Raw genomic sequence first — 50,249 nt, forward strand, 5'->3', positions numbered from 1 at the left:
TGGCGATTGGTTGGCGACGGGTAAACCATCGCGACAGTTTAGCGGGCCGCAGGGCGTGAAGCAGTTACTGTGGGGGAATCGCATCCGTGCGCTGCCGGGGCCGGAATACCGTGAATTCGATCGCGCCTCGCAAGAAGCGTTCTGGCGTTCGCCATGGCAGCTCAGTCCGCAAAGTAATCGCATGGGCTATCGTTTGCAGGGTCAATCGTTAACGCGGACAACGGATCGCGAACTGCTGTCGCACGGTTTGCTGCCCGGTGTCGTGCAGGTGCCTTACAACGGCCAACCTATTGTGTTAATGAATGATGCCCAGACAACTGGCGGCTATCCGCGCATTGCCTGCATCATCGAGGCAGATATGTACCATCTGGCGCAGATCCCGCTAGGGCAACCGATCCATTTTGTGCAATGTTCGCTGGAAGAGGCGCTCAACGCGCGCCGCGAGCGTCAGCGCTATCTGGAACAGCTTACCTGGCGGCTTCAGCATGAACATTGATTTAAATGCGGATGTGGGCGAAGGCTGCGCCAGCGACAGCGAATTATTAACGCTGGTCTCCTCCGCCAATATCGCCTGTGGTTTTCACGCCGGTGATGCGCAAACCATGCTGACCAGCGTGCGCGAGGCGCTGAAAAACGGCGTGGCGATCGGCGCGCATCCCAGCTTTCCGGATCGGGATAATTTTGGGCGGACGGCGATGGTTTTGCCGCCGGAAACGGTATACGCCCAGACGCTGTACCAAATCGGCGCGCTGGGGGCGATTGTCCAGGCGCAAGGCGGCGTGATGCGCCATGTCAAACCGCACGGTATGCTCTATAACCAGGCGGCGAAAGATCCTCATCTGGCACAGGCGATTGCGAAAGCGGTACACGACTATGATCCGTCACTGATACTGGTTGGACTGGCGGGAAGTGAGCTGATCCGGGCCGGTGAGCGCCATCGCCTGGTGACGCGGCAGGAGGTGTTTGCCGATCGCGGCTATCAGGCCGACGGTAGCCTGGTGCCGCGCATGCAACCTGGCGCGCTGATTCACGACGAAGAGCAGGCGCTGGCGCAAACGCTGGATATGGTACAAGCCGGGAGAGTGAAAAGCGTTACTGGCGTGTGGACGACTGTCACGGCGCAAACGGTGTGCATTCATGGCGACGGCGAGTATGCGCTTGCATTCGCTCGCAGGTTACGCGCCGCGTTCAATGCGCGTAATATACACGTTATTGCCTGAGAGCCCGACGATTGAAGCTATTATATTACGGCTGCTAAAAATTATCGTGTTCTGTTCTCTTAATGTCAGGAAGAGGGATTTATTCAATACTATATAAATCCCCTTATAATATATTATTTTAAAAATAACCAAGTGATGCTGTAATAGCCAGTATGATGAGCTTATTGCTGTTAGCAGCAGAGTTTTTGAAAATCATTATGATATTGTTAGCTATCGCCATCTAATCAAACCTCCGGGGCGGGTAAACTACCTGACTCTTTATTACCCCTTTCTGATTGATTTACCTCACGATAGCCTCATTTTTAGCATTTATATTCCTCATCATGACGACTTATCAGGAGATTGAAGCCAGATTGATTCGCTGTTTCACTATCACGTCATGGATAGCGTGCCAGATTGCCAGCTATATGGATTTTAAGCTGTTTACGCATAGCAACTTTTTTAGCGAAAATTAAACTCATCTGATCAGTGATTTTTTAGTATATTACTCATTTTGTTATGATGGATTTGTTTTGTGAAAAGAAAATATCTTACGCAAGAAGAGATTGAAAAACTGCTGTCAGCGACCGACAGAATGCCCTTCCCGGAAAGAAACCGCTGCTTAATCCTGATGGCGTTTATTCACGGCTTCCGGGCCAGTGAGCTGCTGGGGCTGCGCTTGTCGGATATTGATCTTGCAGGAAGACAGCTTTATATCCGGCGCCTCAAAAATGGCTTTTCAACGTGTCACCCCCTCCTTCCCGATGAGTATAACGTACTGAAAAGCTGGCTCAGGGCCAGGAAGTATCTTGAGAAAGGGGCTGACGGAGACTGGCTGTTCCTGTCGCTACGACGGCATCCGCTCAGCAGGCAACAATTTTTTTACATACTTCGTGAGGCAGGGCGGTTGGCCGAATTAACGATAGCGCCACATCCTCATATGCTGCGACATGCCTGCGGCTACGCCCTTGCTGATAAAGGGATTGATACACGACTCATACAGGACTATCTGGGGCACAGGAATATCCAGCACACCGTAAGATACACCGCAAGTAACGCCGGGCGTTTTCATGGAATATGGCGAAAAAAACGTCGAGTATAACCGTACGTTCTGATTCAAAAAGTTAAGTCCGCTTCGCGCTTTCATCATCCTCTCAGATTTACCCCTTCCACACAAGAGTCATGCAATCGTAATCTCTTGCTTATTAAGGAGTTATCCATATAACAATAAAAAAACTAAGGGAAAATTCACCTGGTCCAACCAGCACTATGCTGTATCCATTTTTGTCCTGCCTGCATAAAATGTTAATTTTAAGTGTTAAAAAAACGTATTAAATAATATTTAATGCTGATTAATTATAATATCAAAGAATTAAATCCTTTATTTTACTTTTTGAATCATATTGTTAAATCACAGAGAAATCTGTTCAGGGAAAGCTGATTTACATAATCAACATATAAATCAATAGATTACTGTGTTTTCTATTTGTCATTTTGTACTCCGCACAGGGCAGAATTACCCTGCGGCAGGAGCATTTACTACCAGGGGGACTGACGGCCTGTGCAGCCGAAAAGCAGAACCGGACAGGGTGTCAGAGTGCTGTGTTTAGATAGGGCCAGACGTCATTTTTCATACAGACATGGAATGGCTCCCGGTCCACGAAAGGGTGCGGACATGTTGTTTCCACAACACGAAGCTGCCGTTGCTGGCGCAGCGCCGGGTCGGCAATGGCCAGAGGAGAACAATCTGATGACGCAAGAATATGCGGAAATGTCCACCGGAAGGGGGGGGACCAGTAAGTGCCGGTACAGTATGGGCGCAAAAATATTTTTGCTCCTGCTGGCGGTCTCCACCGTCGCAGCGTTGTTCAGCCTGTACCAGGTTCTGACGTACTGATATGCAGACGTTAACCAGAGTACTGCCGCCTCTCCGGCTGATTATGTTTTGTCAGTCAGGCGAAAATCCTACGCAGTTTCCGGATACCGGCGGCCTTTGCGTGGAGGACTGCGTTCGTCTCAGGACACCAGAAGGGCTGCTGGATCGGTTGCGTCGGTGGCCCGGCGCGATGGTGATATCCGCCGGACGGCCATCAACCCAGCTTCTGCTGTGGCAACAGGTTTTTCTGCGTTATCCGCGGACAGTGGTTTTTTGCAGCAGTAACGCGTTTTTACCGGTTGACGTCAGCGTGGAAGGTTACTTCCGCCATCTGAGGCTGATTAAACGCGCCATGTCGGTAAGGGTTCTGGCCAGAATGGCTGAGCTTGCCATATGGTCATCACTACAGACATCGCCTTACGAGGAGGAGATGAAAAGCGCGTTGAGCGTGCCGGAGCTGGTGATGGAGATAAACAGCCGCACGCTGGTCAGGTTACTGTCAGAGCGTCTGCCAAAACAGGGACGGCGGGTGCTGGGATTACTGTTGTCAGGCTGTAGCCCGGAAATGACGGCCCGTATGCTGGGAACCGGCGTGAGGCAGGTCTGGCTCGCGGAGCAGACGCTGAAACAACGCTGGGATATCCCGACAGGAGTACCGCTATCTGATGCGGTAAGAATAAGGATACCGGACGTCGGTCCGGACATCAGTCAACAGAGTGGGTTGGTAAAAACTGGGGCCGGTAACGCACCGGATTTATGCTGACAGCATATTTACATCATGCCGCGCGGTATTCAGACCCATAATGTTGCGTTCTGAATGAGTTATCTTCACAAAATAAATATGGCAATCATCGTTGTCCGGAAATACCGCATAACGTGTGACATTAATGAATCTGTAATCAGTGCGAGGGTTTACGCGCTGTGGCGGTAGCGTGGAATTATCTGGATGCGTTGAGTAAATTTCACTTTACCCTTCTGATATAAATGAAAATGGTTCTGGATAAACTATCTAATATTATCTGTGTCTGCGAACAGAGTGACAAAAATAATGCAACGTAAAAAGATACTAATTGTAGGTGCGGGCCTTTCAGGCGCAGTAATAGCACGCCAGTTAGCCGAGCAGGGACATGTAGTCAATATTATTGATCAACGTTCGCATATCGGTGGTAACGCTTATGATGCCCGAGATGAGCACACGGGTATTATGGTGCACGTTTATGGTCCTCATATTTTTCATACTGATAATGAAACTGTATGGAATTATGTAAATAAATACGCTGAGATGATGCCTTATATCAATAAGGTTAAGGCCACAGTAAATGGTCAGGTATTTTCTCTACCTATCAATCTTCATACCATCAATCAATTTTTTGGTGTCGCCTGCTCACCTGATGACGCCAGGAAATTACTGCTTCAAAAATGTGATAGCACCATTCTGGAACCACAAAATTTTGAGCAACAGGCCTTGCGTTTCATTGGTAAAGAGTTATATGAAGCCTTTTTTAAAGGTTATACCATTAAACAATGGGGGCTTCATCCTTCCGCGTTACCCGCTTCTGTATTGAAACGTATCCCTGTTCGTTTTAATTATGATGATAACTATTTCAATCATAAGTTTCAGGGAATACCAAAATTTGGTTATACACAAATGGTCAAGTCCATTGTCGAACACGAAAATATCGCTGTTGAACTATGTCGCTCCTTCACTCAGGAAATGCGGACAAATTATGATCATGTTTTTTTCAGTGGCGCGCTGGATGCCTTTTACTCCTGTCAATATGGCCGACTGGAATATCGTACATTAGACTTTAAAAAAATAATTTGCCAGAGTGATTATCAAGGATGCGCAGTAATGAATTATTGTTCAATAGATACTCCTTATACTCGGATTACTGAGCACAAATATTTTTCTCCGTGGGAGAGACATGAAGCTTCAATATGTTATCAAGAATATAGTCGGGAATGTGAAGCTGGTGATATACCCTACTATCCTGTTCGCAGGGCAGATAAAATGGATTTACTGAATAAATATCTGTCGCGGGCTAAAAAAGAAAAAAATATTACTTTCATTGGTCGTCTTGGCACTTATCGTTATCTCGATATGGACATCACGATAGCTGAAGCATTACAGACGGCGGACGTATACTTAACGTCGCTATATGAACAAAAAGAAATGCCAGCTTTTACAGTTACCGTTTGATGAAGTGTACAGCGCTAATCGTAACTTTTAATCGTCTTGAAAAATTAAAAAAAAGTGTGCGAGAGACTGTTAAGGCGGGTTTTTCCTCTATTGTTATCGTTAATAATGGCTCAAGCGACGGTACCAGGGAATGGCTTTCTTCATTAAGTGAACCTGGCATCACGATACTTAATCTTAAAGATAATCTTGGTGGTGCTGGCGGATTTAAAGTAGGTAGTCAATATATATGCTCATATAGTAATGCCGATTGGGTATTTTTCTATGATGATGATGCTTACCCGGAAATTAATATTTTAAAGCATTTCTCGTTATTAGATACCTCAAGATACCGTATATTTGCGTCGCGAGTTCAGGACACCTATGGGCGGTCTTGTCGGATGAATTTGCCTTTCATTAGGGTCCCATCTACGGTGTTTGAGACTATTTATTATGCGATGCGCCCAGAGAGGTTTTCTCCAGTAAGAACTCAGGTTACTGATGTTCAAACTGTGTCATTCGTTGGTATGATTATTGATCGAAAGGTATTGAATAACCATCTTAACGATATCCATGATGAACTTTTCCTTTATTATGATGATTTTTTCTTTGGTTATAAGCTAGTATTGTCCGGGCAGAAAATTCGTTACTCCCCAGAAATTAAATTTATTCATGATATCTCTATTCATGGAAAGTGTATCTGCCCCGAATGGAAAGTATATTATCTTTGTAGAAATTTGTTGCTGCTGAGAAAACTTTTACCCGTTCCCAGGATATTCAGTGTTCTTTCTATAGTGTTACGCCTCTCTAAATATCTCGCCATATTACCATGGCAGCGTAAGAAATTTCGTTATCTATATTTTATCTGGCAGGGAATACTTCATGGACTTAAAGGTATTAGTGGGAAATATCATTAGCAGGACGAAGAGATGAAAAGGTTATGTTATTTTGTAAATTCAGACTGGTACTTTGATTTACATTGGACAGAACGTGCGATAGCGGCAAGGGATGCGGGTTATGAAATTCATATCATAAGTCATTTTATTGGTGAAGAGATTATAAAAAAATTCAAAACGCTTGGTTTTATTTGTCACAATGTGTCTCTTGTTGCTCAGTCATTTAATATGTTTGTTTTTTTTAGAGCATTCCTTAACGCTCGGAAAATTATTAAAGAGATTAATCCTGACTTATTGCATTGTATTACGCTCAAACCTTGCCTGATTGGTGGGGTTAGCGCCAGGAGAAGTAATAGTCCAGTTGTTATCAGCTTTGTCGGACTTGGTCGAATCTTTTTATATAATACCGTGCCAATGAGAATATTGCGTGCGTTAACCGTTTTGGTTTACAAATATATTGCCGGTAATAAGCGTGGTGTTTTTATTTTTGAACATGATAAAGATCGACGAAAAATATCGCGTTTAGTAGGTATTGATTATCATAAAACTATCGTTATCGAAGGTGCTGGAATTAACCCGGATATTTATAAATTCTCTATAGAGAAAAAACATGAGATACCGATAGTCCTTTTTGCAAGCCGAATGTTATGGAGTAAAGGTCTTGGCGATCTCATTGAAGCAAAAAAGATCCTCAGACAAAAAAATATTCATTTTGTTTTAAATGTTGCAGGTATATTGGCCGAGGACGATAAAGATGCTATCCCTTTGGAGCTCATTCATCACTGGCATAATGAAGGACTAATTAACTGGCTGGGACGCTCTTCGAATGTATATGAGCTTATTCAGAAATCGAATATCGTTGCATTACCATCTATTTATCCGGAAGGAGTACCACGGCTTTTATTAGAGGCATCATCTGTAGGACGTGCATGTATTGCTTATGATACCGGCGGATGTGATAGCTTAATTATTCATAACTATAATGGGTTGATCGTGAAAAGTAATTCAGCTCAGGAGTTAGCGGTAGAATTAGAGTATTTGTTAAAAAATCCACAGATTCGCTTAGAGATGGGGGCGAATGGAAGAAAACGTGTAAAGGAATTGTTTTCCAGCATATTAGTCATTAATAAGACATTGCAAATTTATAAAGACACTATTGGTTGCTAACACCATAAAGTGCTTATGAAGTAGGTCAGTGTTTAGATAAATAGTATGTAAATATTATAGAAAATAAATAAGTTATATTTTCATATCGTTAAAGAATAAGTTCTTCAGGTAAAGGTGACACGGAAACAATGAATGATTTGAAAGAAGCTCTGGCCAGGCACCAACTTTGGATTTCGCTAGGTTGGAATGATGTCCTAGGACGATACCGGCGATCGGTGTTAGGGCCTTTTTGGATAACGATTTCGATGGGGGTCACCATATCAGCGATGGGACCTCTTTACGGTTCGCTGTTCAGTTCTGGTTCCGAAAATTTTATCATGCATCTTACTTTAGGTATGATCTTTTGGGCCTTTCTATCAGCAACTATTAATGAGTCATGCGGAATATTTAATGAGTCCGCATCAATTATTAAACAATCTGACCTTCCGCTATATTTATATATATTACGTGTTTTCTATCGGCAGTTTATGATTATGTTGCATAATTTTATCATTATACCTTTCGTGATTTTTTTTACCAATACATCGGTAAATCTTGATATTCTCCTTTTTATACCTGCAATTGTAATAACATCCATCTCATTAATTTCTACAGGTATGATTCTCGCCATTTTTTGCACAAGATATCGTGATATGGGACCGGTTGTTCAAAGTGTGGTAACGTTGTGTTTTTTTATAACTCCCATCATTTGGACATCGGAACAATTACCAAAGGGAAGAAAGGAATTTGTTGATTATAATATTTTTTATTACTTTATGGAGATGCTCAGGAAACCATTAATGGGAACTGTACCAGATGTAACTATATGGTTTTACACAATAATAACCTCTATTATTATGTTGATGGTCTCAACCTTAGTGTTGACTAAATATCGCTCAAGAATCGTATACTGGTTATAATTAATGAAAATCTCTTGCAAAAACGTTGGCGTAATACTCCCTATATTTAACTCCAGCCACCGTTCATTTAAAAAAACTTTTCTACAGGCTGCTTCAGGTGGACGAATTGGCTCATCGAATACCGGGATTATTGAAGTAGAGGCATTAAAAAAAATTGATTTTACGCTTACCGAAGGTAACCGTCTTGCGCTTATCGGACACAATGGTTCGGGCAAAACAACTCTTCTGAGAGTACTTGCAGGGGCCTATAAACCAACTTCAGGGAAGTATGAATGTATTGGTCGAGTCACCAGCCTCATTGATCCCATGATGGGAATGGATGGTGAGCTTACCGGCCTGGAAAATATAAAACTGAGGGGACTATTTCTCGGTCTGTCAAAAAATGAAATAAAAAATATTACAGAAGATGTCATCGAGTTCAGCGAGTTAGGTGATTTTATTAAAATCCCCGTTAGAACGTATTCTAGTGGTATGGTTCTGAGGCTTGGTTTTTCTATTTCTACTGCAATTAATCCTGAAATTTTACTGATGGATGAATGGATGAGCGTGGGTGATAGTGATTTTAAAAGAAAAGCAGAGATGAGATTAAATAGCTTTATCTCTAAAGCGGGCATTATGGTAATGGCCACTCACGATGATGAACTGGCTAAATCTGTATGTAATAAGTTCATCAGGCTTGAGCACGGTGAAATAGTTAGCAAAGGCGGATTTTAATATTCTTATTGCAGTATTTATATCACTACGCGGTGAGAAATTTACTATTTTATAATAGCGTTACCCCAGATAATATAAATTTATAGGTTCGTTATGTATTTTTTACTTCAAAAAGTAATTTTACCAAACATTGATCTATGCACGGAAGAGCAGCTTTATTTCAGAACTCAGGGCGGGAAGTATAACTATACCTCACGTAACTTACTTGTTCCGCGTCATAAGGTTGCATATTTTGATACTTTTTTTAATGCATTCTCAATTAAGAAATGGAAAAAATATACAACCTTAACATCACTTTTTTTGCGGGTTAATATAATTGGTCGCGGAACTATAACTGTAAGGCATAAAGAGAATGGTGTCATTAGAGTATTAAAGCAAATTGATTTTAAATCGTCATGTAATATTAGTGATGAGATTGAGATTGATATATCAAAAATAAATTTTGGATATATCTATGTGGAGTGGCAATCAGACGAAGACTCTGTTTTAAATGGATTTGAATTTCTGACTAAAGATCATGTTAGTAAATCATCTATGGCTTTAGTTATAACAACTTATAATAGAAAAGAAGCTGTTACTAAAACAATCAATAGAATTAATAAAACACTCTTAACCCAGAGCGAATTTAAAGATCGTTTTAAATTGATTGTCGTTAATAATGGCGAGGCGATTAATCACCCGTCAGGAAACGGCATTATAGTTATCAATAATGAAAACCTCGGTGGGTCAGGCGGGTTTATGAGAGGTTTGATAGAGGCAGGGAAAATCAACGATGTCAAACATGTCATATTTATGGATGACGACGGCTCATGTGAAATTGAATCGATTTGTCGAACTCATGCTTTTTTACTGATGGCTAAAGACAAAAATACAGTTGTTACTGGCTGTATGCTTTTTGAAGATAACCCGGCAATCATACATGAATCTGGTGCCATATGGCATAGAGATTTTTTACATTACCCGGATAAACATTATCTGGATGCTCGGGAAATAGATTCTTTAGATACTTTTGATAATGAAAGAAAAATAGGCTACGGTGGATGGTGGTTTTTTGCCTTTAATATTAACGCTATTGAATATTACTCATTTCCTTTCTTTGTTCGTGGTGATGACCTGCTATTTGGATATATGCATAAAAAACATAATATTGTCACACTTAATGGTGTGGCTTCGTGGCAAATGGATTTTGAAAGAAAAATATCGGTTCTAAATAGCTATTTGAACTTCAGGACTGTTGCTGTACCTGCATTAATTAGTAAAAGAAAGTTTGCTGCACTACTGTTAAGTGTTTTCTTTGTGCGGGAAGTCTTTCTTGCGAGTTTTTCATGCCGCTATGAACTTGCCAGAGCAATGATTATGTCATATAACGATTGTCTTTCTGGACGGGAGTTTTGGGAAGATAATGTAGATCTTCTGGAGATAAGAAAAAGAATTAATGCAATAACTCATAATGAAAAATTCAATGTAGAAGGTATTGATATTGTTAATGGTTGTGTTGATTACCCATGTTCTGGTAAAGAAAAAGCCATCTACAAATTTTTTAGATGCATAACCCTTAATGGACACTTAATTCCAGCTTTCTTTTTAATTAAAAAACCAATCGTGGTTGATTATCGTCATTATCACCCTACTAAGTTTTCATTCCGGAGAATTACTATCTATCATTTAAATATAGAAAATGGCAAATTATTAAAACTTACCCACTCAAAAATGGAGTTTTTTAAAGTTATTATTAATGGTTTGTTTACGGCAGTCAAAAATTTTTATCGGTTTAAATCTGCAAAAAAAGAGATGAAAAATAGTTTGCCCTATCTTACCTCAAAGCTCTTTTGGTATAAAAAATTCAATAAAAAATCTGAAGATAAATATTAAACATGATGTAAGTGGTGTTGATGAGAATTATACCGATTTTTTAATTATATGACTATGATAATCTTAGGTATGGTTCTGTTGCTACACCTTATCTGGTGTCAGTCTAATAAAATATTATAATCCTTACCCAATGTCAGCATTTATTCATAGGGTGTTAATTTTTATATATACCGTAAAACGCGAAATCAGAATATGGAAAAGAGTCTTTTAGTTATTGTCCGACATAAACCTGGGCGTACTCGTCTATTAATGCGGGCCTTGCAATCCATTAATGACCAGACGTTCAAAAAAATAAATATCATCATTTTCTGCATGGAGGAAGAATTGAAATGTCACAATGTGGATGATTTTTATCTGAAAGAACTGTCAAATATATATAGTGTTATCTACGACGAAAGCTGTATCTTTAATGCTATTAAGATGTCTGAATCTAATTATTTATGCTTTATGGATGATGACGATTCCTGGGCCCCTGAATATGTGTCAAGGCTACTCAGTGTTTTGGCGAATATACAGTCAACGTATTCATCTGTAAATGCAATAGCATGCCATACAAATAAAGTTGCTGAGATTGCGGAAAATAATAGAATAATTATAAATTCAACGCAACCATGGAACCACTATTTAAATTCTGGCCCTGTTAGTTTTGATGTTATTTATTACAGGAATTCTATTCCACTTTCCTCGTGTTTATTCGATAAAAATTCTGTTATCGATATGATTGAAAGTCATAAATTATCCTCTCCTGCATTTTTCTGGCCTTTTTTTATTCATTACCTTGCAGAAAATGATGTTTGGATCTTACCTGAAGCACTGGCATTTTATCATTTCAGAGAAAATGATGACTTTGAATTTGGCAATTATACCGTAATTAACAATGAGTTATTTGATATAGAATGCAAAATTGCAGAAAATAAAATGATGAGAAGTATTGATGACTCATCATTGCTCAATGTGTTACTTTCAAATATTGCTAACAATAGTCTTTTTCATAAAATTTCTTATATTGAAAATAAGATTAAATAAAATATGGATATGAACTTTAAAAAATACAAGACCGTAAGCTTTGATATCTTTGATACATTGGTTAGCCGGAGGATTTACCGTCCCAGAGATTTGTTTTCATTAATGCAATCAACTTTAGCAACTGAGAACTTTTTTATATCAGCGTACGAGATTGGTATTGTTGATAATTTCCCAGAGATAAGAGTTCAGGCGGAAGTAAGTGCCAGAGAGAATAGGGGCAGGCGTTTTGGCGGCGAGCCGGAAATACTCATATCTGAAATATACGATGAAATTTTAAAAAAGCATCCGCAGCTTTCACCAGCGACAGTAAAAAAGATAATCGATCTGGAAATACAAATGGAGAAGATTGTTTTATATAAAAATGCGCGTGGAAGCTGTTTGTTTGAAAAGGCTATTAGTGATGGTTGCAAAGTCATTTTAATTAGTGATATGTACCTTCCATCAGTAATATTAAAGGAGTTGTTAACATCATGTGGCTATGATATCAGTAACATTCCAGTTTATTCATCTGGCGAAGAGCGGTACTCTAAAAATAGTGGTAAATTATTTTCAATAGTCAAGAAAAATGAAAATGTAGATATTGCATCGTGGATGCATGTTGGCGACAATGTTCATGCTGATATTCTGAATGCTAAAAAACTCGGCATAAATACTCTCCATGCTGATTGGTCAGAGTATAATCATGGGATATCTAATCATTGGAAAGCTAAAGATATTATTGGTGAATCTATTTGTAAGTCTTTATTACTTAAACAAGTGTCTGCTTTCCATCAAAATGATCCTTTAAACGAGATAGGATTTAAAGTATTTGGTCCGTTATTATTAGGTTATGTATCCTGGTTAGCGAATCAGTTAAAGATTCATAAAATTGATAAAGCGCTTTTTTTAGCACGCGATGCTCACTTAATCTATAAAATTTATAATGAATACTTTTCAGAAGAACATGTAAAATGTGAATATTTATATATATCCCGCGCATCAGCTTATATGGTGGGGATGACTGATTGGCCGATGCACAGGATTTGGCATCTTTTTGGTGGTAAGAATAAGAAAAGTATTAAAAAGATACTTGCTATCGCGGGGTTAGATGCGAGTGAGCATATTTCAGATATACATCATGTTGGTTTTCCTGACGAGGAGTATATTCCTGTTTCAGGAGAGGAACATAAGGTTCACTGGCTTATAAATAAATTATTTCCATATATTTTATTAAAAAATACTCAGCACAGGGAAGTTTACGCTGATTACTTTAAAACGGCCTGTGAAGGTTATAAAAATATAGCACTTATCGATGTAGGATGGATGGGTAATATTCAATCAGTATTTGCTCGTTCTTTAGGTGCGCAATGGGCAGAAAAACAAATACATGGGTTTTATTTGGCAACTTTTGCTGGCGCCAATGATAACCGATCTATTTATAATAAGATGTTTGGTTGGCTAACCAACTATGGCCATCCCAACGATAAGTGTGATCTTTTCTTATCAGGAGGGGTGGAAATAATGGAGTTCGCTATGGCTGACAATACTGGGTCAACAATTGGCTATAAAAAAACGGATAATGGAATAATTCCTGTACGTGAAGATAGCAGTGGTTCTGAAATTGAGTATTTAAAAAAAGCAGCAAGATTGCAATCAGGGATTATTTCTTTTTTTGAGTACGTCAAACCGCTCATACAAAAAGGAAATTATGCAGCACTTAGTAGTGTTGTATTGTCAGAACCTTTTTTTGAATTGATAGCCAGACCCTCAAGCGTTCAACTGGACGCCTTATCTTCCCTCACACATTCAGAGTCCGCGGGATCTAACGCAGAAAGAATCGTGCTAGCCAAGAAACTGCCTTTAAAGGATAAACTTTTTCCCGGAGAAAATTATATCAAAGAGTTGAATGCCAGTTATTGGAAAGAAGGCTTTAAAAGGATCAACAGAAAAAAATTTTGGGCAAAATATAACTAAGCGTCATTTAATTCCGGTAGGCAGACAATCATTATTGGGCGCTCGCCCGACAAGGGCTGAGTCGATTATGCCCTGGCGCGATCATGTTAACCCTGACGGGGAAGTGGTCTCGTGCTGCGATAATGTTATTATCACTGAATACCACCGCCTGTTTGTCCATCCGCTGTGGATGTTCATTATGGTGTTCGATGTGCATTCCAGATAGTCAGAGGCGGTGTAGTCCATTAATCAACTGTTAACAAAGGATATTATCATGCCTGAAGGCCCGGAAATTCGTCGTGCGGCGGATAATCTGGAGGCGGCAATCAAAGGCAAACCCTTAACCGATGTCTGGTTTGCCTTTGCACAGTTAAAACCGTATGAATCGCAGCTTACCGGTCAACTTGTTACCCGGATAGAGACGCGGGGAAAAGCGTTATTGACCCACTTTTCAAATGGCCTGACGCTCTACAGCCACAACCAACTCTATGGCGTATGGCGGGTGATCGATACTGGTGAAATACCGCAGACCACGCGTATATTGCGCGTCAGGCTACAAACGGCGGATAAAACTATTCTGCTTTATAGCGCGTCTGATATCGAAATGCTGACAGCAGAGCAGCTCACGACGCACCCTTTTTTACAGCGAGTCGGTCCGGATGTGTTGGACGCGCGTCTTACTCCGGAAGAGGTTAAAGCTCGATTGCTGTCGCCGCGTTTTCGCAACCGACAATTTTCCGGACTGTTGCTGGATCAGGCCTTTCTGGCGGGATTGGGGAATTATCTGCGCGTTGAAATCCTCTGGCAGGTAGGGTTAACCGGACAGCATAAAGCGAAAGATCTCAACGAGGCGCAACTGAATGCGCTTTCTCACGCGCTGTTGGATATTCCGCGCCTTTCCTACACTACTCGCGGTCAGGCGGATGAGAACAAGCATCATGGCGCACTGTTTCGCTTTAAGGTTTTCCACCGTGACGGCGAAGTGTGCGAGCGGTGCGGCGGCATTATTGAAAAGACAACACTGTCCTCACGCCCGTTTTACTGGTGCCCGCATTGCCAGAAATAGCCGGAACCGCCATCGGCGAGCGGCTATTGCCTGATGGCGCGACGCTTATCAGCCCTACAAAGGTTGTTTGGGCGCATAGGTTGATATAAAACGGGCCACTGCTGGCCCAGTTAACAGAATGCTGAACAGCCGTAGGGTTTGCATTGCCATGATGAGCGCCATATCGGCACTGCTTCCTGCCGCGATCGCGGCAACCGTATCCAGACCACCGGGACTGGTGGCAAGATAAGCCGTCATAAAATCAATCTGCATGTAGTAAGCCATTCCCCACGCCATCGCGGCGCAAATCGCCATCAGCGCGAAAATTGACAATAAGATTTGCGGCAATGGCCGCAGCGCCATAAAAAACACCTGTCTGTCAAAACCCAGCCCAATACGCCAGCCTATCGCCATATACGCCACGGCCAGCAGCCATTCGGGTAATTCAATCTCAATGATGCCTTGCGAATGGAGAAGCGCGCCTGCCAACATGGGGAGCAGCATCGTGCCGGAAGGGATACGCATCAGGCGACCGGCAATGCCCGCCACGATCGCTAATAACAGCGTCGTCAATACATTACCGCTAAGCGGCGGAAACCAGATCACCTGTTGGCTGACCGCTGCCGCGCTGTCGCCGAGTATCAGGCGTGTCACCAGCACCGCCGCGCCAGCCACAAACAGTACCCGTAGATACTGCATAAACGCCACCAGGCGGATATCCGCCCCGTAATCTTGCGCCATCGCTACCATTGCCGCCGCGCCGCCCGGCGAAGACCCCCATGCGCCGGTGTTGCCGGGCAGCGAGCTGTAACGTACCAGCAGCCAGCCGACTACCGCGCTGGAAAGCAGCGTCACCAGCAACACTAAAAGCACGACCGGCCAGTAGAGGGCGAGGGTGGTCAATATCGAACCGGTTAGATTTTGGGCGATCATACAGCCGAGAATTGCCTGCGCGGCGAGAAAAATACCGCGCGGAAGTTGTAGCGTACTACCTCGCAAACTCAACACGATACCCGCAATCATTGGACCGAGCAGCATTGCCGCCGGAAGGTGCAGATAGAGAAAAATAAGGGAAATGAGCAGCGATAACAGGAACAACAAAAACCACTGCAGAATCGGCATTCCATGCTCCCTGAATGATATTTAGCGAAACCTTAATTAATCATAGAGAGTAACGGGGTAAGAATAAAATAATGAGGATAAGAAAAAAGGGAAAATGTACCGGATGGCGAGGGTTGCCTCGCCATCCGGTTGTCAATTAACGCTTCAGCGCCGATTTAAAATCGCGTTTATCGTAGCCGGTATACAGCTGACGAGGACGGGCGATTTTCATGCCGTCAGTGTGCATTTCATTCCAGTGTGCAATCCAGCCAACGGTACGCGCCATGGCGAAGATCACGGTGAACATCGAAGATGGAATGCCCATCGCTTTCAGAATGATGCCGGAGTAGAAGTCTACGTTCGGGTACAGTTTCTTCTCGATGAAGTACGGGTCGTTGAGCGCAATGTGCTCAAGCTCCATCGCCACTTCCAGCAGATCGTCTTTGGTGCCCAGCTCTTTCAGCACTTCGTGGCAGGTTTCACGCATCACGGTGGCGCGCGGATCGTAGTTTTTGTAAACACGGTGACCGAAGCCCATCAGGCGGAAAGAATCATTCTTGTCTTTCGCACGGCGAACAAATTCCGGAATGTGTTTAACAGAGCTGATTTCTTCCAGCATTTTCAGCGCGGCTTCGTTGGCGCCGCCGTGCGCGGGTCCCCACAGGGAGGCGATCCCGGCGGCAATGCAGGCGAATGGGTTGGCGCCGCTTGAACCTGCGGTACGTACCGTTGACGTTGAGGCGTTCTGCTCATGGTCAGCGTGCAGGATCAGAATACGGTCCATCGCGCGCTCTAGTACCGGATTCACTTCATAGGTTTCACACGGCGTGGAGAACATCATGTTCAGGAAGTTACCGGCGTAGGAAAGGTCGTTGCGCGGATAAACAAACGGCTGACCGATTGAATATTTGTAACACATCGCCGCCATGGTCGGCATTTTGGACAGCAGGCGGAACGCCGCGATTTCACGGTGGCGCGGATTGTTCACATCCAGCGAGTCGTGGTAGAACGCTGCCAGCGCGCCAGTGATCCCGCACATTACCGCCATCGGATGTGAGTCGCGACGGAAAGCATGGAACAGGCGAGTGATTTGCTCATGGATCATCGTATGGCGGGTGACTGTCGTTCTGAACTCGTCATACTCTTCCTGCGTCGGTTTTTCGCCGTACAGCAGGATGTAACAGACTTCCAGATAGTTGGAATCGGTAGCAAGCTGGTCAATCGGGAAACCGCGATGCAACAAAATGCCTTCGTCGCCGTCGATGAAGGTGATTTTAGATTCGCAGGATGCGGTAGAGGTGAAACCAGGGTCAAAAGTAAAAACTCCTTTTGAACCGAGACTACGAATATCAATAACATCTTGACCGAGTGTACCTTTTAGCACATCCAGTTCAATAGCAGTATCACCAGTAAGGGTGATTTTTGCCTTTGTATCAGCCATTTACGGTCTCCTTAGCGCCTTATTGCTTAAGACTGCCGGAACTCAGACTTGCCTTCTACACGTCATCTTCCTCGTCGTTAGTGCAGGGAAGATTCTGTGTATGCATCAATCAACCGTTACCAGTTTGTTATTTGGCTCGCCGCTCTGTGAAAGAGGGGATGACCTGGGTACAGAGCAATGGGCGCTTGCAGGTAACGGCTTGATTAATTTCGAATTAGCAGCAAATCAGGAACGTAGCAATCCGAGTAATGTAACCTGTCTATCACTAATAACTGTCCTGAAAGAATGGGTCAATATCATTGTACTGTTGCATAACTTATTAACAGGTGAAAGAGTGACCCCATAACTTTTACGCATTATATGCTTTTTCTGGTGTTGTTTGTAACAATTTTGTTTAATGTTTGTCAAATCAGATGATTGAAAATTAAAAAAATGTTGTTATCGTGACCTGTGTCACTGTTCAGGATAAAACCCGACAAACTATATGTAGGTTAATTGTAATGATTTTGTGAACGTCCTATACTGCCGCCAGGTCTCCGGAATACCCTGCAATCCCGAGCCACCCAGCGTTGTAACGTGTCGTTTTAGCTACTGGAAGCAGTGTTTTACATGACGCGCAGTTATAGAAAGGACGCTGTCTGACCCGCACGCAGACCGGAGGAAGGAAATCCCGTCGTCTTTCTGGCTACAGGTAGATTCACCTCTGTAACCGAAGTCTTAAGGGAATAATAAGAACAGCATGTGGGCGTTATTCATGATAAGAAATGTGAAAAAACAAAGACCTGTCAATCTGGATCTACAAACGATTCGGTTCCCCATCACAGCGATAGCGTCCATTCTCCATCGCGTATCCGGTGTGATTACTTTCATCGCAGTCGGCATACTACTGTGGCTACTGGGCACCAGCCTCTCTTCTCCGGAAGGATTCCAGCAGGCCGCCGATATCATGGACGGCTTCATCGTTAAATTTATCATGTGGGGCATCCTTACCGCGCTGGCGTATCACGTCATCGTGGGAATTCGTCACATGTTAATGGATTTTGGCTATCTGGAAGAAACATTCGAAGCGGGTCAACGCTCTGCCAAAATCTCTTTTGTTATCACTGTCGTGCTTTCACTTCTCGCAGGAGTCCTCGTATGGTAAGCAACGCCTCCGCATTAGGACGCAATGGCGTACATGACTTCATCCTGGTCCGTGCTACCGCTATCGTTCTGACGTTATACATCATCTACATGGTGGGTTTTTTCGCCACGAGCGGCGAACTGACCTTTGAAGCCTGGACCGGTTTCTTCTCATCGGCCTTCACCAAAGTCTTCACCCTGCTGGCGCTTTTTTCCATCTTGATTCATGCCTGGATCGGCATGTGGCAGGTGTTAACCGACTACGTTAAACCACTGGCAGTGCGTCTGATACTGCAACTCGTTATTGTTGTTGCGCTGGTGGTTTACGTCATCTATGGATTTGTTGTGGTGTGGGGTGTGTAATGAAACTGCCAGTCAGAGAATTTGATGCTGTTGTGATTGGTGCCGGTGGCGCAGGTATGCGCGCGGCGCTGCAAATTTCCCAGAGCGGCCAAACCTGTGCGCTGCTCTCGAAAGTCTTCCCGACCCGTTCCCATACCGTTTCCGCGCAGGGCGGTATCACCGTGGCGCTCGGCAATACCCATGAAGATAACTGGGAATGGCACATGTACGACACCGTTAAGGGGTCGGACTACATTGGTGACCAGGATGCCATCGAATATATGTGTAAGACCGGACCGGAAGCGATTCTGGAACTGGAGCACATGGGGCTACCGTTCTCCCGTCTTGATGATGGACGTATCTATCAGCGCCCGTTCGGCGGCCAGTCGAAAAACTTTGGCGGCGAGCAGGCGGCACGTACCGCGGCGGCGGCTGACCGTACCGGTCACGCCTTGCTGCACACGCTGTATCAACAGAATTTGAAAAACCACACCACGATTTTCTCCGAATGGTATGCGCTGGATCTGGTGAAAAACCAGGATGGCGCGGTGGTGGGGTGTACCGCACTGTGCATCGAAACCGGTGAAGTGGTGTACTTCAAAGCCCGCGCGACGGTGCTGGCGACCGGCGGCGCAGGCCGTATCTACCAGTCCACCACCAACGCTCATATCAATACCGGTGACGGTGTCGGTATGGCGCTGCGTGCCGGTGTCCCGGTGCAGGATATGGAAATGTGGCAGTTCCACCCGACCGGCATCGCCGGGGCGGGCGTGCTGGTGACAGAAGGCTGCCGCGGCGAAGGCGGTTACCTGCTGAACAAACACGGCGAGCGCTTTATGGAGCGTTATGCGCCGAACGCCAAAGACCTTGCGGGTCGTGACGTGGTGGCGCGTTCCATCATGATCGAAATCCGTGAAGGCCGCGGCTGCGACGGTCCGTGGGGGCCGCACGCTAAACTGAAACTGGATCACCTGGGTAAAGAGGTGCTGGAATCTCGCCTGCCGGGTATCCTGGAACTGTCCCGTACTTTCGCCCACGTTGACCCGGTGAAAGAGCCGATTCCGGTTATCCCGACCTGCCACTACATGATGGGCGGTATTCCGACTAAAGTGACCGGTCAGGCGCTGACCGTGAACGAGCAGGGCGAAGACGTGGTCATTCCGGGGCTGTTTGCGGTAGGCGAAATCGCCTGTGTATCGGTTCACGGCGCCAACCGTCTGGGCGGTAACTCACTGCTGGATCTGGTGGTCTTTGGCCGCGCGGCGGGGCTGCATTTACAGGAATCCATCGCCGAGCAGGGCGTGCTGCGCGACGCCAGCGAGTCTGACGTTGAAGGTTCTCTGGAGCGCCTGAATCGCTGGAACAATAACCGCAATGGCGAAGATCCGGTGGCTATCCGCAAAGCGTTGCAGGAGTGTATGCAGCATAACTTCTCCGTATTCCGTGAAGGCGACGCGATGGCGAAAGGGCTTGAGCAGTTGAAAGTGATCCGCGAGCGTCTGAAAAACGCCCGTCTGGATGACACGTCCAGCGAGTTTAATACCCAGCGTGTTGAGTGTCTGGAGCTGGATAACCTGATGGAAACTGCCTACGCCACTGCCGTATCAGCCAACTTCCGGACGGAAAGCCGCGGCGCGCATAGCCGCTTCGATTTCCCGGAGCGTGATGATGCCAACTGGTTGTGTCATACCCTGTATCAGCCGCAAACGGAATCCATGACGCGCCGAAGCGTCAATATGGAACCGAAACTGCGTCCGGCGTTCCCGCCGAAGATTCGTACTTATTAATTGCGGAGACAGGATGATGAAACTCGAATTTTCGATTTATCGTTATAACCCGGATGTCGATAACGCTCCGCGTATGCAGGATTACACCCTGGAAGGCGAAGAAGGGCGCGACATGATGCTGCTGGATGCGTTAATCCAGCTTAAAGAAAAAGATCCCAGCCTTTCTTTCCGCCGTTCCTGCCGCGAAGGTGTGTGTGGTTCTGATGGTTTGAATATGAACGGTAAGAATGGTCTGGCCTGTATTACCCCTATTTCGGCGCTGACTCAGCCGGGTAAGAAGATTGTGATTCGCCCGCTGCCCGGTTTGCCGGTGATCCGCGATTTGGTGGTAGACATGGGGCAATTCTACGCACAATATGAGAAGATTAAGCCTTACTTATTGAATAATGGGCAAAATCCACCGGCACGTGAGCATTTACAGATGCCGGAGCAGCGTGAAAAACTCGATGGGCTGTATGAATGTATTCTTTGCGCCTGTTGCTCAACATCCTGCCCGTCATTCTGGTGGAACCCGGATAAGTTTATCGGTCCGGCGGGGCTGCTCGCGGCGTATCGATTCCTGATCGATAGTCGTGATACCGAGACTGACAGTCGTCTGGAAGGGATGAGCGATGCATTCAGCGTATTCCGCTGTCACAGCATTATGAACTGCGTCAGTGTATGTCCTAAGGGACTGAACCCGACGCGCGCTATCGGCCATATTAAGTCGATGCTGTTGCAGCGTAGCGCATAAGTAGTTGTAGTGGTTGCCGGATGGCGACGTACCGTCTTATCCGGCCTACAGGCGCAACCCCGTAGGCCTGATAAGCGCAGCGCCATCAGGCAATAGAAGTGCAGGAAACCTCTAAAAACTGCCATATGATTAGTAATAATCGAGATGTTCAGAGCGAGACAAGGCGCGGTCTGAACGAATCTTCGGGAGCATAGTTAACTATGTGACCGGAGTGAGCGAAGGCCGCAACGCAGTCGTAGCCTGAACAGCGAAGATTATTAGACAGTTTTTAAAGGTTCCTTAGCGGACGCAGATGACACGACAGTCCGCAACAAGTGAACCCCGGCACGCATACAGCGTATGCGTGGTTAGTATCCACGGCGAAATACTCGTCATAGTTCACGTTGCATGTGCGTTGGCTGCACTTGCTCACCCCGGTCACTTACTGGATGTAAGCTCCCAGGGATTCGCAAGCTTGCCGCCTTCCTGAAACGTGACCTATTTAGAGTATTAAATAAGCAGAAAAGATGCTTAAGGGATCACGATGCAGAACAGCGCTTTGAAAGCCTGGTTGGACTCTTCTTACCTCTCTGGTTCGAATCAGAGCTGGATAGAACAGCTCTATGAAGACTTCTTAACCGATCCTGACTCGGTAGACGCTAACTGGCGTTTGACGTTCCAGCAGTTACCTGGTACCGGAGTCAAACCGGATCAACTCCATTCAAAAACACGTGAATATTTCCGGCGGCAGGCGTTGGCTGGCTCACGTCACTCTTCTACGATTTCCGACCCTGACACCAATGTGAAGCAGGTTAAAGTCCTGCAGCTTATCAACGCTTATCGTTTCCGTGGCCATCAGCATGCAAACCTCGATCCGCTGGGACTGTGGAAGCAAGAACGCGTGGCGGATCTGGACCCTTCTTTCCATGATTTGACCGAGGCCGATTTCCAGGAAACCTTCAATGTCGGCTCCTTTGCCAGCGGCAAAGAGACGATGAAGCTGGGCGAGCTGCTCGACGCGCTCAAACAGACCTACTGCGGCCCGATTGGCGCTGAGTATATGCACATCACCAGCACCGAAGAGAAACGCTGGATCCAACAGCGCATCGAATCCGGTCGTGCGGCCTTTAGCGCTGACGAGAAAAAACGCTTCCTGAACGAACTGACCGCCGCTGAAGGGCTGGAACGTTATCTGGGTGCCAAATTCCCGGGTGCGAAACGTTTCTCGCTTGAGGGGGGAGATGCGCTGATACCCATGCTGAAAGAGATGGTTCGCCATGCGGGTAACAGCGGCACTCGCGAAGTGGTGCTGGGGATGGCGCACCGCGGTCGCCTGAACGTGCTGATCAACGTACTGGGTAAAAAACCGCAGGATCTGTTCGACGAGTTTGCCGGTAAGCATAAAGAACATCTGGGTACTGGCGACGTGAAGTATCACATGGGCTTCTCGTCAGATATCGAAACCGAAGGCGGTCTGGTTCACCTGGCGCTGGCGTTTAACCCATCGCATCTGGAAATTGTGAGCCCGGTGGTGATGGGCTCCGTGCGTGCCCGTCTGGACCGACTGGACGAACCGAGCAGCAACAAAGTGTTGCCGATCACTATTCACGGCGACGCCGCGGTGACCGGCCAGGGCGTGGTTCAGGAAACCCTGAACATGTCGAAAGCGCGCGGTTACGAAGTGGGCGGTACGGTACGTATCGTTATCAACAACCAGGTGGGCTTCACCACCTCTAACCCACTGGATGCGCGTTCAACGCCTTACTGCACCGATATCGGTAAAATGGTCCAGGCGCCGATTTTCCACGTCAATGCGGACGATCCGGAAGCCGTCGCTTTTGTGACCCGTCTGGCGCTGGACTTCCGTAATACCTTTAAACGCGATGTGTTCATCGATCTGGTGTGCTACCGCCGTCACGGCCACAACGAAGCCGACGAGCCAAGCGCAACCCAGCCGCTGATGTACCAGAAAATCAAAAAGCATCCGACGCCGCGTAAAATCTACGCCGACAAACTGGAAGCTGATAAGGTCGCAACGCTGGAAGATGCCACCGAAATGGTCAACCTCTATCGCGATGCGCTGGATGCAGGCGAATGCGTGGTGAAAGAGTGGCGTCCGATGAATATGCACTCGTTCACCTGGTCGCCGTATCTAAACCACGAATGGGATGAAGCATACCCGAACAAGGTAGAAATGAAGCGCCTGCAGGAGCTGGCAAAACGTATCAGCACCGTGCCGGAAGCCATTGAAATGCAGTCTCGCGTGGCGAAAATTTATGGCGACCGTCAGGCAATGGCGGCAGGTGAGAAATTGTTTGACTGGGGCGGCGCGGAAAATCTGGCTTACGCCACGCTGGTCGATGAAGGCATTCCGGTGCGCCTGTCCGGGGAAGACTCCGGTCGCGGCACCTTCTTCCATCGTCATGCGGTGATCCACAACCAGACGAACGGCTCAACGTATACGCCGTTGCAGCATATTCACAGCGGTCAGGGACAGTTTAAAGTCTGGGACTCCGTGCTGTCTGAAGAAGCGGTGCTGGCTTTTGAATACGGTTATGCCACGGCGGAACCACGTACCCTGACTATCTGGGAAGCGCAGTTTGGCGATTTTGCCAACGGCGCGCAGGTAGTGATTGACCAGTTCATCTCCTCCGGCGAGCAGAAATGGGGCCGGATGTGCGGTCTGGTGATGCTGTTGCCGCATGGCTATGAAGGGCAGGGCCCGGAGCACTCTTCCGCGCGTCTGGAACGTTATCTGCAACTTTGCGCCGAGCAGAATATGCAGGTTTGCGTGCCGTCCACCCCGGCGCAGGTCTACCATATGCTGCGCCGTCAGGCGCTGCGCGGGATGCGTCGTCCGCTGGTGGTGATGTCGCCGAAATCGCTGCTGCGTCACCCGCTGGCGGTTTCCACGCTTGATGAACTGGCGAACGGTTCCTTCCAGCCGGCCATTGGCGAAATTGACGAGCTGGACCCTAAAGCCGTAAAACGCGTGGTAATGTGTTCTGGTAAGGTTTATTACGACCTGCTGGAACAACGTCGCAAAAACGACCAGAAAGATGTCGCTATCGTGCGCATCGAACAGCTCTATCCGTTCCCGCATAAAGCGGTGCAGGAAGCGCTGCAACCATACGCTCACGTCCATGATTTTGTCTGGTGCCAGGAAGAGCCGCTCAACCAGGGCGCATGGTACTGCAGTCAGCATCATTTCCGTGAAGTGATTCCGTTTGGGGCCGCTCTGCGTTATGCAGGTCGCCCGGCCTCCGCCTCTCCGGCGGTAGGGTATATGTCCGTTCACCAGAAACAGCAACAAGATCTGGTTAATGACGCGCTGAACGTCGATTAAATAAAGGATAAATAATGAGTAGCGTAGATATTCTTGTTCCCGACCTGCCTGAGTCCGTAGCGGACGCGACCGTCGCCACCTGGCATAAAAAACCGGGTGATGCGGTTGTTCGTGACGAAGTGCTGGTAGAAATCGAAACTGACAAAGTGGTACTGGAAGTACCGGCATCGGCGGACGGCATTCTGGATGCGGTTCTGGAAGAGGAGGGGACGACTGTCACCTCTCGCCAGATCCTGGGTCGCCTGCGTGAAGGCAACAGCGCGGGTAAAGAGACCAGCGCCAAATCTGAAGAGAAAGCGTCTACGCCGGCACAGCGCCAGCAGGCGTCGCTGGAAGAACAAAACAACGATGCGCTCAGCCCGGCGATCCGTCGCCTGCTGGCTGAACACAATCTGGAAGCCAGCGTCATTAAAGGCACTGGTGTGGGTGGGCGTCTGACCCGTGAAGATGTGGAAAAACATCTGGCGAAAGGCGAGTCTAAAGCACCCGCTGTTGAACCTGCAGCACAACCCGCTCTGGGCGCGCGCGGCGAAAAACGCGTGCCAATGACCCGCCTGCGCAAGCGCGTGGCCGAGCGTCTGCTGGAAGCGAAAAATTCCACCGCCATGCTGACGACCTTCAATGAAGTCAACATGAAGCCGATTATGGATTTGCGTAAGCAGTATGGCGAAGTGTTTGAAAAACGTCATGGTATCCGCCTGGGCTTTATGTCCTTCTACGTGAAAGCGGTAGTGGAAGCGCTGAAGCGTTATCCGGAAGTGAACGCCTCTATCGACGGCGATGACGTGGTGTATCACAACTACTTTGATGTGAGCATGGCGGTGTCTACGCCGCGCGGCCTGGTCACGCCGGTCCTGCGTGACGTGGATACGCTGGGCATGGCTGACATCGAGAAAAAAATTAAAGAACTGGCTGTCAAAGGCCGCGACGGCAAGCTGACCGTAGAAGACCTGACCGGTGGTAACTTTACCATTACCAACGGCGGCGTATTCGGTTCGCTGATGTCTACCCCGATCATCAACCCGCCGCAGAGCGCGATTCTGGGAATGCATGCTATTAAAGACAGGCCGATGGCGGTGGATGGCAAGGTGGAAATTCTGCCGATGATGTACCTGGCGCTCTCTTACGATCATCGCCTGATCGATGGTCGCGAATCCGTGGGCTTCCTGGTCACCATCAAAGAGTTGCTGGAAGATCCGACCCGTCTGCTGTTGGACGTGTAGTCAGCAAGAGCATCACCTGCTACCTGTAGGCCGGATAAGGCGTTCACGCCGCCATCCGGCGATGGTGTAATGCCTGATGGCGCGCAGCTTTCAGGCCTACAGGTCTAAAGATCTAAAGATAACGATTACCTGAAGGATGGACAGAACACATGAACTTACATGAATATCAGGCAAAACAACTTTTTGCCCGCTATGGCTTACCGGCGCCGGTGGGTTATGCCTGTACTACTCCGCGTGAAGCCGAAGAAGCCGCGTCTAAAATCGGTGCCGGCCCGTGGGTAGTGAAATGTCAGGTTCACGCTGGCGGCCGCGGCAAAGCGGGCGGTGTGAAGGTAGTAAAAAGCAAAGAAGAGATTCGCGCCTTCGCGGAAAACTGGCTGGGCAAACGTCTGGTGACCTATCAAACAGACGCTAATGGCCAACCGGTAAACCAGATTCTGGTTGAAGCGGCGACCGACATCGGCAAAGAACTGTACCTCGGCGCGGTAGTTGACCGTAGTTCTCGTCGCGTGGTCTTTATGGCGTCTACCGAAGGTGGCGTAGAGATCGAAAAAGTCGCGGAGGAAACCCCGCATCTGATCCATAAAGTCGCGCTCGATCCGCTGACCGGCCCGATGCCGTATCAGGGACGGGAACTGGCGTTCAAATTGGGTCTGGAAGGTAAACTGGTGCAGCAGTTCACCAAAATCTTTATGGGTCTGGCAACCATTTTCCTTGAGCGCGACCTGGCGCTGATCGAAATCAACCCGCTGGTGATTACTAAGCAGGGCGATCTGATTTGCCTCGACGGCAAGCTGGGCGCTGACGGCAACGCGCTGTTCCGCCAGCCGGATCTGCGTGAAATGCGTGACCAGTCTCAGGAAGACCCGCGTGAAGCGCAGGCAGCGCAGTGGGAACTGAACTACGTCGCGCTGGACGGCAACATCGGTTGCATGGTGAACGGCGCGGGTCTGGCGATGGGCACCATGGACATCGTTAAGCTGCATGGTGGCGAACCGGCTAACTTCCTTGACGTGGGCGGCGGCGCAACCAAAGAGCGCGTCACCGAAGCGTTTAAAATTATCCTCTCGGATGACAACGTGAAAGCGGTTCTGGTTAACATCTTCGGCGGTATCGTCCGTTGTGACCTGATTGCCGACGGTATCATCGGCGCGGTGGAAGAAGTGGGCGTGAACGTTCCGGTGGTGGTGCGTCTGGAAGGCAACAACGCCGAACTCGGCGCGAAGAAACTGGCTGACAGTGGCCTGAATATTATTGCAGCGAAAAGTCTGACGGATGCAGCTCAGCAGGTTGTTGCCGCAGTGGAGGGGAAATAATGTCCGTTTTAATTAATAAAGATACCAAGGTTATCTGCCAGGGCTTCACCGGTAGCCAGGGGACTTTCCACTCCGAACAGGCGATTGCTTACGGTACGCAGATGGTGGGCGGCGTAACGCCGGGCAAAGGCGGCACCACGCATCTGGGGCTGCCGGTGTTCAACACCGTGCGCGAAGCGGTAGAAGCTACCGGTGCGACCGCATCCGTTATCTACGTCCCGGCGCCGTTCTGCAAAGACTCCATTCTGGAAGCGATCGACGCAGGCATCAAACTGATTATCACCATCACCGAAGGTATTCCGACGCTGGATATGCTGACCGTGAAAGTGAAGCTGGACGAAGCAGGCGTGCGCATGATCGGCCCGAACTGCCCAGGTGTGATCACCCCGGGCGAATGCAAAATCGGCATCATGCCGGGTCACATTCATAAGCCGGGTAAAGTGGGTATCGTTTCCCGTTCCGGCACGCTGACCTACGAAGCGGTTAAGCAGACCACCGACTACGGTTTCGGCCAGTCCACCTGCGTGGGTATCGGCGGCGACCCGATTCCGGGCTCTAACTTTATCGATATCCTGAAACTGTTCCAGGAAGATCCGCAGACTGAAGCGATCGTGATGATCGGTGAGATCGGCGGTAGTGCAGAAGAAGAAGCGGCGGCTTACATTAAAGACCACGTGACCAAGCCGGTTGTTGGCTATATCGCGGGTGTTACCGCGCCGAAAGGCAAGCGTATGGGCCACGCTGGCGCCATCATTGCCGGTGGTAAAGGCACCGCGGATGAAAAATTCGCCGCGCTGGAAGCTGCTGGCGTGAAGACGGTTCGCAGTCTGGCCGATATCGGCGAAGCGCTGAAAGCAATTATAAAATAAAACTCGCTGTTCCTGCGGGAACAGATAAATGTCCGTTTTCGACATGGTTGGCCACCTTTACGGTGGCCTTTTTTATGGCTTTATTGTTTGTGGCAAAGTACGGGTGAAGCATCCGGGATATAAAATTATTGGCTTTGTAAATATTGAGCTATAGGAAAATGATGCCTCATTAAAAAAACATGGTGGAGTCTAAAAATAATTGATAATAACCGTCTGGCAGCGGCAGTAAATTTACTCAGTTTGCCGGTTAACTCTTTTGCAGCAAATACAGATGCTGTCTTAGTGAAAGACCTGCCGACCTCACTGGAGACGGATTATGCGCTTTCCGCCATGAAAAAAACGCATTGCAGCATTACACTATGTTGACGCTAACCTCTATAGTAAATTGACGCTTGACTCTGTGGCCGCGCATGTTTGCCTGAGCGCGAACTACACGTCTCCTCAGATGTATCGCGCTTACACAGACTGCTTGTTTAATGGCAGAATAAAACAGCTATTTTAATCATAAGAGTACCAGCATTATTTCCCTGAAGTATTAAAGATATCGTTTAATAAATCATATGAACTTTTGCTGGTTAAAAGAGGTTAACTTTAAAAATTATTAAGAACTTATTGACACTATTCGTTCGTGATTAATCATGTTTAAAGGGTATTTATGGCTGCGAATAAACAGAATTATCACTATGAGTGACGTAGATATTGAGGGTAAATCTGTGAAGGTGATAACAGAATCTTCACTATAATAATTATAGAGAGGCAAATACGGTGTTATTGAAATAAAGAAAAATTAGCGAATAAAATGTTTGTTTCTGGCTATCTGGAAAGCTTATTAGCGATAATTAAGGCGATAACCTGGCAAGATGATCCTGGCCGTTAGTCGTCGGGAAAGGGAAGTTGGGGCAGGGTAATCCCGGTGGGATGATGGCGCGTGTGCAATGAGATAGTTTCTTTGCGGTGTTAATTATAAGTAAAATAAAAATAGACTAAATGTATAAAATAATAAGTATTGATAACCTGCAGAAAAAATCTGTGAGCTATTTAGCAATAATTGAACATCAATGTGGAATGTTTTTTACTGGATGCGGGGCAGTAAAAAACGCACAAAATGTTTAGCCTTATCGAATAAGCCTCTTTTTACAGGGGGTTTGAAATTACTCTTTGCAAAAACAAAAAGTTAACAAAAAATTCACCATGCATTCAATGAATAAACATTATTAACATTAACTTTAAAAATTGATTTTAATCAATATTTAAATGTTGGAAAAGAGCATCAAAACTGGTTAAATTGTCCGTGATCAAATTCCCTGAAAAGCGATAGATTAGCCATAAATTGATCGCTGTCGAAAAAAGCAAATCTGACCCACTAAAAACCTGTTTATTGTAAGGGTTTTACGGCGTAATATATTTGCGGGATCAATTTGGGTTTTTTATTAACATGTTTGTAACTTTTCATCATTACTGTTTCCTTCCCGAGGGGATAGTACGATGGAAGGCCGCAAATAAATTTGTATTGGGGCATGCGTGTGACCCTTTCTAACGGGGTTCACTCTCGGAGTCTTCATGCGATGAGCAAGGAGTCATGATGTTAGATATAGTCGAACTGTCGCGCTTACAGTTTGCCTTGACCGCGATGTACCACTTCCTGTTTGTGCCGCTAACGCTCGGTATGGCGTTCCTGCTGGCCATTATGGAAACGGTATACGTCCTTTCCGGCAAACAGATTTATAAAGATATGACCAAGTTCTGGGGCAAGTTGTTTGGTATCAACTTTGCTCTGGGTGTGGCTACCGGTTTGACCATGGAGTTCCAGTTCGGGACAAACTGGTCGTACTACTCCCACTATGTTGGGGACATCTTCGGTGCGCCGCTGGCCATCGAAGGTTTGATGGCCTTCTTCCTCGAATCCACCTTTGTAGGTCTGTTCTTCTTCGGCTGGGATCGTCTGAGTAAAGTTCAGCATATGTGCGTCACCTGGCTGGTGGCTCTGGGGTCCAACCTCTCCGCGTTGTGGATTCTGGTAGCGAACGGCTGGATGCAAAACCCAATCGCTGCGGATTTCAATTTCGAAACCATGCGTATGGAAATGGTGAGCTTCTCTGAACTGGTGCTGAACCCGGTAGCACAGGTGAAATTTGTTCACACTGTGGCGTCCGGCTATGTCACCGGCGCGATGTTCATCCTCGGTATCAGCGCTTACTACATGCTGAAAGGTCGTGACTTCGCCTTTGCTAAACGCTCCTTTGCTATTGCCGCCAGCTTCGGTATGGCTGCCGTACTGTCCGTTATCGTACTCGGTGACGAATCCGGTTACGAAATGGGCGACGTGCAGAAAACCAAGCTCGCTGCGATTGAAGCTGAATGGGAAACGCAACCTGCTCCGGCCTCCTTTACCCTGTTCGGCATTCCTGACCAGGACAAACAGGAAAACCATCTGGCGATTCAGATCCCTTATGCGCTCGGCATTATCGCTACGCGTTCCGTGGACACGCCGGTTATTGGTCTGAAAGATCTCATGGTTCAGCATGAAGAGCGTATCCGTAACGGGATGAAAGCCTATGAACTGCTGGAGCAGCTGCGCGCCGGTTCTACCGACCAGGCCGTTCGCGACCAGTTTAACAGCATGAAGAAAGATCTCGGTTACGGCCTGCTGCTGAAACGCTATACGCCTAATGTGACTGACGCGACCGAAGCGCAGATCCAGCAAGCGACGAAAGATTCCATTCCTCGCGTTGCGCCGCTGTACTTCGCTTTCCGTATCATGGTGGCGTGCGGCTTCCTGCTGCTGGCGATTATCGCACTCTCCTTCTGGAGCGTGATTCGTAACCGCATCGGTGAGAAAAAATGGCTGTTGCGCGCGGCGCTGTACGGTATTCCACTGCCGTGGATTGCGGTTGAAGCAGGTTGGTTCGTCGCCGAGTATGGTCGTCAGCCGTGGGCGATCGGCGAAGTGTTGCCGACAGCCGTGGCGAACTCATCGCTGACCGTGGGCGATCTGCTGTTCTCCATGTTCCTGATTTGCGGCCTGTATACCCTGTTCCTGGTGGCAGAATTGTTCCTGATGTTCAAATTTGCACGCCTTGGCCCAAGCAGCCTGAAAACCGGTCGCTATCACTTTGAGCAGTCCACCGTGACTTCTCAGCCGGCACGCTAAGACAGGAGTCGTCAAATGATCGATTATGAAGTACTACGTTTTATCTGGTGGCTGCTGGTTGGCATTTTGCTAATTGGTTTCGCTGTCACCGATGGGTTCGACATGGGGGTGGGGATGCTCACCCGTTTCCTCGGTCGTAACGACACCGAACGTCGAATTATGATTAACTCTATCGCCCCGCACTGGGACGGTAACCAGGTGTGGTTGATCACCGCGGGCGGCGCGTTGTTTGCTGCCTGGCCGATGGTTTACGCTGCGGCGTTCTCCGGTTTCTATGTGGCGATGATCCTGGTGCTGGCGTCTTTGTTCTTCCGTCCGGTCGGTTTTGATTACCGTTCCAAGATTGAAGACCCGCGCTGGCGCAACATGTGGGACTGGGGCGTGTTCATCGGTAGCTTTGTGCCGCCGCTGGTGATTGGCGTGGCCTTTGGCAACCTGTTGCAGGGCGTACCGTTCCATGTAGATGAGTATCTGCGTCTGTACTACACCGGTAACTTCTTTCAGTTGCTGAACCCGTTTGGTCTGCTGGCGGGTATCGTAAGCGTAGGGATGATCATCACGCAGGGGGCGACTTACCTGCAAATGCGCACCGTTGGCGAACTGCACCTGCGCGCGCGCGCCACCTCGCAGATTGCGGCGCTGGTGACATTAGTGTGCTTTGCGCTGGCGGGCGTTTGGGTAATGTATGGTATTGATGGTTATGTCGTGACATCCGCGATTGATCATCATGCCGCCTCTAACCCGCTGACTAAAGAAGTGGCGCGTGAAGCTGGCGCCTGGCTGGTGAACTTTAATAATGCTCCGATCCTGTGGTTGGTTCCGGCTCTGGGCGTGGTTCTGCCGCTGCTGACTATCCTGACTTCCCGTATGGAGAAAGGCGCGTGGGCATTCCTGTTCTCTTCGCTGACCTTGGCCTGCATTATTCTGACGGCGGGTATCGCTATGTTCCCATTTGTGATGCCGTCCAGCACGATGATGAATGCCAGCCTGACCATGTGGGATGCGACATCCAGCCAGATGACGCTGAACCTGATGACCTGGGTTGCGGCGGTGTTCGTACCGATCATTCTGATCTACACCAGCTGGTGTTACTGGAAAATGTTCGGTCGTATCACTAAAGAACATATTGAAAGCAACACCCACTCTCTGTACTAAGTAAGGAGCTTAAAATGTGGTATTTCGCATGGATTCTGGGAACGCTTCTTGCCTGTGCATTCGGGATCATTACCGCCCTGGCGCTTGAGCACGTTGAAGCGGGTAAAACCGGTCAAGAAGAAAGCTAATGACCCATATTATCGCAAAACTGTATGCGGTAATGGACAAGCGCCCGTTAAGGGCGCTTTCCTTCGTGATGGCGATAGTGCTGGCAGGATGTATGTTCTGGGACCCGTCACGGTTTGCCGCCAGGACCAGCACGCTTGAAATCTGGCACGGATTATTGCTGATGTGGGCGGTTTGCGCAGGCATAATCCACGGCGTGGGTTTTCGCCCTGAATCCGTACACTGGCAAGGGATTTTTTGTCCGCTCCTTGCGGATATCGTCCTTATCGTCGGCCTGATTTTCTTCTTCTTGTGAATAAGAAACCTCCTTAAAAATATAGGGGCTTGCATAAGCCCATATATTTTTACTCTCCCTTAACTTCCCCCCATTCCCAAGCCTCATTCCCACGCGTATAGTAGCAACGTTTAAAAGCTCTACTTTTGTTGCATTACCGGGATGTAAAGTGAATACAAGGCGATATACAACGGCATTCTTGAGGCATTACGGCGGCAAGCGGATGACGCCAACAAAGAGGCTGCAGGGATGAATAAGTATATGTTTCGATGGCCAATTCGAGTTTATTACGAAGACACGGACGCCGGCGGTGTGGTTTATCACGCCAGCTATGTCGCTTTTTATGAAAGAGCGCGCACGGAGATGCTGCGTCACCATCACTTCAGCCAACAGGTGCTGCTGGCGGAGCGGGTCGCCTTTGTGGTGCGCAAGATGACGCTGGAATACTATGCGCCTGCGCGGCTCGACGATATGCTTGAAGTTCAAACAGAAATTACGTCAATGCGTGGCACCGCTTTGGTTTTCACGCAACGCATTGTCAACGCAGAGAACACGCTGCTAAATGAAGCAGAGGTTCTGATTGTTTGCGTTGATCCACTCAAAATGAAGCCTCGTGCGCTTCCTAAGTCTATTGTCGCGGAGTTTAAGCAGTGACTGACATGAATATCCTTGATTTGTTCCTGAAGGCAAGCCTTCTGGTTAAACTTATCATGTTGATTTTGATTGGTTTTTCAATAGCATCCTGGGCCATCATTATCCAGCGAACGCGTATCCTGAACGCCGCTGCGCGTGAGGCGGAAGCGTTTGAAGATAAATTCTGGTCCGGAATCGAACTATCGCGTCTGTACCAGGAAAGCCAGGGGAGACGCGATAGTCTGTCGGGCTCGGAGCAAATCTTTTATAGCGGGTTCAAAGAGTTTGTCCGGCTCCATCGCGCCAACAGCCATGCGCCGGAGGCAGTGGTAGAGGGGGCGTCGCGTGCGATGCGCATCTCCATGAACCGAGAGCTGGAAACGCTGGAAACGCATATCCCGTTTCTTGGCACGGTAGGCTCTATCAGTCCTTATATCGGTCTGTTTGGCACCGTATGGGGGATTATGCATGCGTTTATCGCCCTGGGCGCGGTGAAACAGGCGACTCTGCAAATGGTTGCGCCGGGTATTGCCGAAGCATTGATTGCCACGGCGATTGGTCTGTTTGCCGCCATCCCTGCGGTTATGGCTTACAACCGACTGAATCAGCGCGTGAACAAGCTGGAACTGAATTACGACAACTTTATGGAAGAGTTCACCGCGATTCTGCACCGCCAGGCGTTTACCGTAAGCGAAAGCAACAAGGGGTAAGCCATGGCCAGAACGCGTGGACGAGGTCGTCGCGAACTTAAGTCCGAAATCAATATTGTACCGCTACTCGACGTACTGTTGGTGTTGCTGCTGATCTTTATGGCAACCGCGCCGATCATTACCCAGAGCGTGGAGGTCGACTTGCCGGAGGCGAATCAGTCGCAGGCGGTCAGTAGTAACGACGATCCACCGGTCATTATTGAGGTTTCCGGAGTAGGGCAATACAGCGTAGTGGTTGATAAAGATCGAATGGATCAACTGCCGTCTGAACAGGTGATCGCAGAAGTAAAGCGTCATCTGCAGGCTAATCCGAAAACAGTCTTTTTAATCGGCGGCGCGAAAGAGGTGCCGTACGATGAAATAATTAAAGCGCTGAACTTGTTACACAGCGCGGGCGTAAAATCGGTTGGCTTAATGACGCAGCCAATCTGAAGTCTGCGTCCCGTTGGCTTGAAAGACGGCGAGTAACAGGCGAACAGTTTTTTGGGAACCGAGAGTGTCAAAGGCAACCGAACAAAACGACAAGCTCAAACGGGCGATAATTATTTCAGCCGTGCTGCATATCATCTTATTTGCAGTGCTGATCTGGAGTTCGTTTGATGAGCATATAGAGGCTTCTGCCGGCGGCGGCGGTGGTTCCGCTATCGACGCGGTGATGGTCGATCCTGGCGCCGTTGTGCAGCAGTACAACCGTCAGCAGGATCAACAGGCCAGCGCCAGACGCGCGGAAGAAGAGCGTAAAAAGCTGCAACAGCAGCAAGCAGAGGAACTGCAGCAGAAGCAGGCTGCTGAACAGGAGCGGTTGAAACAACTTGAGAAAGAACGTTTAGCGGCTCAGGAGCAGCAAAAGCAGGCTGAAGAAGCGGCAAAACTGGCGCAACAGCAGCAGCAACAGGCCGAAGAAGCGGCGAAAGCGGCGGCGGACGCGAAGAAAAAAGCGGAGGCCGAGGCGGCGAAAGCGGCGGCGGACGCGAAGAAGAAAGCGGAAGCCGAAGCGGTAAAAGCGGCAGCGGACGCGAAGAAGAAAGCGGAAGCCGAAGCGGCGAAAGCGGCGGCGGACGCGAAGAAGAAAGCAGAGGCCGAAGCGGCGAAAGCGGCGGCGGAGGCGAAGAAGAAAGCGGAAGCCGAAGCGGCGAAAGCGGCGGCGGAGGCGAAGAAGAAAGCGGATGCCGAGGCGGCGAAAGCGGCGGCGGAGGCGAAGAAGAAAGCGGATGCCGCGGCGGCGAAAGCAGCGGCGGACGCTAAGAAGAAAGCGGCTGCCGAAAAAGCGGCCGCCGCAGAAGGCGTCGACGATCTGCTTGGCGATCTCAGCTCGGGTAAGAATGCGCCGAAAACCGGCGGCGGCGCGAAAGGGAATGGTCAGCCATCGAAAGATAGCGGTACATCGGGCGCTAACGGTGGGGCGACAGGCGCTGATATCAGCGCCTACGCGAAACAGATTCAGGTCGCCATTCAGAGCCGTCTGTATGATGCGAGCCTGTATCAGGGCAAACAATGTGTCTTGCATATTAGCCTGGCGCCGGATGGCTCATTAAAAAGCATTACGTCTGAGGGCGGCGATCCGGCGCTTTGTCAGGCGGCGTTAATGGCGGCAAAAACCGCGAAAATTCCTAAACCGCCAAGCCAGGCTGTTTATGAGAAAATAAAGGATGCCAAACTAGACTTTAAACTGTAGATACTTTTCTTTATGGAAGTTGGAGCGGTTGAGTTGTTACTGGTCCTGGTGGTTTTGTGTATTTGAGTTTGTTAACATTCTGCTAAATTATCGTGGGTCGCAGGCCCAGGTATGGGAGATATGATGAAGCAGGCATTACGAGTAGCATTTGGTTTTCTGATGCTGTGGGCGGCAGTGCTGCACGCAGAAGTCCGTATCGAGATCACCCAGGGGGTGGACTCGGCGCGACCGATTGGCGTTGTGCCTTTTAAATGGGCCGGGCCGGGCGCTGCGCCTGAAGATATCGGCGGCATCGTGGCGGCAGATTTACGCAACAGCGGTAAATTTAATCCGTTAGACCGGTCCCGACTGCCGCAGCAGCCAGCCACCGCTCAGGAAGTTCAGCCTACCGCATGGTCTGCGCTGGGTATTGATGCCGTCGTCGTTGGGCAGGTAACGCCGAATCCGGACGGTTCCTACAATGTTGCTTATCAGCTGGTTGACACTGGCGGCGCGCCGGGGACTGTACTGGCGCAAAACTCTTATAAAGTGAACAAGCAGTGGCTGCGTTATGCAGGCCACACCGCCAGTGACGAAGTTTTTGAAAAACTGACGGGCATTAAGGGCGCGTTCCGTACTCGTATCGCCTATGTGGTACAGACTAACGGCGGTCAGTTCCCGTATGAACTGCGTGTGTCGGATTACGATGGCTACAATCAGTTCGTAGTGCACCGTTCTCCGCAGCCGCTGATGTCTCCGGCGTGGTCTCCGGACGGCTCAAAACTGGCTTACGTGACATTTGAAAGCGGTCGCTCTGCGCTGGTTATCCAGACGCTGGCAAACGGCGCAGTGCGTCAGGTTGCGTCCTTCCCGCGTCACAACGGCGCGCCGGCCTTCTCGCCGGATGGGACGAAACTGGCGTTCGCGTTATCGAAAACCGGAAGTCTGAACCTGTACGTTATGGATCTCGCCTCCGGTCAGATTCGTCAGATAACGGACGGCCGTAGCAACAATACGGAGCCGACCTGGTTCCCGGACAGCCAGACTCTGGCCTTTACTTCTGACCAGGCTGGACGTCCGCAAGTGTATAAAATGAACATTAACGGCGGTGCGGCGCAGCGTATTACCTGGGAAGGTTCGCAAAACCAGGATGCGGATGTCAGCAGCGACGGTAAATTTATGGTAATGGTAAGCTCAAATAACGGGCAGCAGCACATTGCCAAACAAGATCTGGTGACGGGTGGCGTACAGGTTCTGTCGTCAACGTTCCTGGATGAAACGCCAAGTCTGGCACCTAACGGCACGATGGTAATCTACAGCTCTTCTCAGGGGATGGGATCTGTGCTGAATTTGGTTTCTACAGATGGGCGTTTCAAAGCGCGTCTTCCGGCAACTGATGGTCAGGTGAAATCGCCTGCCTGGTCGCCGTATCTGTGATAATAATTAATTGATTACTAAAGGAATTAAAGAAATGCAACTGAACAAAGTGCTGAAGGGCCTGATGATTGCCCTGCCTGTTATGGCAATCGCGGCATGTTCTTCCAACAAGAACGCCAGCAATGACGGTAGCGAAGGCGGCATGCTGAACGGCGCCGGCACTGGTATGGACGCTAACGGCAACGGCAACATGTCATCTGAAGAGCAAGCGCGTCTGCAGATGCAGCAGCTGCAGCAGAACAACATCGTTTACTTCGATCTCGACAAGTACGATATCCGTTCTGACTTCGCGGCAATGCTGGATGCGCACGCTAACTTCCTGCGTAGCAACCCGTCTTACAAAGTCACCGTAGAAGGTCACGCGGACGAACGCGGTACTCCGGAGTACAACATCTCCCTGGGCGAACGTCGTGCTAACGCCGTTAAAATGTACCTGCAGGGTAAAGGCGTTTCCGCTGACCAGATCTCCATCGTTTCTTACGGTAAAGAAAAACCTGCCGTACTGGGCCACGACGAAGCGGCTTACGCTAAGAACCGTCGCGCTGTACTGGTTTACTAAGAGAATTGCATGAGCAGTAACTTCAGACATCACCTGTTGAGTCTGTCGTTACTGGTTGGCATAGCGGCCCCCTGGGCCGCTTTTGCTCAGGCGCCAATCAGTAGTGTCGGCTCAGGCTCGGTCGAAGACCGCGTCACTCAACTTGAGCGTATCTCTAACGCTCACAGCCAGCTTTTAACCCAACTTCAGCAGCAGCTCTCCGATAATCAGTCCGATATCGATTCTTTGCGCGGCCAAATCCAGGAAAATCAGTATCAACTGAATCAGGTGATGGAGCGCCAGAAGCAAATTATGCTGCAGCTGGGGAGCTTAAATAATGGCGGCGCAGCGCAGCCAGCAGCTGGTGACCAGAGCGGGGCGGCAACCACTGCGACCCCCGCCCCGGATGCCGGTACGGCAACCTCAGGGGCGCCGGTACAAAGTGGCGATGCGAATACCGATTACAATGCGGCAATTGCGCTGGTGCAGGATAAGTCTCGCCAGGATGATGCGATTGTGGCGTTTCAGAACTTCATCAAGAAATACCCTGATTCTACTTATCAGCCGAACGCCAATTATTGGCTGGGCCAGTTGAATTACAACAAGGGTAAAAAAGATGACGCCGCCTATTATTTCGCCTCGGTAGTAAAAAACTATCCTAAGTCGCCGAAGGCTGCGGACGCGATGTACAAAGTTGGCGTTATCATGCAGGACAAAGGTGATACGGCAAAAGCGAAAGCGGTTTATCAGCAGGTGATTAACAAATATCCTGGCACTGATGGCGCGAAACAGGCGCAAAAGCGTCTTAACGCGATGTAATGCGTACCATGCGACCAGAAAACGCCTTTTTTCTGGTCGCGTCGTGCGATTCCTAAGCAGTTGAGCCCCCTGCGTCGAAATTTTTGTTGCGCTCAAATCTGAAATCAGTAATATATGCCGCCGTTGCCACGGGATATTAAACAACTCGAAAGCAACGTAAAAGTGGGTCGTTAGCTCAGTTGGTAGAGCAGTTGACTTTTAATCAATTGGTCGCAGGTTCGAATCCTGCACGACCCACCAATCGTTCGGTGGAAACGAGAATAAAGCGTGAAGGATAACGTTGCGTCAGCAACGGCCCGTAGGGCGAGGCGAAGCCGAGTCATCCTGCACGACCCACCACTAACTTCGGTTAGTCAGTAATATCCAGCGTAGTATCGGGTGATTAGCTCAGCTGGGAGAGCACCTCCCTTACAAGGAGGGGGTCGGCGGTTCGATCCCGTCATCACCCACCACTTGGGTCGTTAGCTCAGTTGGTAGAGCAGTTGACTTTTAATCAATTGGTCGCAGGTTCGAATCCTGCACGACCCACCAATTTAACATCAAACTCAGATGTTGAACGTGAAGGATAACGTTGCGTCAGCAACGGCCCGTAGGGCGAGGCGAAGCCGAGTCATCCTGCACGACCCACCATCTTTAGATGGTCCGAGTAAAATCTTTCAGGCAGCACCCGTATGGGTCGTTAGCTCAGTTGGTAGAGCAGTTGACTTTTAATCAATTGGTCGCAGGTTCGAATCCTGCACGACCCACCAATATACAAGGTGGTAACTGGTAGAGAACGTGAAGGATAATGTTGCTTTAGCAACGGCCCGAAGGGCGAGGCGAAGCCGAGTCATCCTGCACGACCCACCATCCTGAATGATTGAAGCAGTAACCCTTATCCAAGGGGTCGTTAGCTCAGTTGGTAGAGCAGTTGACTTTTAATCAATTGGTCGCAGGTTCGAATCCTGCACGACCCACCAATGTAAAAAAGCGCCCTAAAGGCGCTTTTTTGCTATCTGCGATTTATAAGATTCGAACCTGCCGCAGGTCCGGGTCTCACGCAGTGAGACAACGGAGCCGTTTACGGCGACGGCCCGAAGGGCGAGCGAAGCGAGTCATCCTGCACGACCCACCAATGTAAAAAAGCGCCCTAAAGGCGCTTTTTTGCTATCTGCGATATGGAAGATTCGAACCTGCCGCAGGTTCGGGTCTTGCCTGATGCGCTGCGCTTATCAGGCCTACAGACGGCACCGCTCACGTAGGCCAGATAAGACGTTACGCCGCCATCAGATACGGGGCTACGTAATTATTGTGACTTTCCTTATTGAATCAGCTATCTTGTTTAGCATATAAAACAAATTAACCGATTGTGGCGTTTATTACGCTTTCATTCGGTTGTTTCGTTAAGTCAGTAAAACGAGAAGCCACGATGAGCGTAATGTTTGACCCACAAGCCGCAATCTACCCGTTCCCGCCGAAACCAACGCCGTTGAACGACGATGAAAAGCAATTTTATCGTGAGAAAATCAAGCGTTTGCTCAAAGAGCGCAATGCCGTCATGGTGGCGCACTACTACACCGATCCGGAAATTCAACAGTTAGCAGAAGAAACCGGCGGCTGTATTTCCGACTCGCTGGAAATGGCCCGTTTCGGCGCGAAGCACGCCGCATCCACGTTACTGGTAGCGGGCGTACGGTTTATGGGGGAAACCGCCAAAATCCTCAGCCCGGAAAAAAACATTCTTATGCCTACGCTGGCGGCGGAATGTTCGCTGGATTTAGGCTGCCCAATAGACGAATTTAGCGCTTTTTGTGATGCGCACCCTGACAGAACCGTAGTGGTCTATGCTAACACCTCGGCTGCTGTTAAAGCGCGTGCGGACTGGGTTGTGACCTCCAGTATCGCCGTAGAACTGATTGAGCATCTGGATAGTTTGGGGGAAAAAATTATCTGGGCGCCGGACAGACACCTGGGGAATTACGTGCAAAAACAGACCGGGGCCGATGTACTGTGTTGGCAAGGGGCGTGTATCGTGCATGACGAGTTTAAAACCCAGGCGTTGACCCGTTTAAAAAAAATCTATCCCGATGCCGCTCTTCTGGTTCACCCTGAATCGCCGCAGTCCATTGTCGAGATGGCCGATGCGGTGGGCTCCACCAGTCAGCTTATTAAGGCGGCAAAAACGCTGCCGCACAGACAGCTTATCGTGGCGACCGATCGCGGCATCTTCTACAAAATGCAGCAGGCGGTGCCTGAAAAAGAACTGCTTGAAGCGCCCACGGCTGGCGAGGGGGCGACCTGCCGTAGCTGCGCGCACTGTCCGTGGATGGCGATGAATGGCCTGAAAGCCATTGCTGAAGGGCTGGAGCAGGGAGGCGCGGCGCATGAAATACAGGTTGATGCGGCGCTACGCGAGGGCGCATTACTGCCGCTCAACCGGATGCTGGATTTTGCGGCTACACTTCGGGCGTAAAGACGGAAATCTTTGGGGGAGAGAATGGATTTTTTTAGTACGCACAACATACTGATTCATATTCCGATTGGCGCTGGCGGGTACGATCTCTCGTGGATCGAAGCGGTAGGAACCATCGCCGGCCTGCTCTGTATTTGGCTTGCCAGTCTGGAGAAGATCAGCAACTACTTTTTTGGACTGGTTAACGTCACCCTGTTTGCGATTATTTTCTTTCAGATCCAGCTTTATGCCAGCCTGTTGCTGCAACTCTTTTTCTTTGCCGCCAATATTTATGGCTGGTATGCGTGGTCGCGGCAAACAAAGGATAATCAAGCCGAGCTTAAAATCCGCTGGCTGCCGTTGCCAAAAGCAATGGCATGGCTGGCGATATGTGTGATAGTTATCGGTTTGATGACGCGATATATCGATCCCGTATTCGCCGTCCTGACGCGCGTGGCCGTCGCCATTATGCAGATGCTGGGGTTACAGGTGACAATGCCTGTACTGCAACCGGACGCTTTCCCGTTCTGGGACTCTTGCATGATGGTGCTGTCTATCGCGGCGATGATTCTGATGACACGCAAATATGTCGAAAACTGGCTCCTGTGGGTGGTAATCAACGTGATCAGTGTGGTGATTTTTGCTTTGCAGGGCGTCTATGCGATGTCGCTGGAATATCTGATCCTGACATTTATCGCCGTGAACGGTAGTCGCCTGTGGATAAACAGCGCGCGGGAGCGAGGATCGCGCGCGCTTTCCCGTTAATGGTGATGAACATGCCCGGATGGCGTCTGATTCAGATGACAGTCCGGGCCGTGACACACTTGATACTCCATCTGAATCGTAGCGTGCGCAATATGGTATTCGTGCATCAGGAAATCCTGGATACGTTCCAGCAGCGCATCATGGTCGTGTGGCGGAATGACCTGAGCGTGCAATGTCATGACCGGTTTTTCGCCGACCATCCAGACATGCACATGGTGTACGTTGCGGACTTCGGGGATTTCCCGGCTTAAATGGCGCTGTAAGGCATTAATATCCAGTGAAACCGGCGCGCCTTCCAGCAATTCGTTGACGCTATCTTTTAACAAACGCCAGGCGCTGCGTAGTACCAGTACCGAAACCAGAATAGAGAGAATCGGGTCCGCTGGCGTCCAGCCCGTCCAGATAATGATCAACGCGGCGACTATTGCGCCGACGGAACCCAGCAAATCGCCCATCACATGTAGCGCGGCAGCGCGCACGTTCAGGTTTTTTTCATCGCTTCCCCGATGGAGTATCCAGAACGCAAACAGGTTCGCCAGCAGACCCGCAACCGCAATTACCATCATCAGATTGCCCGCCACCGGACGTGGCGTGTAAAAGCGCTCTATCGCTTCCCAGACAATGAGAAGGGTAATGACCACCAACGCAATGGCATTCACAAAAGCCGCCAGTGTGGTGAGTCTTAGCCAGCCAAAAGTGTGGCGAACAGTCGGGGGACGACGGGAAAATTGAACCGCCAGCAGCGCAAAGAGAAGGGCCGCCGCGTCGGTGAGCATATGTCCCGCATCCGCCAACAACGCCAGAGAGCCGGAGAGTATCCCGCCCACCACCTCAAGGAGCATAAATCCGGCAGTGACGATAAAGGCGAAAAGCAGGCGACGAGCATTATTATCTTTCGGCAGGTGTGAATCGGCATGAGAGTGTGAGTGCGCCATAACGTCATTCCTTTGTTATTCTCATCAATACTGTAGACATCATACTGATTTTTCGCTGACAAAATAAAAAGGAGAGCGAAAGCTCTCCCGTTATCAGACTTTTTTCTGCATTACTGTGTGGTACCGTCGGTTTTGGTATTCACGTCATTATTGACGCCATTACCGGTTTCCACTTTTTTATTAATATCCGGGCAGCGACCGTCTTTACACATGGTATTTTTATGCTCTTCATCCTTGGTCATTCCGTCATGATTCATGGTTGAACCGTCTGGATGCTGCATCGTGCTGTTAGTATTGCCGTTGGTATTGATGTCGTTGTTATTCACATCATTCGGCGCTACATTCTGGCGGGCGTCCGGGGCAACCTGACCGGCATTTGCCGCCGAGTTCGCCTGGCCATTACTGGATTGCGCGTTAGATTCAGCAGCTAACGCTGCGCCGCTGGCAAGGCCGAGGGTAGCGGTGAGTAAAAGCGTAGTCAGTTTTGTCATTTTCATAAGATGCTCCTGTTATGGTGGATATGTCGGATAACCTCTTCCAACAGTGCACGTGTCAGTCAAATCCTCAAATAAGGGATAAAAAGCGTTCGCCGCCGCGGGTTAACGCAGCAGAGAATCTTGCAATAATTCATAAACAGAGTGGTTACAGTTAAAAAGTGTAGGTTAGATCCCATTTTTCGCTACATTTGTGCGTTTTTTTCCTGAATTCCAGGATTATTCCGTTCAAAGTGTAAAAGCCCGTTTACACTATTTAATTGAAGAGATAGATTGGAGGGATTGCATTCATTGGGATAAGTACGGCAACACTGGAATAAACATGAATTATCAGAACGACGATTTACGCATTAAAGAAATCAACGAGTTATTACCTCCGGTCGCGCTGCTGGAAAAGTTTCCCGCTACGGAAAATGCAGCGAATACCGTTGCTCACGCGCGCAAAGCCATCCATAAAATTCTCAAAGGCAATGACGATCGTCTGCTGGTTGTGATCGGTCCTTGTTCAATTCATGATCCGGCAGCGGCGAAAGAGTATGCCGCCCGTTTGCTGGCGCTACGCGATGAGCTTCAAGGCGAGCTTGAAATTGTCATGCGCGTCTATTTTGAGAAACCGCGTACCACCGTCGGCTGGAAAGGGCTGATTAACGATCCGCACATGGATAACAGCTTCCAGATTAACGACGGTCTGCGTATTGCGCGCAAACTGCTGCTGGATATTAACGACAGCGGCCTGCCTGCCGCCGGCGAATTCCTCGATATGATCACGCCGCAATATCTGGCCGATCTGATGAGCTGGGGCGCCATTGGCGCGCGGACTACTGAATCCCAGGTTCATCGCGAACTGGCGTCTGGCCTCTCTTGTCCGGTCGGTTTTAAAAATGGTACTGATGGCACGATTAAAGTCGCCATTGACGCCATCAACGCCGCCGGCGCGCCGCATTGCTTCCTCTCCGTCACTAAATGGGGTCATTCGGCGATTGTGAATACCAGCGGCAACGGCGACTGCCATATCATTCTGCGCGGCGGTAAAGCGCCAAACTATAGCGCGCAACATGTTGCTGAGGTGAAAGAAGGCCTCATCAAAGCGGGACTGACGCCGCAGGTCATGATCGATTTCAGCCATGCCAACTCCTGTAAGCAATTTCAAAAGCAGATGGAGGTTTGCGCCGATGTCTGTCAGCAGATAGCGGGCGGTGAAAAAGCGATTATTGGCGTGATGGTAGAGAGTCATCTGGTAGAAGGAAACCAGAGTCTGGAAAGCGGTCAGCCGCTGACCTACGGTAAAAGCATTACTGACGCCTGTATTGGCTGGGAAGATACCGATGCGCTGCTTCGTCAGTTGTCGGCAGCGGTAAAAGCCCGTCGCGGCTAAGTTTAGTTTCTATCCTGTGGTGAAGTGCAGGATAGAAAACATATCGGTCCGGTAACAGCCTACCGGACCGATATTGCCAATATTAATGTATTATTATTTGGCGTACTTGGGTACTTCCTGCTTCTGGAGAGTATTTCCTTCCGAATCAATTCCTACAATGACTCTATAGCGGTCAAAATATAACTTCTTAATGGATTCTGTTCCTAATTCTTCGTAGGCAACAATTTCTACTGATTTAACATGTTTTGTATTAATTGCAGACGCTCCTCCAATCCCGAGTAGCGAAACCCCACCGTATTTTTTACAAAGCTCAGCGACATAATCAGCACGATCGCCTTTGCCAAGAAACGCAGTTGCCCCTTGTTGAAACATCATTTCTACAAATGGGTCCATACGCGCGGCCGTTGTAGGACCGTTGGAGCCAATAGGTAAACCAGGTCTGGCAGGGCAGGGGCCAGCATAGTAAATCGTTTGGTTTTGAAAATCGACCGGTGATTTTTCTCCGTTACTAAGCGCTACTTCGATTTTTTTATGCGCGGCGTCACGGCAGGTGTAAGCAAATCCAGTGAGAAATAATATATCGCCGACCTTAAGAGTTTTCGCTTTCTCTTTAGTCAATGGTAATGTTAATTCCATCATAGCTTCTCCAGGTATTAAATGATTTCACTAGCGTGGCGGCTTGCATTACATTGGAAATTGATTGCGACTGGCAGTGCAGTGATATGGCAAGGATAGTAATCGACATGCACGCCTAACGCCGTAATACGCCCGCCCATACCTAAAGGGCCGATCCCTGTATTATTCACGGCCTCTAATAATTCAGCTTCGAGCTGGGCATAAAGTGGTTTAGCATTGAACTCACCAAGAGGGCGTAATAATGCTTTCTTAGCCATCCACGAACAGTGATCCATTGTACCGCCAACGCCGATACCAATAATATAAGGAGGGCATGGATTGCCTCCTACACGACGGACAGTTTCCAGAACAAAATCTTTTATACCATCAATACCATCGCCGGGAAGCAATGTTTTAAAAGTTCCCATATTTTCGCTACCGCCGCCCTTTGGCATAACGGTAATTGTCACTCGGTCACCATCAACAATTTCAGTATGTAAAATTGCAGGAGTATTATCATTAGTATTAATACGTTCTAATGGATCTGCAACCATGGATTTTCTTAAGTATCCATTTTCATAGCCCTGGCGAACACCCTGGTTCACCTGATCTTTAAGCGGCTTACCTTCCCAGCATACATGTTGTCCAATTTCCATTATAACGATACAAGTGCCGGTATCATGGCAGCATGCAAGTTGTTCTTTTTTTGCATACTCTCCATTATCAATTAATATCTTAATGGTTTCCTTGCCGATCTTTGACTCTTCTTTATCATATGCTTTACGAAAAGAACACATGAGATTATCATCCAGTTCATAACAAGCTTTTTTTACAAGTTTTTCGATAACCGGAATGATAATTTCTGTATTTAATATACGACTCATACTCCCTCCAGTGCTATGTTGCATTGTTTTATCCATTGATCACATTTTCATGATATTCGTATTCATTGTAGGAAGGAAATATGTTATTTTTATTAAATGATAAATTTTATTTATAGTAGTGGAAAATAGATGGAAATTAGACAATTAGAATATTTTGTAAGCGCTTCTTTGTTAGGTAACTTAACCAGAGTTGCTGAGCGGCATTTTGTTTCTCAACCTAATATCACCATTGCTATTAAGAAGTTAGAGACTGAATTAGGGGTGACATTATTTGATAGAAAGAAAAATAAACTTGTCCTTACTGAGGAGGGCATGTTTTTCTTACAAAAAATTGAACCTATCCTTATTGCGTTAAAAAATAGCGTAGCGGAAATGAAAGATTATCGTAATGAAAATGGTGGCATAGTAACTTTGGGGATCCCACCGATGATAAGTTTGTTTCTTTTTTCACCGCTCTTCAAGCATTTCCGAGAGATTTATCCAGAGATGGAACTCTCTCTTGTTGAAGAGGGGACTTTTGGTTTACATGATAAACTTTCTGCTGGAGAGCTGGATCTTGCTATTGTTATTATTAATGACTGTCCAAAAGAATTAGTTACGGTACCATTAATGACTCAGCAGCACGTGGTATGTATGTCAGATAAACATCCTCTGGCAAAAAAGGATAGTATCGATTGGGAAGATCTACAATATGAGCCATTGATACTAATGAAAAAAGATTCCTGGCATAGAAAAACGATTATTGAAGAATGTACAAAGCGAGGAATTCATACACATATTTTTCTATCATCAAACAGGGTTCAAACCAACATAGATCTGGTTGCTAAAAATGAAGGAATTTCTTTCATTTTGGACGCTGTCGATCTTAAAGCCGAAAAAGTAATAACCAAGGCCATGACTGAGCCGACTTATGTTACGATTGGTTTGGCCTGGAAGAAAGATAAATATTTATCATATGCAACCAGAGCGTTAATTAAATTCATTGAGGATTATATTAAAGAACATTTTACAATTAAATAATTATATTTGTTCTTCAACAAAAATTTCCCATAGCTCTTCGGCATCTGGAGGCATTCTCTTGGCTGGTCTATAAAGTCTTATTTCTATGGGTACCCATAAATTGCTTTCTTTTTCCGCTGCAGTAACAATAGTTTTAGCCTCTATATCTTGCCTGGCAAGGCTTTGAGGTATCCAGGCAACACCATCGCCAATAGTGTTGCTGCCAGATCGGCCACAAAGGCAACATTTATATTATGGGTAATTCTGTTAATAGACGCTGTATTTGCTATTATTCTTCCCAGACCTGATTGTGATGAAAAAGAAAGGTAAGGGAATTGAATCTTATTATTTATATTCCACAACGGTTTTAACGTTTCTGAGTCTGGTTTACTGAATGGAATTAATGTATCAAACCCAAGACGAATGCTCATAAAGTTATTTTTATTTAAATTTAGATGCATATGTGGGTGATGGTGACACAGCAAAAATTGTGAATCTCCCTGCCGCATCATTTTTTCGCACGCATTCAATGAGTCAGATAAAAGACGAAATGAACCAAATTTTGCAATTTTATCACTCTGTTTTAACAAATGCGGTACAAAAGAGAAAGACAAAGCATGCGTTGCTGAAAAAACAAGACTAGGTTGTTTATTACCTGCGGCCTCAAGGGTATCACTTTTCAATGTGTACAAGGAGTGGATCAGTTCGGGAAGCTGGTCTGTAAATACTTCTCCGGCCTTGGTAAGGGTGACTCCCCGTTTACTTCTTTCAAAAAGGGGCGTACCCACCCATTCTTCGAGAGATTGTATCCGACGACTAAATGCGGGTTGAGTCACATATCTTGAGGCAGACGCTTTTGAGAAATTCAACGTTTCTTTTAGAGCCAGACAGTCTTCGAGCCATGTTAGTTCGAGGTGATGCCGATATTGCATAAGCTGCAACCTTATTAGCATTGGATGAGTTTCATTTATATAAGTAGCATTATACACAGACAGATTTTAAGAGGAAATTATTTGATTAAACAGAAACAAAAGCAGTAAGAATATGTTATGCCTTTGTCGGGTAAGTGTTGTTATTTATGTGAGTGTATTCTTTCTCAATAGAAATTAATTAGATGTAATTTTAGTATAACATGTGATTTATGCTTGTTGCAGTTGTATTCATGACTGTAATGAGTTGTTTTTGTACCCTAATAATATAAGGACGTATACATGTCACCAGCGATTATTACTTTGTTGGTTTTAGTGGTTGCAATAATTATCTTTGTTAGCGATCGTCTTCCTATGGGATTAGTTGCATTTATGGTCCCAATGGCACTTTATTTTACCGGTGTTATCGATGCTAAGGATATTTTTGCTTCAATCGTAAATGCGAATGTTATTCTTATCGTCGCCATGTGTGTACTCGGTGCGGCATTTTTTAAAACAGGTTTGGCATGGCAATCAAGTAAAATTTTACTAAAATATGCTAAAACAGAAAGAAGCCTTAGTGTATTGATTTTTCTTATTGGTGGAGTTATGTCTGCCTTTGTTTCTAATAGCGGAACAGTTGCTGTGCTAATTCCTATTGTTTTAGGTATTGCCGCCAGTAGTCAGATTAAGCCTATTAAACTTCTTATGCCTCTGGTTTTTGGGGCAACAATCGGTGCTGATATTTCTATTATCGGTTCGCCAGGAAATCTGATTGCTAAAAATACTATTGAAACTTTTAGTAAGGGAAGTCTGTCGGTGCCATTTTTCGAATACGCTAAAATTGGTATTCCTTTGCTGATTGCATGCTCTATATTTCTCTATTTCTTCGGTTCAAAACTCATCGCAGATCGTGATGGAAATACACAATCTGATTCTCAAATGGATTATAGCCAAATTCCGGCCTGGCATAGAAATTTAACTTTAGCCGTTTTTATTCTGTCTATCGCTGGAATGGTGGCAACTGATTATATTAAGTTTCTGCCTCCAATGCATATTATTGCGTGTTGTGCGGCTATTGTTCTTGTATTTGCTGGCGTTTTAACACAAAAGGAAACTTTTAATTCTTTTGAAACGCTAACTGTTTTCATGCTTGCGTTTATGATGCCTTTAGGAGCCGCGCTTAATTCTACTGGTGCTGGAGAAATGATTGCTAATGCCGTTATTTCAGTAACCGGAGATTCTGGCGTTATGATTATTATGGCGTCATTGTGGATACTTACATGGGCTTTGACTCAAGTAATGAGTAACACTGCAGCATGTACGTTGTTATGCCCGGTAGGATGGACTATCGCACAATCTATTGGCGCAGACCCTCGTGCAGTTGTTATTGCTGTTTTTATTGCGAGTAGTGTTGCTGTTTGTACCCCAATGGCTATTCCAGCAAACTCAATGATTATTGGCCCGGGGAATGTTAAATTTAAAGATTTCTTAAAACCCGGATTGGCGATTAGTTTGGTTTGTTTTATCGTTAGTATGATTTTACTACCGATATTTTATCCCTTCTATTAATGCCTGATATTACTTTTCTATTTTAGATTATTAAATTTGAGACTTTATTATGAATAGTTCGGTGCTATTAGGTGAAGGCTTCACTCTGATGTTCCTCGGCATGGGGTTCGTGCTGGCGTTTCTGTTCTTGCTGATTTTCGCCATCCGCGGCATGTCCGCCGCCGTCAACCGTTTCTTCCCTGAACCGGTCCCAGTACCGAAGGCGGCACCTGCCGCCGCCGCGCCCGTCGTGGACGACTTCACCCGCTTAAAGCCGGTGATTGCCGCCGCCATTCACCATCACCGCCTTAACGCTTAATTCCCGGAGGGATCCATGACTATTGCCATTACCGACGTCGTCCTGCGTGACGTCCACCAGTCCCTGTTCGCCACCCGCCTGCGTCTTGACGATATGCTGCCGATTGCCGCTCAGCTCGACGACGTGGGCTACGGCTCCCTCGAATGCTGGGGCGGCGCCACCTTTGACGCCTGTATCCGTTTCCTCGGCGAAGACCCGTGGGTCCGCCTGCGCGAACTCAAAAAAGCCATGCCCAAAACCCCGCTGCAGATGCTGCTGCGCGGCCAGAACCTGCTCGGCTACCGCCACTACGCCGATGACGTGGTGGAACGCTTCGTTGAACGCGCGGTGAAAAACGGCATGGATGTGTTCCGCGTCTTCGATGCCATGAACGACCCGCGCAATATGAAAGCCGCACTGCAGGCGGTGCGCAGCC

At 47.8% G+C, this 50,249-nt stretch carries 48 protein-coding genes, 5 tRNA genes, 1 other RNA gene and 2 pseudogenes (1 of these 56 running past the window's edge); 49 read left to right on the top strand and 7 right to left on the bottom strand.

The window, feature by feature from the left end:
* The 16 genes from pxpC to nei all read left to right on the top strand — a co-directional run.
* Positions 1 to 496: the 3' portion of a 5-oxoprolinase subunit PxpC gene (pxpC, locus tag J4728_RS05500; RefSeq protein ID WP_023193270.1), read on the top strand. The gene continues 437 nt to the left of window position 1, outside the view; 496 of the gene's 933 nt are visible here — the last part of the coding sequence; its start codon lies beyond the left edge, outside the window; its stop codon occupies positions 494 to 496.
* Positions 486 to 1,220 carry a 5-oxoprolinase subunit PxpA gene (gene pxpA, locus J4728_RS05505; RefSeq protein WP_208211384.1) on the top strand — a complete coding sequence of 245 codons (735 nt, stop codon included), beginning with the start codon at positions 486 to 488 and terminating at the stop codon, positions 1,218 to 1,220. The genes pxpC and pxpA overlap by 11 nt, the downstream gene beginning before the upstream one ends.
* 323 nt (positions 1,221 to 1,543) lie before the next feature.
* A complete protein-coding gene (locus J4728_RS05510; RefSeq protein WP_001521652.1) occupies positions 1,544 to 1,675 on the top strand; it encodes a hypothetical protein in 132 nt (43 codons plus the stop codon).
* A gap of 59 nt (positions 1,676 to 1,734) precedes the next feature.
* Complete coding sequence (locus J4728_RS05515) at positions 1,735 to 2,301, top strand: tyrosine-type DNA invertase (protein ID WP_000824704.1); 567 nt, start codon at positions 1,735 to 1,737, stop codon at positions 2,299 to 2,301.
* A 459-nt stretch (positions 2,302 to 2,760) separates the two neighbouring features.
* A complete protein-coding gene (locus J4728_RS05520; RefSeq protein ID WP_208211386.1) occupies positions 2,761 to 3,096 on the top strand; it encodes a hypothetical protein in 336 nt (111 codons plus the stop codon).
* A gap of 1 nt (position 3,097) precedes the next feature.
* Positions 3,098 to 3,838, top strand: a complete 741-nt coding sequence (locus J4728_RS05525; protein WP_001194239.1) for a hypothetical protein — start codon at positions 3,098 to 3,100, stop codon at positions 3,836 to 3,838.
* A gap of 285 nt (positions 3,839 to 4,123) precedes the next feature.
* Positions 4,124 to 5,275 (top strand): UDP-galactopyranose mutase, encoded by a 1,152-nt coding sequence (gene glf, locus J4728_RS05530; RefSeq protein WP_001524621.1) that lies wholly within the window; start codon positions 4,124 to 4,126, stop codon positions 5,273 to 5,275.
* On the top strand, positions 5,272 to 6,168 hold the full coding sequence (locus J4728_RS05535) for a glycosyltransferase (RefSeq protein WP_000973916.1): 897 nt from the start codon (positions 5,272 to 5,274) through the stop codon (positions 6,166 to 6,168). Before glf ends, J4728_RS05535 begins: the two co-directional genes overlap by 4 nt.
* 12 nt (positions 6,169 to 6,180) lie before the next feature.
* Positions 6,181 to 7,314 carry a glycosyltransferase family 4 protein gene (locus J4728_RS05540; RefSeq protein ID WP_000824901.1) on the top strand — a complete coding sequence of 378 codons (1,134 nt, stop codon included), beginning with the start codon at positions 6,181 to 6,183 and terminating at the stop codon, positions 7,312 to 7,314.
* A gap of 128 nt (positions 7,315 to 7,442) precedes the next feature.
* Positions 7,443 to 8,213 carry an ABC transporter permease gene (locus J4728_RS05545; RefSeq protein WP_000998823.1) on the top strand — a complete coding sequence of 257 codons (771 nt, stop codon included), beginning with the start codon at positions 7,443 to 7,445 and terminating at the stop codon, positions 8,211 to 8,213.
* A gap of 3 nt (positions 8,214 to 8,216) precedes the next feature.
* The gene (locus J4728_RS05550) at positions 8,217 to 8,927 is read left to right on the top strand and encodes an ABC transporter ATP-binding protein (protein ID WP_000702849.1); all 711 of its coding nucleotides are present in this window, start codon (positions 8,217 to 8,219) and stop codon (positions 8,925 to 8,927) included.
* Between the two features lie 93 nt (positions 8,928 to 9,020).
* On the top strand, positions 9,021 to 10,799 hold the full coding sequence (locus J4728_RS05555) for a glycosyltransferase (RefSeq protein ID WP_000273737.1): 1,779 nt from the start codon (positions 9,021 to 9,023) through the stop codon (positions 10,797 to 10,799).
* A 192-nt stretch (positions 10,800 to 10,991) separates the two neighbouring features.
* Complete coding sequence (locus J4728_RS05560) at positions 10,992 to 11,825, top strand: glycosyltransferase family A protein (protein ID WP_023228239.1); 834 nt, start codon at positions 10,992 to 10,994, stop codon at positions 11,823 to 11,825.
* A gap of 57 nt (positions 11,826 to 11,882) precedes the next feature.
* Positions 11,883 to 13,778 (top strand): HAD family hydrolase, encoded by a 1,896-nt coding sequence (locus J4728_RS05565; RefSeq protein ID WP_208211396.1) that lies wholly within the window; start codon positions 11,883 to 11,885, stop codon positions 13,776 to 13,778.
* A gap of 67 nt (positions 13,779 to 13,845) precedes the next feature.
* Entirely contained in the window at positions 13,846 to 13,983 is a 138-nt protein-coding gene (locus J4728_RS05570; RefSeq protein WP_001145916.1) for a hypothetical protein, read from the top strand.
* Positions 13,984 to 14,031: 48 nt separating this feature from the next.
* A complete protein-coding gene (gene nei, locus J4728_RS05575) occupies positions 14,032 to 14,823 on the top strand; it encodes an endonuclease VIII (RefSeq protein WP_001113968.1) in 792 nt (263 codons plus the stop codon).
* 54 nt (positions 14,824 to 14,877) lie between these two features.
* On the opposite strand, the gene J4728_RS05580 is transcribed toward nei, so the two are convergent.
* On the bottom strand, positions 14,878 to 15,924 hold the full coding sequence (locus tag J4728_RS05580; RefSeq protein WP_001122057.1) for an AbrB family transcriptional regulator: 1,047 nt from the start codon (positions 15,922 to 15,924) through the stop codon (positions 14,878 to 14,880).
* Positions 15,925 to 16,060: 136 nt separating this feature from the next.
* Positions 16,061 to 17,344 (bottom strand): citrate synthase, encoded by a 1,284-nt coding sequence (locus J4728_RS05585; protein WP_000785811.1) that lies wholly within the window; start codon positions 17,342 to 17,344, stop codon positions 16,061 to 16,063.
* A 100-nt stretch (positions 17,345 to 17,444) separates the two neighbouring features.
* Between J4728_RS05585 and J4728_RS05590 the strand changes: the two genes are divergently transcribed.
* From J4728_RS05590 to pnuC, 28 genes are all read left to right on the top strand, one after another.
* A complete protein-coding gene (locus tag J4728_RS05590) occupies positions 17,445 to 17,690 on the top strand; it encodes a hypothetical protein (RefSeq protein ID WP_001539488.1) in 246 nt (81 codons plus the stop codon).
* A 393-nt stretch (positions 17,691 to 18,083) separates the two neighbouring features.
* On the top strand, positions 18,084 to 18,488 hold the full coding sequence (gene sdhC, locus J4728_RS05595; protein ID WP_000263340.1) for a succinate dehydrogenase cytochrome b556 subunit: 405 nt from the start codon (positions 18,084 to 18,086) through the stop codon (positions 18,486 to 18,488).
* Positions 18,482 to 18,829, top strand: coding sequence for a succinate dehydrogenase membrane anchor subunit (sdhD, locus tag J4728_RS05600; RefSeq protein ID WP_000254356.1), 348 nt, complete (start codon positions 18,482 to 18,484; stop codon positions 18,827 to 18,829). Before sdhC ends, sdhD begins: the two co-directional genes overlap by 7 nt.
* Complete coding sequence (gene sdhA / locus J4728_RS05605) at positions 18,829 to 20,595, top strand: succinate dehydrogenase flavoprotein subunit (protein WP_000775561.1); 1,767 nt, start codon at positions 18,829 to 18,831, stop codon at positions 20,593 to 20,595. Before sdhD ends, sdhA begins: the two co-directional genes overlap by 1 nt.
* Before the next feature lie 16 nt (positions 20,596 to 20,611).
* Entirely contained in the window at positions 20,612 to 21,328 is a 717-nt protein-coding gene (sdhB, locus tag J4728_RS05610) for a succinate dehydrogenase iron-sulfur subunit SdhB (RefSeq protein ID WP_001537859.1), read from the top strand.
* Positions 21,329 to 21,851: 523 nt separating this feature from the next.
* Entirely contained in the window at positions 21,852 to 24,653 is a 2,802-nt protein-coding gene (gene sucA / locus J4728_RS05615; RefSeq protein ID WP_001181500.1) for a 2-oxoglutarate dehydrogenase E1 component, read from the top strand.
* Between the two features lie 14 nt (positions 24,654 to 24,667).
* Positions 24,668 to 25,876 carry a 2-oxoglutarate dehydrogenase complex dihydrolipoyllysine-residue succinyltransferase gene (odhB, locus tag J4728_RS05620; RefSeq protein ID WP_017441684.1) on the top strand — a complete coding sequence of 403 codons (1,209 nt, stop codon included), beginning with the start codon at positions 24,668 to 24,670 and terminating at the stop codon, positions 25,874 to 25,876.
* A 149-nt stretch (positions 25,877 to 26,025) separates the two neighbouring features.
* The gene (gene sucC, locus J4728_RS05625) at positions 26,026 to 27,192 is read left to right on the top strand and encodes an ADP-forming succinate--CoA ligase subunit beta (RefSeq protein ID WP_001048590.1); all 1,167 of its coding nucleotides are present in this window, start codon (positions 26,026 to 26,028) and stop codon (positions 27,190 to 27,192) included.
* A complete protein-coding gene (gene sucD, locus J4728_RS05630) occupies positions 27,192 to 28,061 on the top strand; it encodes a succinate--CoA ligase subunit alpha (RefSeq protein WP_000114631.1) in 870 nt (289 codons plus the stop codon). The genes sucC and sucD overlap by 1 nt, the downstream gene beginning before the upstream one ends.
* Positions 28,062 to 29,643: 1,582 nt before the next feature.
* Positions 29,644 to 31,212, top strand: coding sequence for a cytochrome ubiquinol oxidase subunit I (cydA, locus tag J4728_RS05635; RefSeq protein WP_000884369.1), 1,569 nt, complete (start codon positions 29,644 to 29,646; stop codon positions 31,210 to 31,212).
* Between the two features lie 15 nt (positions 31,213 to 31,227).
* Positions 31,228 to 32,367: a cytochrome d ubiquinol oxidase subunit II gene (gene cydB / locus J4728_RS05640; protein ID WP_000568258.1), complete on the top strand. Its 1,140-nt coding sequence runs from the start codon at positions 31,228 to 31,230 to the stop codon at positions 32,365 to 32,367.
* 14 nt (positions 32,368 to 32,381) lie between these two features.
* A complete protein-coding gene (gene cydX, locus J4728_RS05645) occupies positions 32,382 to 32,495 on the top strand; it encodes a cytochrome bd-I oxidase subunit CydX (protein ID WP_000270278.1) in 114 nt (37 codons plus the stop codon).
* Complete coding sequence (gene ybgE, locus J4728_RS05650; RefSeq protein WP_000148790.1) at positions 32,495 to 32,788, top strand: cyd operon protein YbgE; 294 nt, start codon at positions 32,495 to 32,497, stop codon at positions 32,786 to 32,788. The genes cydX and ybgE overlap by 1 nt, the downstream gene beginning before the upstream one ends.
* Positions 32,789 to 33,016: 228 nt before the next feature.
* The gene (gene ybgC, locus J4728_RS05655; RefSeq protein ID WP_001046240.1) at positions 33,017 to 33,421 is read left to right on the top strand and encodes a tol-pal system-associated acyl-CoA thioesterase; all 405 of its coding nucleotides are present in this window, start codon (positions 33,017 to 33,019) and stop codon (positions 33,419 to 33,421) included.
* Entirely contained in the window at positions 33,418 to 34,110 is a 693-nt protein-coding gene (gene tolQ, locus J4728_RS05660) for a Tol-Pal system protein TolQ (RefSeq protein ID WP_000131318.1), read from the top strand. Before ybgC ends, tolQ begins: the two co-directional genes overlap by 4 nt.
* Positions 34,111 to 34,113: 3 nt before the next feature.
* On the top strand, positions 34,114 to 34,542 hold the full coding sequence (gene tolR, locus J4728_RS05665) for a colicin uptake protein TolR (protein ID WP_000124676.1): 429 nt from the start codon (positions 34,114 to 34,116) through the stop codon (positions 34,540 to 34,542).
* Between the two features lie 64 nt (positions 34,543 to 34,606).
* Positions 34,607 to 35,785, top strand: coding sequence for a cell envelope integrity protein TolA (gene tolA / locus J4728_RS05670; protein ID WP_000030589.1), 1,179 nt, complete (start codon positions 34,607 to 34,609; stop codon positions 35,783 to 35,785).
* Positions 35,786 to 35,908: 123 nt separating this feature from the next.
* The gene (gene tolB / locus J4728_RS05675; RefSeq protein WP_001562341.1) at positions 35,909 to 37,201 is read left to right on the top strand and encodes a Tol-Pal system beta propeller repeat protein TolB; all 1,293 of its coding nucleotides are present in this window, start codon (positions 35,909 to 35,911) and stop codon (positions 37,199 to 37,201) included.
* Between the two features lie 34 nt (positions 37,202 to 37,235).
* Positions 37,236 to 37,760 (top strand): peptidoglycan-associated lipoprotein Pal, encoded by a 525-nt coding sequence (pal, locus tag J4728_RS05680; RefSeq protein WP_001176621.1) that lies wholly within the window; start codon positions 37,236 to 37,238, stop codon positions 37,758 to 37,760.
* A 9-nt stretch (positions 37,761 to 37,769) separates the two neighbouring features.
* Positions 37,770 to 38,558, top strand: a complete 789-nt coding sequence (cpoB, locus tag J4728_RS05685) for a cell division protein CpoB (RefSeq protein WP_000097552.1) — start codon at positions 37,770 to 37,772, stop codon at positions 38,556 to 38,558.
* A 164-nt stretch (positions 38,559 to 38,722) separates the two neighbouring features.
* Positions 38,723 to 38,798 (top strand) — tRNA-Lys (locus J4728_RS05690).
* Between the two features lie 136 nt (positions 38,799 to 38,934).
* Positions 38,935 to 39,010 (top strand) — tRNA-Val (locus tag J4728_RS05695).
* A gap of 3 nt (positions 39,011 to 39,013) precedes the next feature.
* A tRNA-Lys gene (locus J4728_RS05700) sits at positions 39,014 to 39,089 on the top strand.
* Between the two features lie 142 nt (positions 39,090 to 39,231).
* A tRNA-Lys gene (locus tag J4728_RS05705) sits at positions 39,232 to 39,307 on the top strand.
* Positions 39,308 to 39,441: 134 nt separating this feature from the next.
* Positions 39,442 to 39,517 (top strand) — tRNA-Lys (locus J4728_RS05710).
* A gap of 29 nt (positions 39,518 to 39,546) precedes the next feature.
* Positions 39,547 to 39,672, top strand: a non-coding RNA gene (locus J4728_RS05715) — RtT sRNA.
* A gap of 294 nt (positions 39,673 to 39,966) precedes the next feature.
* Positions 39,967 to 41,010, top strand: a complete 1,044-nt coding sequence (gene nadA, locus J4728_RS05720) for a quinolinate synthase NadA (RefSeq protein WP_000115334.1) — start codon at positions 39,967 to 39,969, stop codon at positions 41,008 to 41,010.
* Positions 41,011 to 41,034: 24 nt separating this feature from the next.
* On the top strand, positions 41,035 to 41,754 hold the full coding sequence (gene pnuC, locus J4728_RS05725) for a nicotinamide riboside transporter PnuC (protein ID WP_000345373.1): 720 nt from the start codon (positions 41,035 to 41,037) through the stop codon (positions 41,752 to 41,754).
* Here the strand turns inward: pnuC and zitB are convergent.
* Entirely contained in the window at positions 41,751 to 42,689 is a 939-nt protein-coding gene (gene zitB, locus J4728_RS05730) for a CDF family zinc transporter ZitB (protein ID WP_000951250.1), read from the bottom strand. The genes pnuC and zitB overlap by 4 nt on opposite strands.
* A 110-nt stretch (positions 42,690 to 42,799) precedes the next feature.
* Positions 42,800 to 43,186 carry a YbgS-like family protein gene (locus J4728_RS05735; RefSeq protein ID WP_000784380.1) on the bottom strand — a complete coding sequence of 129 codons (387 nt, stop codon included), beginning with the start codon at positions 43,184 to 43,186 and terminating at the stop codon, positions 42,800 to 42,802.
* Between the two features lie 319 nt (positions 43,187 to 43,505).
* Between J4728_RS05735 and aroG the strand changes: the two genes are divergently transcribed.
* A complete protein-coding gene (gene aroG, locus J4728_RS05740; protein WP_001109233.1) occupies positions 43,506 to 44,558 on the top strand; it encodes a 3-deoxy-7-phosphoheptulonate synthase AroG in 1,053 nt (350 codons plus the stop codon).
* 93 nt (positions 44,559 to 44,651) lie between these two features.
* Here aroG and J4728_RS05745 read toward each other — a convergent pair whose 3' ends face one another.
* Entirely contained in the window at positions 44,652 to 45,197 is a 546-nt protein-coding gene (locus J4728_RS05745; protein WP_000970374.1) for a FumA C-terminus/TtdB family hydratase beta subunit, read from the bottom strand.
* A 14-nt stretch (positions 45,198 to 45,211) separates the two neighbouring features.
* Positions 45,212 to 46,057: a fumarate hydratase gene (locus J4728_RS05750; RefSeq protein WP_000086831.1), complete on the bottom strand. Its 846-nt coding sequence runs from the start codon at positions 46,055 to 46,057 to the stop codon at positions 45,212 to 45,214.
* A 129-nt stretch (positions 46,058 to 46,186) separates the two neighbouring features.
* Between J4728_RS05750 and J4728_RS05755 the strand changes: the two genes are divergently transcribed.
* Positions 46,187 to 47,077 carry a LysR family transcriptional regulator gene (locus tag J4728_RS05755; RefSeq protein ID WP_000405927.1) on the top strand — a complete coding sequence of 297 codons (891 nt, stop codon included), beginning with the start codon at positions 46,187 to 46,189 and terminating at the stop codon, positions 47,075 to 47,077.
* Here the strand turns inward: J4728_RS05755 and J4728_RS05760 are convergent.
* Positions 47,078 to 48,045, bottom strand: a pseudogene (locus J4728_RS05760) (LysR family transcriptional regulator).
* A gap of 222 nt (positions 48,046 to 48,267) precedes the next feature.
* Between J4728_RS05760 and J4728_RS05765 the strand changes: the two are divergent.
* From J4728_RS05765 to J4728_RS05775, 3 genes and pseudogenes are all read left to right on the top strand, one after another.
* A complete protein-coding gene (locus tag J4728_RS05765; RefSeq protein WP_000074128.1) occupies positions 48,268 to 49,536 on the top strand; it encodes an SLC13 family permease in 1,269 nt (422 codons plus the stop codon).
* Between the two features lie 49 nt (positions 49,537 to 49,585).
* Positions 49,586 to 49,834 carry an oxaloacetate decarboxylase subunit gamma gene (locus J4728_RS05770; protein WP_208211388.1) on the top strand — a complete coding sequence of 83 codons (249 nt, stop codon included), beginning with the start codon at positions 49,586 to 49,588 and terminating at the stop codon, positions 49,832 to 49,834.
* Between the two features lie 15 nt (positions 49,835 to 49,849).
* Positions 49,850 to 50,249, top strand: a pseudogene (locus J4728_RS05775) (oxaloacetate decarboxylase); the annotation flags it as partial.

It is taken from the genome of Salmonella sp. 32070601201500089SM, from assembly GCF_017573605.1.
Lineage (GTDB): Bacteria > Pseudomonadota > Gammaproteobacteria > Enterobacterales > Enterobacteriaceae > Salmonella > Salmonella enterica.

What these genes read in the sequence shown, in the direction of transcription:
- pxpA (WP_208211384.1), top strand. Translation starts at nt 486, where the DNA reads ATGAACATTGATTTAAATGCGGATGTGGGCGAAGGCTGCGCCAGCGAC.
- J4728_RS05510 (WP_001521652.1), top strand. Translation starts at nt 1,544, where the DNA reads ATGACGACTTATCAGGAGATTGAAGCCAGATTGATTCGCTGTTTCACT.
- J4728_RS05525 (WP_001194239.1), top strand. Translation starts at nt 3,098, where the DNA reads ATGCAGACGTTAACCAGAGTACTGCCGCCTCTCCGGCTGATTATGTTT.
- glf (WP_001524621.1), top strand. Translation starts at nt 4,124, where the DNA reads ATGCAACGTAAAAAGATACTAATTGTAGGTGCGGGCCTTTCAGGCGCA.
- J4728_RS05540 (WP_000824901.1), top strand. Translation starts at nt 6,181, where the DNA reads ATGAAAAGGTTATGTTATTTTGTAAATTCAGACTGGTACTTTGATTTA.
- J4728_RS05545 (WP_000998823.1), top strand. Translation starts at nt 7,443, where the DNA reads ATGAATGATTTGAAAGAAGCTCTGGCCAGGCACCAACTTTGGATTTCG.
- J4728_RS05550 (WP_000702849.1), top strand. Translation starts at nt 8,217, where the DNA reads ATGAAAATCTCTTGCAAAAACGTTGGCGTAATACTCCCTATATTTAAC.
- J4728_RS05555 (WP_000273737.1), top strand. Translation starts at nt 9,021, where the DNA reads ATGTATTTTTTACTTCAAAAAGTAATTTTACCAAACATTGATCTATGC.
- J4728_RS05560 (WP_023228239.1), top strand. Translation starts at nt 10,992, where the DNA reads ATGGAAAAGAGTCTTTTAGTTATTGTCCGACATAAACCTGGGCGTACT.
- J4728_RS05570 (WP_001145916.1), top strand. Translation starts at nt 13,846, where the DNA reads ATGCCCTGGCGCGATCATGTTAACCCTGACGGGGAAGTGGTCTCGTGC.
- nei (WP_001113968.1), top strand. Translation starts at nt 14,032, where the DNA reads ATGCCTGAAGGCCCGGAAATTCGTCGTGCGGCGGATAATCTGGAGGCG.
- J4728_RS05580 (WP_001122057.1), bottom strand. Translation starts at nt 15,924, where the DNA reads ATGCCGATTCTGCAGTGGTTTTTGTTGTTCCTGTTATCGCTGCTCATT.
- J4728_RS05585 (WP_000785811.1), bottom strand. Translation starts at nt 17,344, where the DNA reads ATGGCTGATACAAAGGCAAAAATCACCCTTACTGGTGATACTGCTATT.
- J4728_RS05590 (WP_001539488.1), top strand. Translation starts at nt 17,445, where the DNA reads ATGCATCAATCAACCGTTACCAGTTTGTTATTTGGCTCGCCGCTCTGT.
- sdhC (WP_000263340.1), top strand. Translation starts at nt 18,084, where the DNA reads ATGTGGGCGTTATTCATGATAAGAAATGTGAAAAAACAAAGACCTGTC.
- sdhD (WP_000254356.1), top strand. Translation starts at nt 18,482, where the DNA reads ATGGTAAGCAACGCCTCCGCATTAGGACGCAATGGCGTACATGACTTC.
- sdhA (WP_000775561.1), top strand. Translation starts at nt 18,829, where the DNA reads ATGAAACTGCCAGTCAGAGAATTTGATGCTGTTGTGATTGGTGCCGGT.
- sdhB (WP_001537859.1), top strand. Translation starts at nt 20,612, where the DNA reads ATGAAACTCGAATTTTCGATTTATCGTTATAACCCGGATGTCGATAAC.
- sucA (WP_001181500.1), top strand. Translation starts at nt 21,852, where the DNA reads ATGCAGAACAGCGCTTTGAAAGCCTGGTTGGACTCTTCTTACCTCTCT.
- odhB (WP_017441684.1), top strand. Translation starts at nt 24,668, where the DNA reads ATGAGTAGCGTAGATATTCTTGTTCCCGACCTGCCTGAGTCCGTAGCG.
- sucC (WP_001048590.1), top strand. Translation starts at nt 26,026, where the DNA reads ATGAACTTACATGAATATCAGGCAAAACAACTTTTTGCCCGCTATGGC.
- sucD (WP_000114631.1), top strand. Translation starts at nt 27,192, where the DNA reads ATGTCCGTTTTAATTAATAAAGATACCAAGGTTATCTGCCAGGGCTTC.
- cydA (WP_000884369.1), top strand. Translation starts at nt 29,644, where the DNA reads ATGTTAGATATAGTCGAACTGTCGCGCTTACAGTTTGCCTTGACCGCG.
- cydB (WP_000568258.1), top strand. Translation starts at nt 31,228, where the DNA reads ATGATCGATTATGAAGTACTACGTTTTATCTGGTGGCTGCTGGTTGGC.
- cydX (WP_000270278.1), top strand. Translation starts at nt 32,382, where the DNA reads ATGTGGTATTTCGCATGGATTCTGGGAACGCTTCTTGCCTGTGCATTC.
- ybgE (WP_000148790.1), top strand. Translation starts at nt 32,495, where the DNA reads ATGACCCATATTATCGCAAAACTGTATGCGGTAATGGACAAGCGCCCG.
- ybgC (WP_001046240.1), top strand. Translation starts at nt 33,017, where the DNA reads ATGAATAAGTATATGTTTCGATGGCCAATTCGAGTTTATTACGAAGAC.
- tolR (WP_000124676.1), top strand. Translation starts at nt 34,114, where the DNA reads ATGGCCAGAACGCGTGGACGAGGTCGTCGCGAACTTAAGTCCGAAATC.
- tolB (WP_001562341.1), top strand. Translation starts at nt 35,909, where the DNA reads ATGAAGCAGGCATTACGAGTAGCATTTGGTTTTCTGATGCTGTGGGCG.
- pal (WP_001176621.1), top strand. Translation starts at nt 37,236, where the DNA reads ATGCAACTGAACAAAGTGCTGAAGGGCCTGATGATTGCCCTGCCTGTT.
- cpoB (WP_000097552.1), top strand. Translation starts at nt 37,770, where the DNA reads ATGAGCAGTAACTTCAGACATCACCTGTTGAGTCTGTCGTTACTGGTT.
- nadA (WP_000115334.1), top strand. Translation starts at nt 39,967, where the DNA reads ATGAGCGTAATGTTTGACCCACAAGCCGCAATCTACCCGTTCCCGCCG.
- pnuC (WP_000345373.1), top strand. Translation starts at nt 41,035, where the DNA reads ATGGATTTTTTTAGTACGCACAACATACTGATTCATATTCCGATTGGC.
- zitB (WP_000951250.1), bottom strand. Translation starts at nt 42,689, where the DNA reads ATGGCGCACTCACACTCTCATGCCGATTCACACCTGCCGAAAGATAAT.
- J4728_RS05735 (WP_000784380.1), bottom strand. Translation starts at nt 43,186, where the DNA reads ATGAAAATGACAAAACTGACTACGCTTTTACTCACCGCTACCCTCGGC.
- aroG (WP_001109233.1), top strand. Translation starts at nt 43,506, where the DNA reads ATGAATTATCAGAACGACGATTTACGCATTAAAGAAATCAACGAGTTA.
- J4728_RS05745 (WP_000970374.1), bottom strand. Translation starts at nt 45,197, where the DNA reads ATGATGGAATTAACATTACCATTGACTAAAGAGAAAGCGAAAACTCTT.
- J4728_RS05750 (WP_000086831.1), bottom strand. Translation starts at nt 46,057, where the DNA reads ATGAGTCGTATATTAAATACAGAAATTATCATTCCGGTTATCGAAAAA.
- J4728_RS05755 (WP_000405927.1), top strand. Translation starts at nt 46,187, where the DNA reads ATGGAAATTAGACAATTAGAATATTTTGTAAGCGCTTCTTTGTTAGGT.
- J4728_RS05765 (WP_000074128.1), top strand. Translation starts at nt 48,268, where the DNA reads ATGTCACCAGCGATTATTACTTTGTTGGTTTTAGTGGTTGCAATAATT.
- J4728_RS05770 (WP_208211388.1), top strand. Translation starts at nt 49,586, where the DNA reads ATGAATAGTTCGGTGCTATTAGGTGAAGGCTTCACTCTGATGTTCCTC.